The organism is Bacteroides sp. 90-K9/2 (genome assembly GCF_047310725.1).
Lineage (GTDB): Bacteria > Bacteroidota > Bacteroidia > Bacteroidales > Bacteroidaceae > Bacteroides > Bacteroides vicugnae.
Map to the genome: position 1 here is coordinate 57,672 of NZ_JBCGVL010000007.1, position 57,671 is coordinate 115,342.

At 43.1% G+C, this 57,671-nt stretch carries 49 protein-coding genes and 1 tRNA gene (1 of these 50 only partly in view); 27 read left to right on the forward strand and 23 right to left on the reverse strand.

Annotated features, from left to right (window positions below; translation table 11 throughout):
• Positions 1-107 precede the first annotated feature (107 nt).
• A complete protein-coding gene (locus tag AAHJ11_RS16110; protein WP_004306740.1) occupies positions 108-686 on the reverse strand; it encodes an FKBP-type peptidyl-prolyl cis-trans isomerase in 579 nt (192 codons plus the stop codon).
• A 481-nt stretch (positions 687-1,167) separates the two neighbouring features.
• Here AAHJ11_RS16110 and ilvD point away from each other — a divergent pair, with 481 nt between their 5' ends.
• From ilvD to ilvC, 5 genes are all read left to right on the forward strand, one after another.
• The gene (gene ilvD / locus AAHJ11_RS16115; protein ID WP_195357651.1) at positions 1,168-2,967 is read left to right on the forward strand and encodes a dihydroxy-acid dehydratase; all 1,800 of its coding nucleotides are present in this window, start codon (positions 1,168-1,170) and stop codon (positions 2,965-2,967) included.
• 29 nt (positions 2,968-2,996) lie between these two features.
• Positions 2,997-4,691 (forward strand): biosynthetic-type acetolactate synthase large subunit, encoded by a 1,695-nt coding sequence (ilvB, locus tag AAHJ11_RS16120; protein WP_413579826.1) that lies wholly within the window; start codon positions 2,997-2,999, stop codon positions 4,689-4,691.
• A 56-nt stretch (positions 4,692-4,747) separates the two neighbouring features.
• Positions 4,748-5,311, forward strand: a complete 564-nt coding sequence (ilvN, locus tag AAHJ11_RS16125; RefSeq protein ID WP_148365140.1) for an acetolactate synthase small subunit — start codon at positions 4,748-4,750, stop codon at positions 5,309-5,311.
• Positions 5,311-6,054 carry an acyl-[acyl-carrier-protein] thioesterase gene (locus tag AAHJ11_RS16130; protein ID WP_195357647.1) on the forward strand — a complete coding sequence of 248 codons (744 nt, stop codon included), beginning with the start codon at positions 5,311-5,313 and terminating at the stop codon, positions 6,052-6,054. The genes ilvN and AAHJ11_RS16130 overlap by 1 nt, the downstream gene beginning before the upstream one ends.
• Before the next feature lie 67 nt (positions 6,055-6,121).
• Positions 6,122-7,165 (forward strand): ketol-acid reductoisomerase, encoded by a 1,044-nt coding sequence (gene ilvC, locus AAHJ11_RS16135; RefSeq protein ID WP_122136875.1) that lies wholly within the window; start codon positions 6,122-6,124, stop codon positions 7,163-7,165.
• Positions 7,166-7,643: 478 nt separating this feature from the next.
• Here the strand turns inward: ilvC and AAHJ11_RS16140 are convergent, their stop codons facing one another.
• Positions 7,644-9,581, reverse strand: a complete 1,938-nt coding sequence (locus tag AAHJ11_RS16140) for an AAA domain-containing protein (RefSeq protein ID WP_320975158.1) — start codon at positions 9,579-9,581, stop codon at positions 7,644-7,646.
• A 66-nt stretch (positions 9,582-9,647) separates the two neighbouring features.
• Between AAHJ11_RS16140 and AAHJ11_RS16145 the strand changes: the two genes are divergently transcribed.
• The 6 genes from AAHJ11_RS16145 (at position 9,648) to AAHJ11_RS16170 (ending at position 17,525) form a co-directional block, all read left to right on the forward strand.
• Positions 9,648-11,891, forward strand: a complete 2,244-nt coding sequence (locus AAHJ11_RS16145) for an aconitate hydratase (RefSeq protein ID WP_320975159.1) — start codon at positions 9,648-9,650, stop codon at positions 11,889-11,891.
• A gap of 3 nt (positions 11,892-11,894) precedes the next feature.
• Positions 11,895-13,091 carry an NADP-dependent isocitrate dehydrogenase gene (gene icd / locus AAHJ11_RS16150; RefSeq protein WP_148365137.1) on the forward strand — a complete coding sequence of 399 codons (1,197 nt, stop codon included), beginning with the start codon at positions 11,895-11,897 and terminating at the stop codon, positions 13,089-13,091.
• A 20-nt stretch (positions 13,092-13,111) separates the two neighbouring features.
• Complete coding sequence (locus AAHJ11_RS16155; RefSeq protein WP_148365136.1) at positions 13,112-14,455, forward strand: citrate/2-methylcitrate synthase; 1,344 nt, start codon at positions 13,112-13,114, stop codon at positions 14,453-14,455.
• A gap of 183 nt (positions 14,456-14,638) precedes the next feature.
• A complete protein-coding gene (locus tag AAHJ11_RS16160; protein WP_074557642.1) occupies positions 14,639-15,400 on the forward strand; it encodes a DUF1295 domain-containing protein in 762 nt (253 codons plus the stop codon).
• A gap of 53 nt (positions 15,401-15,453) precedes the next feature.
• Positions 15,454-16,677, forward strand: coding sequence for an NADH:flavin oxidoreductase (locus tag AAHJ11_RS16165; protein ID WP_413579828.1), 1,224 nt, complete (start codon positions 15,454-15,456; stop codon positions 16,675-16,677).
• A complete protein-coding gene (locus AAHJ11_RS16170; RefSeq protein WP_148365134.1) occupies positions 16,674-17,525 on the forward strand; it encodes an SDR family oxidoreductase in 852 nt (283 codons plus the stop codon). Before AAHJ11_RS16165 ends, AAHJ11_RS16170 begins: the two co-directional genes overlap by 4 nt.
• Here the strand turns inward: AAHJ11_RS16170 and AAHJ11_RS16175 are convergent.
• Entirely contained in the window at positions 17,505-18,428 is a 924-nt protein-coding gene (locus AAHJ11_RS16175; protein WP_413579830.1) for a LysR family transcriptional regulator, read from the reverse strand. The two genes, AAHJ11_RS16170 and AAHJ11_RS16175, sit on opposite strands and share 21 nt — an antisense overlap.
• A gap of 160 nt (positions 18,429-18,588) precedes the next feature.
• On the opposite strand from AAHJ11_RS16175, the gene AAHJ11_RS16180 reads away from it, so the two are divergent.
• The 3 genes from AAHJ11_RS16180 to AAHJ11_RS16190 all read left to right on the forward strand — a co-directional run bounded on the left by AAHJ11_RS16180 (position 18,589) and on the right by AAHJ11_RS16190 (position 23,918).
• Entirely contained in the window at positions 18,589-21,006 is a 2,418-nt protein-coding gene (locus tag AAHJ11_RS16180) for a TonB-dependent receptor domain-containing protein (protein ID WP_413579831.1), read from the forward strand.
• Positions 21,007-21,069: 63 nt separating this feature from the next.
• The gene (locus AAHJ11_RS16185) at positions 21,070-22,476 is read left to right on the forward strand and encodes a DUF4374 domain-containing protein (protein ID WP_258981700.1); all 1,407 of its coding nucleotides are present in this window, start codon (positions 21,070-21,072) and stop codon (positions 22,474-22,476) included.
• Positions 22,477-22,553: 77 nt separating this feature from the next.
• A complete protein-coding gene (locus AAHJ11_RS16190) occupies positions 22,554-23,918 on the forward strand; it encodes a PepSY-associated TM helix domain-containing protein (RefSeq protein ID WP_413579833.1) in 1,365 nt (454 codons plus the stop codon).
• Positions 23,919-24,616: 698 nt separating this feature from the next.
• On the opposite strand, the gene pfkA is transcribed toward AAHJ11_RS16190, so the two are convergent.
• The 3 genes from pfkA to cmk form a co-directional block, all read right to left on the reverse strand.
• Positions 24,617-25,597, reverse strand: a complete 981-nt coding sequence (gene pfkA, locus AAHJ11_RS16195; protein ID WP_004297914.1) for a 6-phosphofructokinase — start codon at positions 25,595-25,597, stop codon at positions 24,617-24,619.
• A gap of 199 nt (positions 25,598-25,796) precedes the next feature.
• Positions 25,797-26,666 carry a 4-hydroxy-3-methylbut-2-enyl diphosphate reductase gene (locus tag AAHJ11_RS16200; protein ID WP_148365129.1) on the reverse strand — a complete coding sequence of 290 codons (870 nt, stop codon included), beginning with the start codon at positions 26,664-26,666 and terminating at the stop codon, positions 25,797-25,799.
• 8 nt (positions 26,667-26,674) lie between these two features.
• Positions 26,675-27,361, reverse strand: a complete 687-nt coding sequence (gene cmk, locus AAHJ11_RS16205; RefSeq protein ID WP_148365128.1) for a (d)CMP kinase — start codon at positions 27,359-27,361, stop codon at positions 26,675-26,677.
• Positions 27,362-27,578: 217 nt separating this feature from the next.
• Between cmk and AAHJ11_RS16210 the strand changes: the two genes are divergently transcribed.
• From AAHJ11_RS16210 to AAHJ11_RS16250, 9 genes are all read left to right on the forward strand, one after another.
• The gene (locus tag AAHJ11_RS16210) at positions 27,579-28,262 is read left to right on the forward strand and encodes an energy transducer TonB (protein WP_148365127.1); all 684 of its coding nucleotides are present in this window, start codon (positions 27,579-27,581) and stop codon (positions 28,260-28,262) included.
• 69 nt (positions 28,263-28,331) lie between these two features.
• The gene (locus AAHJ11_RS16215) at positions 28,332-29,306 is read left to right on the forward strand and encodes a polyprenyl synthetase family protein (protein ID WP_122136863.1); all 975 of its coding nucleotides are present in this window, start codon (positions 28,332-28,334) and stop codon (positions 29,304-29,306) included.
• 5 nt (positions 29,307-29,311) lie between these two features.
• A complete protein-coding gene (locus AAHJ11_RS16220) occupies positions 29,312-30,028 on the forward strand; it encodes a hypothetical protein (protein WP_148365126.1) in 717 nt (238 codons plus the stop codon).
• Positions 30,022-30,798 (forward strand): TatD family hydrolase, encoded by a 777-nt coding sequence (locus AAHJ11_RS16225; protein WP_148365125.1) that lies wholly within the window; start codon positions 30,022-30,024, stop codon positions 30,796-30,798. Before AAHJ11_RS16220 ends, AAHJ11_RS16225 begins: the two co-directional genes overlap by 7 nt.
• A 120-nt stretch (positions 30,799-30,918) precedes the next feature.
• A tRNA-Ser gene (locus AAHJ11_RS16230) sits at positions 30,919-31,006 on the forward strand.
• 71 nt (positions 31,007-31,077) lie between these two features.
• Positions 31,078-31,884, forward strand: coding sequence for a MotA/TolQ/ExbB proton channel family protein (locus tag AAHJ11_RS16235; RefSeq protein WP_148365124.1), 807 nt, complete (start codon positions 31,078-31,080; stop codon positions 31,882-31,884).
• 6 nt (positions 31,885-31,890) lie between these two features.
• Positions 31,891-32,376, forward strand: a complete 486-nt coding sequence (locus tag AAHJ11_RS16240) for a hypothetical protein (RefSeq protein WP_148365123.1) — start codon at positions 31,891-31,893, stop codon at positions 32,374-32,376.
• Positions 32,377-32,412: 36 nt separating this feature from the next.
• Positions 32,413-33,006: an ExbD/TolR family protein gene (locus tag AAHJ11_RS16245; RefSeq protein WP_195650565.1), complete on the forward strand. Its 594-nt coding sequence runs from the start codon at positions 32,413-32,415 to the stop codon at positions 33,004-33,006.
• A gap of 3 nt (positions 33,007-33,009) precedes the next feature.
• Positions 33,010-33,480 carry an ExbD/TolR family protein gene (locus tag AAHJ11_RS16250; RefSeq protein ID WP_004315772.1) on the forward strand — a complete coding sequence of 157 codons (471 nt, stop codon included), beginning with the start codon at positions 33,010-33,012 and terminating at the stop codon, positions 33,478-33,480.
• A gap of 120 nt (positions 33,481-33,600) precedes the next feature.
• On the opposite strand, the gene AAHJ11_RS16255 is transcribed toward AAHJ11_RS16250, so the two are convergent.
• Complete coding sequence (locus tag AAHJ11_RS16255) at positions 33,601-34,143, reverse strand: GNAT family N-acetyltransferase (protein WP_074557661.1); 543 nt, start codon at positions 34,141-34,143, stop codon at positions 33,601-33,603.
• A 43-nt stretch (positions 34,144-34,186) separates the two neighbouring features.
• Positions 34,187-35,464 carry an IgA Peptidase M64 gene (locus AAHJ11_RS16260; RefSeq protein ID WP_320978322.1) on the reverse strand — a complete coding sequence of 426 codons (1,278 nt, stop codon included), beginning with the start codon at positions 35,462-35,464 and terminating at the stop codon, positions 34,187-34,189.
• A 152-nt stretch (positions 35,465-35,616) separates the two neighbouring features.
• Between AAHJ11_RS16260 and AAHJ11_RS16265 the strand changes: the two genes are divergently transcribed.
• Positions 35,617-36,096 carry an Lrp/AsnC family transcriptional regulator gene (locus tag AAHJ11_RS16265; protein ID WP_004297952.1) on the forward strand — a complete coding sequence of 160 codons (480 nt, stop codon included), beginning with the start codon at positions 35,617-35,619 and terminating at the stop codon, positions 36,094-36,096.
• A 3-nt stretch (positions 36,097-36,099) separates the two neighbouring features.
• Here AAHJ11_RS16265 and AAHJ11_RS16270 read toward each other — a convergent pair whose 3' ends face one another.
• From AAHJ11_RS16270 to AAHJ11_RS16295, 6 genes are all read right to left on the reverse strand, one after another.
• Complete coding sequence (locus tag AAHJ11_RS16270; RefSeq protein WP_320975163.1) at positions 36,100-36,594, reverse strand: dihydrofolate reductase; 495 nt, start codon at positions 36,592-36,594, stop codon at positions 36,100-36,102.
• Positions 36,595-36,598: 4 nt separating this feature from the next.
• Positions 36,599-37,393 (reverse strand): thymidylate synthase, encoded by a 795-nt coding sequence (locus AAHJ11_RS16275; RefSeq protein ID WP_074557665.1) that lies wholly within the window; start codon positions 37,391-37,393, stop codon positions 36,599-36,601.
• A 39-nt stretch (positions 37,394-37,432) separates the two neighbouring features.
• On the reverse strand, positions 37,433-38,704 hold the full coding sequence (gene cls / locus AAHJ11_RS16280) for a cardiolipin synthase (protein WP_167511783.1): 1,272 nt from the start codon (positions 38,702-38,704) through the stop codon (positions 37,433-37,435).
• A gap of 121 nt (positions 38,705-38,825) precedes the next feature.
• Entirely contained in the window at positions 38,826-39,155 is a 330-nt protein-coding gene (locus AAHJ11_RS16285; RefSeq protein WP_320975164.1) for a DUF5056 domain-containing protein, read from the reverse strand.
• Positions 39,136-39,687, reverse strand: coding sequence for an RNA polymerase sigma factor (locus AAHJ11_RS16290; protein ID WP_148365118.1), 552 nt, complete (start codon positions 39,685-39,687; stop codon positions 39,136-39,138). The genes AAHJ11_RS16285 and AAHJ11_RS16290 overlap by 20 nt, the downstream gene beginning before the upstream one ends.
• Positions 39,684-40,460, reverse strand: coding sequence for a DUF6249 domain-containing protein (locus tag AAHJ11_RS16295; protein ID WP_148365117.1), 777 nt, complete (start codon positions 40,458-40,460; stop codon positions 39,684-39,686). Before AAHJ11_RS16295 ends, AAHJ11_RS16290 begins: the two co-directional genes overlap by 4 nt.
• A gap of 109 nt (positions 40,461-40,569) precedes the next feature.
• On the opposite strand from AAHJ11_RS16295, the gene AAHJ11_RS16300 reads away from it, so the two are divergent.
• Positions 40,570-42,033, forward strand: a complete 1,464-nt coding sequence (locus AAHJ11_RS16300; RefSeq protein WP_413579836.1) for a methyltransferase RsmF C-terminal domain-like protein — start codon at positions 40,570-40,572, stop codon at positions 42,031-42,033.
• On the opposite strand, the gene AAHJ11_RS16305 is transcribed toward AAHJ11_RS16300, so the two are convergent.
• From AAHJ11_RS16305 to AAHJ11_RS16330, 6 genes are all read right to left on the reverse strand, one after another.
• Entirely contained in the window at positions 42,030-42,848 is an 819-nt protein-coding gene (locus AAHJ11_RS16305) for a hypothetical protein (RefSeq protein WP_342989669.1), read from the reverse strand. The genes AAHJ11_RS16300 and AAHJ11_RS16305 overlap by 4 nt on opposite strands.
• A gap of 267 nt (positions 42,849-43,115) precedes the next feature.
• A complete protein-coding gene (locus AAHJ11_RS16310; RefSeq protein ID WP_413579838.1) occupies positions 43,116-44,300 on the reverse strand; it encodes a TolC family protein in 1,185 nt (394 codons plus the stop codon).
• Positions 44,301-44,457: 157 nt separating this feature from the next.
• Positions 44,458-47,556, reverse strand: coding sequence for an efflux RND transporter permease subunit (locus tag AAHJ11_RS16315; protein ID WP_413579839.1), 3,099 nt, complete (start codon positions 47,554-47,556; stop codon positions 44,458-44,460).
• Positions 47,557-47,633: 77 nt separating this feature from the next.
• Positions 47,634-48,869 (reverse strand): efflux RND transporter periplasmic adaptor subunit, encoded by a 1,236-nt coding sequence (locus AAHJ11_RS16320; protein ID WP_217721681.1) that lies wholly within the window; start codon positions 48,867-48,869, stop codon positions 47,634-47,636.
• An 88-nt stretch (positions 48,870-48,957) separates the two neighbouring features.
• Positions 48,958-49,368: a DUF6769 family protein gene (locus tag AAHJ11_RS16325; RefSeq protein WP_148365111.1), complete on the reverse strand. Its 411-nt coding sequence runs from the start codon at positions 49,366-49,368 to the stop codon at positions 48,958-48,960.
• Positions 49,369-49,466: 98 nt separating this feature from the next.
• On the reverse strand, positions 49,467-51,104 hold the full coding sequence (locus AAHJ11_RS16330) for an ABC-F family ATP-binding cassette domain-containing protein (protein ID WP_148365110.1): 1,638 nt from the start codon (positions 51,102-51,104) through the stop codon (positions 49,467-49,469).
• A 117-nt stretch (positions 51,105-51,221) separates the two neighbouring features.
• Between AAHJ11_RS16330 and AAHJ11_RS16335 the strand changes: the two genes are divergently transcribed.
• Entirely contained in the window at positions 51,222-51,620 is a 399-nt protein-coding gene (locus AAHJ11_RS16335; protein WP_004297972.1) for a response regulator, read from the forward strand.
• A gap of 242 nt (positions 51,621-51,862) precedes the next feature.
• On the opposite strand, the gene AAHJ11_RS16340 is transcribed toward AAHJ11_RS16335, so the two are convergent.
• Both AAHJ11_RS16340 and AAHJ11_RS16345 read right to left on the reverse strand, forming a co-directional pair.
• The gene (locus tag AAHJ11_RS16340) at positions 51,863-53,476 is read right to left on the reverse strand and encodes a SusD/RagB family nutrient-binding outer membrane lipoprotein (protein WP_148365109.1); all 1,614 of its coding nucleotides are present in this window, start codon (positions 53,474-53,476) and stop codon (positions 51,863-51,865) included.
• An 11-nt stretch (positions 53,477-53,487) separates the two neighbouring features.
• On the reverse strand, positions 53,488-56,469 hold the full coding sequence (locus tag AAHJ11_RS16345; RefSeq protein WP_297284567.1) for a SusC/RagA family TonB-linked outer membrane protein: 2,982 nt from the start codon (positions 56,467-56,469) through the stop codon (positions 53,488-53,490).
• A 333-nt stretch (positions 56,470-56,802) separates the two neighbouring features.
• On the opposite strand from AAHJ11_RS16345, the gene AAHJ11_RS16350 reads away from it, so the two are divergent.
• Positions 56,803-57,024 (forward strand): carboxypeptidase-like regulatory domain-containing protein, encoded by a 222-nt coding sequence (locus AAHJ11_RS16350; protein WP_004297975.1) that lies wholly within the window; start codon positions 56,803-56,805, stop codon positions 57,022-57,024.
• Positions 57,025-57,488: 464 nt separating this feature from the next.
• Here AAHJ11_RS16350 and rpiA read toward each other — a convergent pair whose 3' ends face one another.
• Positions 57,489-57,671: the end of a ribose 5-phosphate isomerase A gene (gene rpiA, locus AAHJ11_RS16355; protein ID WP_099147106.1), read on the reverse strand. It continues 519 nt past the right edge of the window; the window shows 183 of its 702 coding nt (coding positions 520-702); its start codon lies off the right edge, out of view — the gene reads right to left on this strand; its stop codon occupies positions 57,489-57,491.

The following is a 57,671-nucleotide window of genomic DNA, read 5'->3' on the forward strand; positions in this document are numbered from 1 at the left end:
AGTATTAAGTATTAGCTCAAATAACGGCATAAAAAAAGTATTAAGTATTAAAGCCCGGCTGTGTCCGCACGGAATTAATACTTAATACTTTATATTTAATACTTTATTTAGTGACAGTGCCCGCCTTCGCAACCGCAGTCATCGCCACAGCCATCACCGCAGCTGTCGCATCCGCAACCGCAGCCATCACCACCACTCATCATTTTCACAAGTTCCTGAATTTCTTCGTTCGTAGCAGGACGGCTTTCCAGTATTTCACCTTCAAAGATCAGGTCGGCACCAGCCAACGGGTGGTTGAGGTCGACTACTACAATATCCGGTTTGATTTCTACTACGCTGGCATTTACGCGTTGACCGTCACCAGTCATCAAAGGCACGATGTTACCCTCTTTAATACGTTCGCTGTCAAATTTGCCATCTATTTCAAAGATATTTTTGGGGAGGTCAATAACGTGTTGTTCGTCATATTGTCCGTAAGCCTTATCTGCCGGAATGGTAAAGTCAAATTTATCACCTTTAGAAAGAGCAGTTATCTGATTTTCGAAATCTTCGAGTGTTGTTCCTAATCCTGAAATGAATTGAAAGGGATGTTCTGCTTTTGCTTCTTCGAACAACTCTTTTTCACCATCTTCCATTGTATATAGTTTGTATGCAACGGTAATGTACTTGTTTTCTACTGTTTCCATCTGATATTTTTTGTTTCTGATTAATAATTCCCGGTAATCCGGGTCGACAAAGATACGAATTATTTGCTTTTACTCCGGTATAGGGAGGGTAAATTTCAGATTATTAAGTGCTTTTGTCAGAAAAGAAAAGTAGAACGCATCCTTTGATAATAGTTGTAAATTCAACCTTTAAGTGATAAAATAGAGAAATAATACCACTCTTCTCTTACAATTATTAGCTTTTAAGTGATTTTTTTCTTCGATTTGTTTGGAGTTAATAAAAAAGCCCTTACCTTTGCAGCACGAAAATAAAGAAAAGAAGATATGAATATGTTACATACATCTATTAACCTAGCAGTCCTGCATATTATTCGCGTCGTGGTGGTCCCATCAAGAGCGTGAGAAAGGTTTTTGTGTTGTATGTGTTCGTACCATAAAAGATAGAATTTAGAGCCTTTCTCACTTGTGTGAGGAAGGCTCTTTAATTAAAAGATAGATTGAAATGAAAAAGCAATTACGCAGTTCGTTTAGTACACAAGGCCGTCGGATGGCGGGAGCCCGTGCATTATGGGCAGCCAACGGCATGAAGAAGAATCAGATGGGTAAACCCATTATCGCTATCGTCAATTCGTTCACACAGTTTGTTCCGGGACATGTGCATCTGCATGAAATCGGTCAGCTGGTGAAGGCAGAGATTGAGAAGCTGGGATGCTTCGCTGCGGAATTCAATACAATAGCTATCGACGACGGTATAGCAATGGGACATGACGGTATGCTTTACTCGCTTCCTTCACGTGACATCATTGCAGACAGTGTAGAGTATATGGTTAATGCGCACAAGGCAGATGCAATGGTATGTATCAGCAATTGCGATAAGATCACTCCCGGAATGTTGATGGCAGCTATGCGTCTGAATATTCCTGCCGTATTTGTATCGGGCGGTCCGATGGAAGCCGGAGAATGGAATGGTCAGCACCTGGATTTGATCGATGCGATGATTAAATCGGCCGATGAAAGTGTCAGCGATCAGGAAGTAGCGAATATCGAGCAAAATGCTTGTCCTACTTGCGGATGTTGTTCCGGTATGTTTACCGCCAACTCAATGAACTGCCTGAATGAAGCAATCGGACTGGCTCTTCCCGGAAACGGAACCATCGTAGCTACACACGAGAATCGTACGCAGCTTTTCAAAGATGCAGCAGAACTGATCGTGAAAAATGCAAAGTTATATTATGAAGAAGGAGACGAAAGCGTACTTCCCCGTAGTATTGCTACCCGTCAGGCTTTTTTGAATGCCATGACGCTGGATATAGCGATGGGGGGATCGACCAATACAGTTCTTCACCTGTTGGCTATTGCTCATGAAGCAGAGGTAGACTTCAAGATGGACGATATCGACATGCTTTCCCGCAAGGCTCCTTGTCTCTGCAAGGTGGCTCCCAATACACAGAAATATCATATTCAGGATGTAAACCGTGCCGGTGGTATCATTGCTATCATGGATGAACTGGCAAAAGGAGGTCTGATAGATACATCCGTTCGACGGGTAGACGGAATGTCATTGGCGGAAGCTATTAATGAATATTCAATCACCAGCCCGAATGTAAGTGAAAAAGCAATTAAGAAATATTCGAGCGCAGCCGGAAATAGATTCAATCTCGTACTTGGTTCACAGGGTATGTACTATAAGGATTTGGATAAGGACCGTGCAACCGGATGTATCCGCGATTTGGAGCATGCTTATAGCAAAGACGGTGGATTGGCCGTATTGAAAGGTAACATTGCGCAAGACGGTTGTGTAGTAAAAACAGCAGGTGTAGACGAAAGTATCTGGAAGTTTACCGGACCTGCCAAAGTATTTGATTCGCAAGAAGCAGCCTGTGAAGGCATTCTCGGAGGCCGAGTCGTCAGTGGCGATGTCGTCGTCATTACGCACGAAGGTCCGAAGGGTGGTCCCGGTATGCAGGAAATGCTTTATCCTACCTCTTATATTAAATCTCGTCATCTCGGAAAAGAATGTGCTTTGATTACCGACGGACGTTTCAGTGGCGGAACTTCCGGATTGAGTATCGGACATATTTCTCCTGAAGCGGCAGCTGGAGGTAATATCGGAAAAATTGTAGACGGAGACATCATAGAAATCGATATTCCGGCCCGGAAGATTAACGTGCGACTGACGGATGAAGAATTGGCAGCCCGTCCGATGACTCCTGTCACTCGTGACCGTTATGTGCCGAAGAGTCTGAAGGCTTATGCCAGCATGGTAAGTTCTGCCGATAAGGGAGCAGTGAGATTAATCTGATATAGTTCATTTATCAACTATCAACTAATATGAAAGATTTAATAACAGGTGCAGAGGCTATGATGCGCTCTTTGGAACATCAGGGAGTGACTACCATCTTCGGTTACCCCGGTGGTTCCATAATGCCGGTGTTTGATGCCTTGTACGATCATCGAAATATATTGAACCATATTTTGGTTCGTCACGAGCAGGGAGCTGCCCATGCGGCACAAGGTTATGCCCGTGTATCAGGAGAAGTGGGCGTTTGCCTGGTGACGAGCGGTCCCGGAGCAACTAATACGGTAACAGGTATTGCAGATGCGATGATCGATAGTACACCTATCGTAGTGATTGCCGGACAGGTAGGAACAGGGTTTCTTGGAACAGATGCTTTTCAGGAAGTTGACTTGGTAGGTATTACGCAACCAATCGCCAAATGGAGCTATCAGATCCGTCGTGCGGAAGATGTGCCCTGGGCGGTCGCACGTGCGTTTTATATTGCCCGTAGTGGTCGTCCCGGTCCGGTGGTACTGGACTTTGCCAAGAATGCGCAAGTAGAAAAAACGAAATACGAACCGACGAAAGTCGATTTTATCCGCAGTTATGTTCCTGTTCCCGATACGGACGAGGAGTCTGTAAAGACAGCTGCCGAACTGATTAATAACGCCGAACGTCCGCTTGTATTGGTAGGACAGGGTGTTGAATTGGGAAATGCACAGAACGAATTGCGTGAATTTATCGAAAAGGCGGATATGCCTGCAGGCTGTACGCTGCTCGGACTGTCTGCTTTGCCGACAGAACATCCGTTGAATAAAGGAATGTTGGGTATGCACGGTAATTTGGGGCCGAATATCAATACCAATAAATGCGATGTGCTGATTGCTGTCGGTATGCGCTTTGACGACCGTGTGACTGGCAATCTGGCTACTTACGCCAAACAAGCGAAAGTGATTCATTTTGATATTGATCCTGCGGAAGTGAATAAGAATGTAAAGGTAGATGTAGCTGTTTTGGGAGATTGCAAGGAGACTTTGGCTTCTGTGACTAAACTCCTGAAAAAGAGAACTCATACCGAATGGATTGATAGTTTCAAAGAATATGAGAAGGTAGAGGAAGAAAAAGTAATCCGCCCTGAACTTCACCCTGCAACAAACTCTTTGAGTATGGGAGAAGTGGTGCGTGCGGTAAGCAATGCTACTCATCATGAAGCAGTTTTGGTAACGGATGTAGGTCAAAACCAGATGATGTCTGCACGTTACTTCAAATATACGAAAGAACGTAGTATCATCACTTCCGGAGGACTCGGAACAATGGGCTTCGGTCTTCCTGCAGCTATCGGGGCAACTTTCGGAGCACCGGAACGTACCGTATGCGTATTTATGGGAGATGGCGGACTGCAAATGAATATTCAGGAACTGGGTACAATTATGGAGCAGAAAGCTCCGGTGAAAATTATCTGCCTGAATAATAATTACCTCGGAAACGTACGCCAGTGGCAAGCTATGTTCTTCAATCGCCGCTATTCGTTTACTCCGATGTTGAATCCGGATTACATGAAGGTTGCTTCGGCTTATGATATTCCTTCCAAACGTGCTTTTACCCGTGAAGAACTGAAAGAAGCCATTGCAGAAATGCTGGCGACGGATGGTCCGTTCCTGCTCGAAGCGTGCGTAGTGGAAGAAGGCAATGTTCTGCCGATGACTCCTCCGGGTGGTTCGGTCAATCAGATGCTGTTGGAATGCTAGGAGAAGTTGAATATTGAGAATGGAAGATTGAAAGTTCGCAATTAAAATTTAGGATTATGAGTGACAAGACATTATATACGATAATAGTTCATTCCGAAAATATAGCCGGATTGCTGAATCAGGTAACTGCTGTATTTACTCGTCGGCAAATCAACATCGAGAGTCTGAATGTATCTGCTTCTTCTATTAAAGGTGTACACAAGTATACGATTACAGCCTGGACGGATAAGGACACTATTGAGAAGGTAGTGAAACAGATTGAGAAGAAGATCGATGTGATTCAGGCACATTATTTCACCGAGGATGAAATATACTTCCATGAGATTGCACTTTATAAGGTATCTACTCCTGCTTTTCAGGAAACTCCGGAAGCATCCAAGTTGATCCGCAGATACAATGCCCGTGTAGTGGAAGTCAATCCGGTATTTTCTATTGTTGAGAAAAATGGCATGAGCGAAGATATAACCTCACTCTACGGTGAACTGAAGGCTTTAAATTGTGTTTTGCAGTTTGTTCGGTCGGGACGCGTAGCGATTACTACCAGTTGCTTTGAACGGGTGAACGAGTTTCTCGATGGACGGGAAGCCATGTATAACCAGAGTAAAAACCAACAAGAATAATGAGTGAAGAAAATAAAATAGGGACTTATCAGTTTGTGGCAGAACCGTTTCATGTTGACTTTAACGGACGTCTGACTATGGGCGTACTGGGAAATCATCTGTTGAATTGTGCAGGTTTTCACGCAAGTGACCGTGGCTTTGGTATTGCAACACTGAACGAGGATAATTACACTTGGGTACTTTCGCGTCTAGCTGTTGAGTTGGATGAAATGCCTTATCAATATGAGAACTTTTCAGTTCAAACATGGGTGGAAAATGTCTACCGCTTGTTTACTGACCGTAACTTTGCTATTATTGATAAGGACGGGAAAAAGATTGGTTATGCGCGTTCCGTATGGGCAATGATTAATCTCAATACCCGCAAACCGGCCGATCTATTGACCTTGCACGGAGGAAGTATCGTAGATTATGTCTGTGACGAACCTTGTCCTATTGAAAAACCTTCACGTATCAAAGTGACAAGCGATCAGTCAATGGCTACCCTGACGGCAAAATACAGTGATATTGATATTAACGGTCATGTGAACAGCATCCGTTACATTGAGCATATCCTTGATTTGTTCCCGATAGAGTTGTACAAGACCAAACGTATCCGCCGTTTCGAGATGGCGTACGTGGCCGAAAGTTACTTTGGTGATGAGCTCTCTTTCTTCTGCGACGAAGTGAATGCAAACGAGTTTCACGTAGAAGTAAAGAAGAATGGCAGCGAAGTTGTTTGCCGTTCGAAAGTGATATTTGAATAAATGTGAGAATACAAAATTAATTAATAACGGATGACGTAAGTCATCAAAAACTAAAAACAAAAAGAAAATGGCACAGTTGAATTTTGGAGGTACTACTGAAACTGTAGTAATCCGTGACGAATTTCCATTGGAAAAAGCTCGTGAAGTATTGAAAAATGAAACAATTGCTGTAATCGGTTATGGCGTACAGGGACCTGGACAGGCACTGAACTTGCGTGATAACGGTTTCAATGTAATCGTTGGTCAACGTGAAGGAAAAACATACGATAAAGCAGTAGCAGACGGATGGGTTCCGGGCGAAACTTTGTTCGGCATTGAAGAAGCTTGCGAGAAAGGTACTATTGTAATGTGCCTGTTGTCTGACGCAGCAGTAATGTCTGTATGGCCTACTATCAAACCTTACTTGACTGCCGGAAAAGCTCTTTATTTCTCACACGGTTTTGCTATCACTTGGAATGACCGTACAGGTGTAGTTCCTCCTACTGATATCGACGTTATCATGGTTGCTCCTAAAGGTTCGGGTACCTCTTTGCGTACTATGTTCCTCGAAGGACGTGGCTTGAACTCTTCTTATGCTATCTATCAGGATGCTACAGGCAAAGCAATGGATAGAACCATCGCACTGGGTATTGGTATTGGCTCCGGTTATCTGTTTGAAACAACTTTCCAACGTGAAGCTACTTCTGACTTGACAGGTGAACGCGGTTCATTGATGGGTGCTATCCAAGGTTTGTTGCTGGCACAGTACGAAGTATTGCGTGAAAACGGTCATACTCCTTCTGAAGCATTCAATGAAACAGTGGAAGAACTGACACAGTCATTGATGCCGTTGTTTGCAAAGAACGGTATGGACTGGATGTACGCTAACTGTTCTACTACTGCTCAACGCGGTGCTCTTGATTGGATGGGCCCATTCCACGACGCTATCAAGCCGGTAGTTGAAAAGTTGTATAATAGCGTGAAGACTGGTAACGAAGCACAGATTTCTATCGACAGTAATTCACAACCTGATTATCGTGAAAAATTGAATGAAGAGCTCCGTCAACTGCGTGAAAGCGAAATGTGGCAGACTGCTGTTACTGTTCGTAAACTTCGTCCGGAAAACAATTAAACTGGATAAATTATACAAGTTTGTAAAAGGGAGAGGGCTGTTTGCTTTCTCCCTTTTTGGGTTAAAAAGAGATTTAGAAATGAATAAATGAAGCTTTCCGAAATTATTTTTCAAAAATATATTGATTATATGGACAAAAAATGCAAGTTTATGTTTATCTTTGCGTCATCAGATAAAATAAACGAGAAGTATGAATTGACTTAACCAGCCCTGAAGAATGATTAACATCACTAAATAAATAAACGAATGACGCTGCTTTTGATTTCTCAGAAGTGGTGATTTAGTGTGTTTTATCTTTATGGGAGTTGATATTTCTTTTTGAAATCTGCATTTGTATATTGAAAGTAAAAGTCATTTTAATGGCTTCTTAAATAAAGAATAGTACTGACGTAAAATAAAATATTGTTTGTTTTGTTTGTGTTAAAACGAAGTGTGGTTTCGTGAGAAAGTGCACTTTGTTAAAAGGAGGATTAAGTATTTAATCCTCCTTTTTAATGAATAACATCAGCCTTTTGTAAAAAGGATGTTTGGTAAGGGTAGAGGTGTCTCCTAATATAACAAGCTTCATTCGTGCCCTTGTAATCGCTACATTCATTCTTCGCAAATCATTCAGGAACCCAATCTGCCCATCCTCGTTGGCACGTACAAGACTGATGAAAATAACGTCCCGCTCCTGTCCCTGAAAACCGTCTACCGTGTTTACGGTGATGAGGCTGCGGAAGGGGCGTAAAAAGCTGCTCCCTTTGATCTTTCCCCTCAAATATTGCACTTGCGCCTTGTAGGGTGAAATCAGACCGAAATCAATTCTTTCATCCAATATCCGTTCTTTGCCGATCCGTTCGATATATGCTTCCAGTTCCTGTAGTAATAGATTGGCTTCCTGCTTGTTGATGCGTCCGAAACTCTCACCTACAAAATCTTCGTGAAAGTCCATTTCCGAAGTATCAATCCAATTCATAGGAGTGTCAAAATCAAGAATACCCCGGTAGCGCACTTCCGGAGCAGCTTCCAGTTCTCCGTGGTAGAACCAGTCGGAGGGAAACTGCATGATGGCTTCGTGCATTCTGTACTGCACTTTTAATAAAGAAACAGCAGAAGGCTTTTGCTGAACCACTTTTTCCATTAACGTGTGATCCAGTCCTCCACGAGCGGCTTCTATACATTTGATAGTTGGTGGGAGCTGGCAATGGTCTCCTGCAAGGATGACGCGGTCTGCCTTACGGATGGCAATCCAGCAGGCAGCTTCGAGCGCTTGAGCAGCTTCATCAATGAACAAAGTAGGAAAGCGACGCCCGTTGAGCAGACGATGGTTGCTGCTGACCAGTGTAGAAGCAATCACACGGGCACTATCAAATAGATCGGCATTGATTTGTATTTCCAACTCTGTGGCACGATCGCGGAGATGGCTCATGCGATTACGCATACCTTCCCGTTCAGAATAACTACCCCGGCGCATCCGGCTACCCATTTCACGGATAGATTTGCGAATTCCCCAAAGTTCCGGATAGGCAGGATGGCTTTCAAACCGGCGTTCGTAGGTGGATGAAAGCATTTTGTCGTTGACCCGGGTAGGATTCCCGATGCGGAGTACGGGTACTCCCCGGTCTACCAGTTTCTCACAAATCCAGTCGACAGCAGTGTTGCTTTGTGCACAGACAAGCACTTGCGGTTCCCGGTGCAATGTTTCGTAAATTGCTTCGACAAGAGTCGTTGTTTTTCCGGTTCCCGGAGGACCGTGAACGATGGATACATCACGTGTGCAGAGTACCTTGTTGACAGCTGTTTCCTGGGTGCTGTTCAGCCAGGGGAAGCGGACAGGATACAACTCCCGGAATCCCGGTTTTTGTGTGCCAAGCAAAATATCACGCAGTTCTGCCAGACGATTATCTTTAGCGCGTATGGTGTCTTCCAGTGCCTCGAACATGGCCCGGTAGGATGTTTCGTCAAAATAAAGTTGCACCCCCAGTATGCCGTCAGTTTGCAGTTCCGCTAAAGCTCCCGCTCCGGGAAGTACAACTACCATTCGCTCCTCATCTGCAAAGCTGACAGTAGCGATGAAATTCATGTACTTCACTTTTCCTTCGAATGACTGGTGGAAAAAGCAGACGGGGCGGCCGAACTCGAAGGAATGCTCTATTTCTTTATTTTCGGTCCGTGTAATATCTATTACAAGCTGATTCAGAGAATTGTAGTAACTTCGGCCAAGAGAGACGGGATACCAGCAGAGACCGCGTTTCACTTTACGGGCAACGCCCATTGTTTCGGTCTGCCGTTTAAATTCTTCCTTTTCGTGTTCATACTCCATCCGTAGGAGGAGTTGCTGTTGCTGAAGGTCGATGATTGGACTTTTCGGATTATTACTCATAATAGGCGCAAAGGTAACAAATCTTCGTTCCGGGTAGAAAAAATATTTCATTTTGTTAAACATTACTCGAACGCCGTTCGTTATTTTTATAGATAGACTCATAAAAGATAAAACAATATGGTATATGATGTGACTATGTTAGAAGCTTTCTACGCTGCTTATAAAGGAAAGGTAGAACACGTACGGGCTATATTGAAACGCCCCTTGACGTTGGCCGAGAAGATTTTGTATGCTCATCTGTATGATGTAGCCGATTTAAAAGATTACAAACGGGGAGAAGATTATGTGAACTTCCGTCCCGACCGTGTAGCTATGCAGGATGCGACTGCGCAGATGGCATTGCTTCAATTTATGAATGCAGGTAAGGATCAGGTGGCTGTGCCCTCAACAGTACATTGCGATCACTTGATACAGGCGTACAAAGGTGCAAAGGCGGATATTGCTACGGCAAGATTGACCAATGAAGAAGTATACGACTTCCTTCGCGATGTATCTTCCCGTTACGGCATCGGTTTCTGGAAACCGGGAGCAGGTATTATCCATCAGGTAGTACTCGAAAACTATGCTTTCCCCGGCGGTATGATGGTAGGAACGGATTCCCACACTCCTAATGCAGGCGGACTGGGCATGGTAGCTATCGGTGTTGGTGGCGCGGATGCTGTGGATGTGATGACAGGAATGGAATGGGAACTGAAAATGCCGAAGATTATCGGTGTTCGTCTGACCGGAAAACTAAGTGGCTGGACATCTCCGAAAGATGTAATCCTGAAACTGGCCGGCATCCTTACCGTAAAAGGAGGAACAAATGCTATTATCGAATATTTTGGTCCTGGAACCGAATCCCTTTCTGCTACCGGGAAAGCTACCATTTGTAATATGGGTGCCGAAGTAGGGGCTACTACCTCTCTGTTCCCGTTTGACGGGCGCATGGCTGCCTATTTGAGGGCTACCGGAAGAGATTGTGTGGTCGATTGGGCGGAGGCTGTCGATGCCGATCTTCGTGCGGATGATGTAGTGACCGACGAACCATCCAACTATTACGACCGTGTGATTGAAATAGACTTGTCGGAACTCGAACCTTATATAAACGGACCGTTTACACCGGATGCCGCTACTCCTATTTCCGAATTTGCAGAAAAAGTGTTATTGAACGGCTACCCCCGCAAAATGGAGGTGGGCTTGATCGGTTCATGTACCAATTCTTCTTATCAGGATTTGAGTCGTGTAGCTTCTTTGGCGAAACAGGTCACTGAAAAGAACTTGAGTGTCGCTGCTCCGTTAATCATCAATCCGGGTTCGGAACAAATTCGGGCTACTGCCGAAAGAGATGGGATGATTGAAGCTTTTGAACAGTTGGGTGCCACGATTATGGCAAATGCCTGTGGCCCTTGTATCGGTCAATGGAAACGCGAGACGGACGATCCGACACGGAAAAATTCAATCGTTACTTCTTTCAACCGTAACTTTGCCAAACGTGCTGACGGTAATCCGAATACCTATGCGTTTGTAGCTTCTCCGGAACTGACAATGGCATTAACGATTGCTGGCGATCTCTGCTTCAATCCGTTGAAAGACAGACTGGTGAATCATGACGGAGAAAAGGTGAAACTATCCGAACCAGTAGGAGATGAACTTCCTTTGAAAGGTTTTACATCCGGAAACGAGGGGTATATTGCCCCACACGGAGCAAAAACGGAAATCAAGGTGAAGCCTGATTCTCAACGTCTCCAGCTCTTGACGCCTTTCCCGGCATGGGACGGACAGGATTTACTGAATATGCCTTTACTGATTAAAGCACAAGGAAAATGTACTACCGACCATATCTCTATGGCAGGTCCGTGGCTCCGCTTCCGGGGACATTTGGAGAATATTTCCGACAATATGCTGATGGGAGCTGTCAATGCTTTCAACGGTGAAACGAACAGCGTTTGGAACCGTTCAACAAATACTTATGGAACAGTTTCCGGTACGGCAAAAATGTATAAGTCTGAAGGTATTTCGTCTATAGTTGTTGCCGAAGAGAATTATGGAGAAGGTTCCAGCCGTGAACATGCAGCCATGGAACCGCGCTTTCTCAATGTGCGTGTCATTCTGGCTAAGAGTTTTGCCCGTATCCACGAAACGAATCTGAAAAAGCAGGGAATGCTTGCTCTTACTTTTGTAGACAAGGCAGACTATGACAAGGTTCAGGAACACGATCTTTTGTCAGTAGTAGGTTTAGTCCATTTCGCACCGGGTCGCAATTTGACGATTGTTCTTCATCACGAAGACGGAACGAAAGAAAGTTTTGAAGTACAGCATACCTATAATGAACAGCAGATAGCCTGGTTCCGTGCCGGCTCTGCTTTAAATGCAAGATAAAATATGAGCAAGATAACCATGCAAGCAGATGGTACGTTGCTGGTGCCCGATGTGCCTACCGTACCTTATATTACCGGCGATGGAGTAGGAGCGGAAGTGACTCCTGCCATGCAAGCCGTAGTGGACGCAGCTATCCGGAAAGCTTATGGCGGCAAACGTCGGATCGAATGGAAAGAAGTGTTGGCTGGAGAACGTGCCTTCCATGCAACAGGTTCCTGGTTGCCGGATGAAACAATGGAAACCTTTCAGGAATATCTGATAGGAATCAAAGGCCCGTTGACAACTCCTGTCGGAGGTGGAATCCGGTCGTTGAATGTAGCGCTGCGTCAGACACTTGATTTATATGTCTGTCTTCGTCCGGTTCGTTGGTATCAGGGAGTACAGTCGCCTGTCAAATCACCTGAAAAAGTGAACATGTGCGTGTTCCGTGAAAATACGGAAGATATCTACGCAGGTATCGAGTGGGAAGCCGGTACTCCGGAAGCTGAAAAGTTCTATAAATTCCTGAAAGACGAAATGGGAGTAACAAAAGTCCGTTTCCCGGAAACCTCTTCTTTCGGTGTGAAACCTGTATCACGTGAGGGTACCGAACGTTTGGTACGTGCTGCCTGCCAGTATGCACTCGACCATCATTTACCTTCTGTAACGCTGGTGCATAAAGGAAATATCATGAAGTTCACGGAAGGTGGCTTCAAGAAATGGGGTTACGAGCTGGCACAGCGTGAATTTGCCGATGCTTTGGCAGATGGCAGACTGGTGATAAAAGATTGCATTGCCGATGCTTTTTTGCAAAATACACTCCTGATTCCCGAAGAATATTCCGTGATAGCTACCTTGAATCTGAATGGAGACTATGTTTCCGACCAACTGGCGGCCATGGTAGGCGGTATCGGTATTGCTCCGGGAGCAAATATCAACTATCAAACAGGACATGCCATTTTTGAAGCGACTCATGGAACAGCTCCCAATATTGCGGGAAAAGATGTGGTGAACCCTTGTTCTATTATACTTTCGGCCGTAATGATGCTCGAATATTTTGATTGGAAAGAAGCGGCTGCTCTGATAGAGAAAGCCTTGGAACAAAGCTTCCTGGACGCTCGCGCTACACACGATTTGGCTCGTTTTATGCCGAATGGAACCTCCCTCTCTACTTCCGCTTTCACTCGTGAGATCGTGGAAAGAATTGAAAAACAAAAGTAACGAATAAAAAACGAAGAAAGATGAAAAAAGAGTACCTGATTTACAAACTTTCCGAGGAGATGAAGGAAGCTACCCGGATTGATAATGAATTGTTCCCAAAGTTTGATGTGAAACGCGGATTGCGTAATGAAGATGGCACAGGTGTATTGGTAGGTTTAACCAAAATCGGTAATGTAGTAGGCTATGAACGTATTCCGGGTGGTGGATTGAAACCGATACCGGGAAAATTATTCTATCGTGGTTATGATGTGGAAGATATTTCGCATGCCATTATCAAAGAGAAACGTTTCGGTTTTGAAGAAGTGGCTTACCTGTTGCTTTCCGGACGTCTGCCGGATAAAGAAGAATTGCTTTCTTTCCGTGAATTGATTAACGACAATATGCCGTTGGAGCAGAAAACAAAAATGAATATCATAGAGTTGGAAGGAAACAACATCATGAATATTCTTTCACGCAGTGTGCTTGAAATGTACCGTTTTGATGCGAATGCGGATGATACTTCCCGGGATAACCTGATGCGTCAGAGTATTGAACTGATTTCGAAATTTCCCACTATCATTGCTTATGCGTACAATATGCTTCGCCATGCTACTTTCGGACGTTCTCTGCATATCCGCCATCCGCAGGAAAAACTCTCTATTGCCGAGAACTTCCTGTACATGTTGAAAAGAAATTATACCGAACTTGATGCTCGTACCCTCGATTTGTTGCTGATTCTTCAGGCAGAACATGGGGGCGGTAACAACTCCACTTTCACTGTTCGCGTTACTTCTTCCACCGGAACGGATACTTATTCGGCCATCGCCGCAGGTATCGGTTCATTGAAAGGCCCGCTTCATGGAGGTGCAAATATTCAGGTTGCCGATATGTTCCAGCATCTGAAAGAGAATATTAAAGACTGGACAAGTGTGGATGAGATAGACACTTATTTCACCCGAATGTTGAATAAGGAAGTATATAATAAGAGCGGATTGATCTACGGTATAGGACACGCCGTTTATACAATCTCCGATCCCCGTGCTCTTCTGTTGAAAGAATTGGCTCGTGACCTTGCCCGTGAAAAAGGAAGAGAAAGTGAATTTGCTTTCCTCGAACTGTTGGAAGAACGAGCCATCGCTACTTTCGGACGTGTTAAAAACAACGGAAAGACAGTATCCAGCAATATCGACTTCTATTCAGGCTTCGTGTATGAAATGATCGGCTTGCCGCAGGAAATCTTCACTCCTCTGTTTGCTATGGCACGTATCGTAGGCTGGTGTGCACACCGTAATGAAGAATTGACCTTCGAAGGTAAACGAATTATCCGCCCGGCTTATAAGAATGTACTTGATGATTTGCCTTATATTCCAATCAAGAAACGCTGATAAAAACAAATCCTTTTATTGAATATATAAGTGAGCCCGGATGTATGCCTCGTAATTTCAGGTATGCGTTCGGGAATGCTGTTTTTTATGTTCTTAAAGGAATGTATTTCAGATTCTTTCTATTTTTTGTACCGTCATTCGTTTCATTTTTGTTATTTTTGCGTGTTACAAAAAAAGATCGACATGAATATAGCTGCTTTTAATCTGTTTCTGGGCGTGATGAGCCTGATTGCCCTGGTTGTTTTTATCGCCCTTTACTTTGTGAAAGCCGGATATGGCATTTTCCGTACGGCATCGTGGGGCGTAGCTATATCCAATAAACTAGCCTGGATATGGATGGAAGCTCCCGTTTTTCTAGTGATGTGTGTAATGTGGATATATTCCGAGCGTCGGTTTGAACCGGTAATCTTCACTTTTTTCCTGTTCTTCCAGATTCATTACTTTCAACGTGCTTTCATTTTTCCCCTGCTACTGACGGGGAAAAGTAAGATGCCGCTGTCAATCATGTCGATGGGTATTCTTTTTAATTTACTGAATGGCTATATGCAAGGTAAATGGATCTTTTATCTTGCTCCCGAAACGATGTATCAATCCGGTTGGTTCGCTTCACCGTGGTTTATTATAGGCACACTGCTTTTTTTCACAGGTATGCTGACGAACTGGCATTCGGATTATATCATCCGGCACTTGCGCAAACCGGGAGATACCCGGCACTATCTGCCTCAAAAAGGTATGTACCGTTATGTCACTTCCGCCAACTATTTCGGTGAAATAGTGGAATGGGCAGGATGGGCGATACTCACCTGTTCACTTTCCGGACTTGTTTTCCTTTGGTGGACGATTGCTAACCTTGTTCCTCGTGCCAATGCCATCTGGTGCCGTTATCGCGAAGAATTCGGCGATGCAGTGGGAGAACGGAAACGAGTGTTCCCTTTCCTTTATTAGGTATTAGGGCATTTTTCATTACGACTTAAATATGACTCAATAAATATACTACTATGGAATCTAAACTTTTTAGTCCGGTCACCTTTGGTCCTTTGACGTTGCGGAATCGAACAATCCGTTCGGCAGCTTTTGAGAGCATGTGTCCGGAGAATACTCCTACGCAGATGTTGCTGGATTACCATCGTTCGGTAGCTGCGGGAGGAGTGGGTATGACAACAGTGGCTTATGCGGCTGTGACGCAAAGCGGACTTTCTTTCGACCGTCAGTTGTGGTTGCGTCCGTCTATTATTCCCCGTTTGCATGAATTGACAAAAGCTGTGCACGATGAAGGTGCAGCAGTGGGTATACAAATCGGACATTGTGGGAATATGTCCCATCGAAATATTTGTGGTGTCACTCCTATATCCGCATCTTCGGGTTTTAATCTTTACTCTCCTACGTTTGTGCGTGGAATGAAAAAGGAGGAGTTGCCGGAAATGGCACAAGCGTATGGAAATGCCGTCAATCTGGCGAGAGAAGCAGGATTTGACGCTGTTGAAGTGCATGCAGGACATGGTTATTTGATTAGCCAGTTCCTTTCTCCATATACCAATCATCGGAAAGATGAATATGGTGGTTCGCTCGAAAACCGGATGCGTTTTATGGACCTGGTGATGGAAGAAGTGATGAAAGCGGCAGGCAATGATATGGCCGTTTTGGTAAAAATGAATATGCGTGACGGTTTCAAAGGAGGCATGGAGATTGACGAATCGATACAAGTGGCTAAACGTCTATTGGAACATGGCGTTCATGGATTGGTGTTGAGTGGAGGCTTTGTGAGCCGTGCACCGATGTATGTGATGCGGGGTGCCATGCCAATCCGTTCGATGTCTTACTATATGAATTGCTGGTGGCTGAAATACGGAGTCCGTATGTTTGGTAAATGGATGATCCCCTCTGTACCTTTCAAAGAAGCATATTTCCTTGAAGATGCACTGAAATTCCGGGCAGCTCTTCCGAATGCGCCGCTGATTTATGTCGGCGGTCTTGTTTCTCGTAAGAAAATAGATGAAGTGCTCGATTCCGGTTTTGATGCCGTACAGATGGCGAGAGCTTTGCTCAACGAACCGGGATTTGTGAATCGGATGAAAAAGGAGGAACAAGCACGCTGTAGCTGTGGACACAGTAATTATTGCATCGGTCGTATGTATACGATAGAAATGGCTTGTCATCAACATTTGAAAGAACAAATCCCTTTGTCTTTACAAAAGGAGATTGATAAATTGGAGAAAAAATGAGTGAAATGAAATGGGCGATTATCACCGGTGCGGACGGAGGAATGGGGACAGAAATAACACGTGCCGTAGCCAAAGCCGGTTATCGAATCATAATGGCATGTTATAATCCGAAGAAAGCGGAGATTGTCCGCGAACATTTGAGCAAGGAAACCGGAAACCCGTATTTGGAAGTAATAGCTATTGATTTGTCTTCCATGCAATCGGTAGTTTCTTTTGCCAACCAGATTTTGGAAAGAAACCTCTCCATTGCTTTGCTGATGAATAATGCCGGAACGATGGAAACAGGTTTTCATACTACTTCTGATGGGTTTGAGCGAACGGTAAGTGTGAACTATATGGGACCTTATCTGCTTACTCGGAAATTGGTTCCGCTGATGGTGCGTGGAGCGCGTATCGTCAATATGGTTTCTTGTACATACGCAATTGGTAAACTCGATTTTCCCGATTTCTTTCACAGAGGAAAAACGGGGAGTTTTTGGAGAATTCCTGTTTACAGTAACACCAAACTGGCTTTGTTACTATTTACTTTCGAACTCTCCGGGCAACTTCGTGAGAAAGGAATCACCGTCAATGCTGCCGATCCGGGAATTGTTTCTACCAATATCATTACGATGCATAAGTGGTTTGATCCGTTGACGGATATTTTTTTTCGTCCTTTTATCCGCAAACCGAAGAAAGGGGCTTCTACGGCAGTCGGTTTATTGTTGGATGAAAAGGAAGCAGGCGTGACAGGACAACTGTATGTCAATAACCACCGGAAAAACTTGTCTGATAAATACACGAATCATGTGCAGAAAGAGCAGTTGTGGGAGGTGACGGAACGGTCGTTAGCGCAGTGGCTGACATGATTCATTATGACATTTTTCGAATTCAGTTGTCATTATTTCTTTGATCTGTTGGATCTCATCGCTTAATATTGAGTTTTTCCGATGTCCGATGTAGAGTGTATTTTTCATCTCTACATATCCTTTCCACAGGCATATAATATCTCCTCGTTCTATAGAATCCCGGCAGATAGAATGAGGCATAAGTGCCAGGCCGACACCTTTTTCCAAACAGCGGAGAATGGTATTCTTGTCAGGCATCACATAATTGGGCGCGAAATCGCTCTCTTTTTTGAAATTGAGTTTCCAAAAACGCGCCCATATATTTTTTTCGTTGCTGTACCAAAGTTGAGATTGTAACCACTTTCTTACCTGACCCTTATTCTCAATATCCAGTTGCTGGAATTGAGAGATATCGGTTTCTTTTCCTGCAGCGACGATAAATTCGGAGGTTCCGAGAACTTGATATGAAATATTGTGAATGGGCGTTTCGATTGAAGTGATGATAATGTCTACCGAACCGCTTTCCAGAAGCTTACTCAATTTGTCGTTGTCTCCGAATTGTACGATGAGATTAAAATCTAAATCGGCGATATGAGGAGCTATTAGTTGAGAAAATAGTCCCGAATATACTCCAAGGCAAAGAGTCATTCTCTCTTTTCCACTTCTCTTGCGGACACTGTTTTCTACTTCTTCCAATTTGGTGAGTGAGTAACATATTTGCCGGTATAGCTTTCTTGCTCGTTCATTGGGAATCATTTTCCGGGTGTTACGTTCAAATAACGGATGTCCGATATAATTTTCCAGTGAACTTAAATGCAGACTGACGCCAGGTTGAGAAATATTCAACTCTTTGGCAGCGTCGCTCATAGTTCCCGTATCAAATATAGCTTTAAAGGTTCTAAACCACTCCAGATCTGCTCTCATCTTGTCTTATTTATTAGAAAAGTTTGGGTGATACCAAATTTTTATGATTTTTATAATTAATGCTTGTTATATACTTTTGCACCCGCAAATGTAATTCTTATTTAGAATAAATAAAAATATGAGTCGGGTGAAAAAGATTGTTTGTTGTGAAATAAAGAGGATGACAGGTCTACTGTTGTTGATGTTAATTTTCTCTCTATCAGCTTATTCGCAGCATGGGGGATCCATGATATCGGGTCGAATAATATCTACGGAAAAAGAAATAGTTGATTTTGCTACTGTTCACCTGAAAGGGACTGGTTTCGGTTCTGCCACTAACCGTGAGGGGCTTTATCATATTAAAGCTCCCGGTGGCGAATATACATTAGTTGTTTCCGCTATGGGATATAAAACGATAGAAAAAAAAGTGATTTTAAGAAGGGGAGAACGGATAAAGATGAACTTTACCATCACTCCTGATGTGAAAGAACTTAGTGAAGTGGTGATTTCTACTTCCGGAGTGAACCGAGTGAATAAATCAGCTTTTAATGCTGTAGCGATTGATGCAACCAAACTTCATAATAGTACGCAGGATTTAGCCAGTGCTTTAACGAAGGTGCCTGGTGTGAAGTTGCGTGAGTCAGGCGGGGTGGGTTCGGATATGAATCTTTCTTTAGATGGAATGAGTGGAAAAAACATCAAGTTATTCATTGATGGAGTGCCGCAGGATGGAGTAGGAGGCTCGTTCAGCCTGAATAATATTCCGATTAATTTTGCAGAGCGTATCGAAGTATATCGTGGTGTGGTACCCGTTGGCTTTGGTACGGATGCTTTGGGCGGTGTGATAAATATTGTCACCGGAAATAAGCGGCGTACATTTGTCGATGCTTCATATTCTTATGGATCTTTCAACACCCATAAATCGTATGTGAATGTGGGACATACGGCTGATAATGGGTTTACATTCGAAATCAATGCTTTTCAGAATTATTCGGATAATAATTATTGGATTGATACTCCGGTGGAACATTATGATGAAGTGGTCGATGAAGATGGCTGGGTATCCGGCTGGGATTCGGAAAAAATAGAACGGGTGAAACGCTTTCACGACACTTATCATAATGAGGCTGTTGTGGGTAAAGTGGGGCTTGTGAATAAACCGTTTGCCGACCGTTTGATGCTTACCTTTACCTATTCGCAAAATGATAAGGAAATCCAGAACGGTGTTGTACAGGAAATTGTATACGGACAAAAACGGCGGAAAGGCCATTCATTTATGCCTTCGGTGGAATACCGGAAAAGAAACTTATTGCTCAAAGGTCTGGATGTGAACCTGACTGCAAACTATAACCGTAATATTACTCAAAACATTGATACGGCAACTTATGAATATAACTGGCTGGGACAAATGCGGTATAAAAAAGGTAAGTTGGGCGAGCAGAGTTATCAAGACTATAAATCAAGTACCGATAACTGGAACGGTACCTTTACTGCCAATTATCATTTGGGTGAAAGCCATGCTTTCGTGCTTAATCATGTGTTGATGGGGTATGAGCGTAAACCTACTTCTTCTGCTAATATAACAGATGCTACGGGTGCCGCCCAGTATAGCAAAATTGAAAAGAAATCAAGGAAGAATATCACAGGACTTTCTTATCGTTATAGTCATAAGGATTTATGGAATGTTTCTGTGTTTGGTAAATACTATAACCAGTACAGTAGTGGGCCGAGAAATACCAACAATGATGATAGTTCTTCCAATAATAGAGTCAGTTATGAAGAGTCTGCCGGTAGTACCGGAGCCTTTGGCTATGGGATAGCTGCTACGTATTTGTTTTTGGATGGATTTCAGGCAAAGTTTTCGTATGAAAAGGCGTTACGCCTTCCTACAGCTGATGAATTGTTTGGTGATGATGATATGGAACTGGGAGATGCAGGATTGAAACCGGAACATAGTCATAACGTAAATGCGAGCTTGTCTTACTCACACGAATTTGGAAGACATTCTATATATGTCGAAGGAGGATTGGTGTATAGAGATACGAAGGACTTTATCCGGCGTTTGACCGGAACGTTTTTGGCAGGTTCATCACAATATGCAGCATACATGAACCATGGACGTGTAAGGACAATGGGCTGGAATGCGGAAGTACGCTATAATTATTCTAAATGGTTTTCTATCGGTGGAAATTTTACCGATTTGAACACGCGTGATTACGAGAGGTACGGATTGAATGGGAGTGAATCGACTACCTATAAAGTAAGGATGCCGAATATTCCTTATTTGTTTGCTAACGTAGATGCTTCCTTTTATGCGCATCATCTTTTTGGAAAGGGCAATTTGCTGACAGTAACGTATGATAATTATTATGTGCATGAATTTCCTCTCCATTGGGAAAATCATGGGGCTTCCAATAAAAAGGGAGTACCAAGTCAGTTTTCTCATAATCTTAGTTTGGTTTATAGTCTGAAGAACTCCCGCTACAACTTTTCTCTGGAATGTAAGAACTTTACAGATGAGAAGCTTTATGACAACTTTAGTCTACAGAAAGCCGGTCGTGCTTTTTATGGGAAAATCAGATATTATTTCAACAGATAAAAAATGAACAGGCTCTTTGAGCTTAATCTTTAAATATTAGTCAATTTTTAATAGGAACAAAAAATGGTAAGAAAGAATTTTTTATGGATGCTTGCAGTGTCTATGGTTATGGGATTGACAGTTTTGTCTTGTAGTGATGATGAGCCGGGAAATCAGGGAGACGATGGTGAAGGAACAGGTAGTGACTCTCCCAAATATGGGGTCAATTTTACCCTCATTGATTCGGATCAGCAGAAGTATAAAACTTCCACTCTGGTAACCGAAGATTTGGTTGGAAACGGAGAATATTTTACCGTATCCGGCTTTGAATCCATAGGTGATAAAGTGTATACAGCCTTGTGTCCGTTGGGTTTCAGTGATTATGGAATTGAGTCGGGAGCAGCAGAGGGATATGAAGACCTGATTGCGGAAGATGAAGAAACCGGAGAGAAGTCAATAAGTGCAACTGTACACCCTAATCAAGTTTGGATTGGAATTTATGACGGAATTAATAATTTTGATAAGAAGCCGACTATCATCACTGATAATCGTATCAGCTATGCAACTTCACGTTATCGTTCTCAATTCTACCCAACTATTTGTGCGGCAGATGACGGTTATTTGTATGTCTTCTCAAACAGTGTAGCAAAGAGTCAAAGTAATGAAAAAAATAAAACGACTCTTGATGCAGGAGTGCTTCGTGTCAACACAACAACTAACGAGTTTGACAAGTCTTATTATTTTAATATAGAAGATGCGGCAAATGCTACATTTGGAAAGAAACTCTCTTTCTTCCAGGTATGGCATATCACAGGTACTAAATTTTTGTTGAGAATGTACGCTACAGAAGGAAAATATGACTCTACGAGTGATGCAAAAATGATGGCAATTTTTGATTCTCAAAGCGGAACTTTAACTAAGGTGACCGATTTCCCGGTTGCTGAAGAATTGGCGGATATGGGAAGATTTGTTTATGTTGAAAATGGTAAAGCCTATATTCCGGTCGTATTCCAGAAATCTGCTTCGGGTTCATCTACAGTTCAACAACCCGCCATTTATATTATTGATGCTGCGGCTGCTAAGGCTACTAAGGGAGCGACTGTTCAGGCTGACGGAGGTATTACCGCTATTTGTAAAATGAATAATGGGACGTTGGAGAAATATGTAATTGCTGCTGCAAGTTCGGAAGCCTCTTATTTGGTTCCGGCAACAGAAGCGGAAATAAATGATCCGGATGCTGTATTAACTATTAAAGTGGAAGGTGGTAGTACGGAAACGGATGCTGCAACTCATTGGCTCTTCCCTAATCAAAAATATGCATACGGTTTGGGATACCGTCAAGGTGATGCCGGAGTTTCATATTCTTTCGAACTGAAAAGTGACGGTACATTGGGCAAGCGTTCGGCAGAATTTACTATGCCGCGTTTTACGGCATTCGGAACTAGAGATCAATATTTGATTCTGGGTGCTGCTGCTGAAACAAGTTTATAAAACAGTATAAAAATAGATAAAGGCCGGTTCTCTCTCTTCTTTTTTAGAGGGACTGGCTTTTTACCACTCCAAATACAATGAAGAAAATTTTCAGACAAATACATTTGTGGCTTTCCGTCCCTTTCGGACTGATAATTACTCTTATCTGTTTCTCCGGTGCTATGCTGGTATTCGAGAATGAGGTAAATGAGTTGTCCCGTCCTGCACTTTACTATGTAGAAACAGTAAAAGAGGAACCTATTTCTATCGATAAGTTACTTGAAAAAGTGGCAGCGACATTGCCGGACAGTGTATCTGTGACCGGTGTTAGCATTTCTTCTGATCCCGGGCGTACTTATCAGGTCAATCTTTCCAAACCACGCCGCGCATCTTTGTATGTAGACCAGTACACGGGTGAAGTAAAAGGAAAAAGTGAGCGCAGTAGTTTTTTTACGTTTATGTTCCGGATGCACCGCTGGCTGTTGGATAGTATGAAACCGGGAAATGATGGAATATTTTGGGGTAAGATGATTGTAGGTGTCAGTACACTGTCATTGGTTTTTGTTTTGATTTCGGGAATCGTTATTTGGTGGCCTCGTACACGTAAGTCTTTGAAAAACAGTCTGAAAATAACAGCAACAAAAGGTTGGAAAAGATTTTGGTATGACTTGCACGTGGCGGGAGGAATGTACGCCCTGATTTTTCTGTTAGCTATGGCATTGACGGGATTGACATGGTCCTTTCCGTGGTATCGGACAGCTTTTTATAAAGTCTTCGGGGTAGAAATGCAAGTGCATACCCTCCAAGGACATGAACAGAAGGGTAATCCCCAAAAGGGAGATGTCAGACTGGCACATCAAGAAAAGAAGAGAGAAGGCAATGATGCACAAAATGGTGAAAGAGGTGGGCGTCCGAAAGGTCGGAAGGACAATAGAGAACATGGAGAGAGGCCACATAATGGTAAAGAACAATCAGGAAATTATAAAAAAGATAGAGAGCATGCCGGAAATCAGGGGGCTGGAGAATATCCACGGAGGCAGTTGGACAGTAAGGAATATCCGGAAAACGATCACAGTAATCGGTATTCTGCGGCTTTGCCATTCGCTTATTGGCAGGAAGTGTATGATAAACTAAGGTATCAAAATCCGGAATATAAGCAAATCAGTGTTTCTTCCGGTACGGCAAGTGTATCTTTCAACCGCTTTGGAAATCAGCGTGCGTCTGATCGTTATTCTTTTAATACGGATACTGGTGAATTTACAGAAACAAGTCTTTATCAACATCAAGACAAGTCAGGGAAGATTCGCGGCTGGATTTATTCGGTACATGTCGGTAATTGGGGAGGGATGTTTACCCGCATACTTGCCTTTATTGCCGCTTTGATTGGGGCTGCATTACCACTGACCGGCTATTATTTATGGATAAGGAAATTCATCAGGCAATTAATAGGTACGAAGAAATAAAGGCTGTATAATGGTAGGCCATTGTCAGTAATGGCATCTTTACTTTATTTCTATTCCGATTTGAGCAAAATCATACGATTTTGTTTAGAATACATTGTGATTTGTACTCTTTTTATTGTCAATCTGTCAGAATAACACTCAAGTGGTTGAATATCAATTCTATATACCCTGACAATAGATGCTGATAATAGGCTGACAATAAAACATATATACTTTTATTGTCAGTGCTGACTCCTTATCAGGTAGCTTGTTTGCAGGCTGATAAAGTGGGGGGAATAGGAAAAGAAACTGGTATAGTTACGTTGGGATACCGGTATTGTTCTATTAAAGTACCGGTATCATTAATTTCCCACGGCCGTGACAAGATCTTCTCACGGCCGTGGTAGGAACTCTTCACGGCTGTGGGAAGAAGCTACCACGGCTGTGGTGAATTAGCTATATCGGCATCCTAATCGAACAATAGTTACTGTATGATGGAAGTATTGCAGTTGTATAACGGTAGTTTAATGGATATTTGTCGCGAAAGGTAAGTAGCACTGGAGGATGGAATTCATATATGTGAACGCACTTGGTGTTGTAGTTGCGTTCATCTCTATCATATTATATAAATAAAAGAGCCATGAATAAATGGGTTACTCCATCATTCATAGCTCTTTATCGTCATATATCAGTATAAATAAACTCTTTAGAATAAAAAATTAGATCGAAAGCTCTTTCAATACAGTGACGAGGTCTCTCTTGATCGGTTTGTCATTCTTAATAGCCTTGCTGAACGGCACGTAAACGATTTCATCATGTTCGATTCCGATCATAACATTGCGTTGATCTTCCATAATGGCATCGATAGCAGCAGCACCAAGGCGGCTTGCCAGAATACGGTCGTGAGCGGTAGGACTACCACCACGTTGCAGATGACCTAAAATCGTCACACGTACATCATATTGCGGATATTCGTTTTTCACACGTTCGGCATAATGCATGGCTCCTCCTGTCAGTTCGCTTTCGGCTACTAATACAATGCTACTGTTTTTGGACTTGCGGAATCCGTTTTTGATAAACTCTTCCAGTTGGTCGACTTCCGTACTGAATTCCGGAATAATGGCAGCTTCCGCACCCGAAGCGATAGCTCCGTTCAAGGCAAGGAAACCGGCATCACGTCCCATAACTTCAACGAAGAACAAGCGTTCATGTGAAGTGGCTGTGTCGCGAATCTTATCTACGGCATCCAATATGGTATTCAATGCAGTATCATATCCGATGGTCGTATCTGTACCGTAAAGGTCATTGTCAATAGTTCCCGGCAGTCCGATACATGGAACATCAAATTCCTGTGCAAAGATACGCGCACCTGTCAGTGAGCCGTCTCCACCGATGATAACCAATGCATCAATGCCTTCTTTTTTCATGTTGTCATAAGCCAACTGACGACCTTCCGGAGTCGTGAACTCTTTACAACGGGCTGTTTTCAGGATAGTACCACCCAACTGGATGATATTACTCACATTCTGACTCTTGAATTCTTTGATTTCACCTGTAACCAGACCTTTATATCCTCTGTATATACCTTTAACTTGCAATCCATTGTAGATGGCTGCACGTGTCACTGCACGTATAGCAGCGTTCATTCCTGGAGCATCACCTCCGGAGGTCAAAATTCCGATACACTTAACTGTTCCCATATAACAATCTCTCATTAATTAGTTTGACGCGGCAAATGTACAACAAAAAGTTGAAAGCAGTGGTTATGAAGTTTTTTTTCGTAAGAAGAAAACATTAAAAATGTTCAAATGACCTTTTTTTGCTTTCCTTTTATTCATTCGTGTTACTTTGCCGTTTCCTTATGTTGCTTTGCTATTATTCTTTGTCAGAATAAAGCTGTTATTCTTTGATAAGCGTCCGAATGTGATTGTAAATCTTCTCCATCAGCCATTTAGGAGTAGAAGTCGCACCACATACGCCAATTGAATTTACGTTTTGAAGGAGAGAAGGATCTATTTCTTTCTCATTATCTATCAAATGTGAATTGGTATTTACCTTCAAACATTCTTCAAACAGCATTTTTCCGTTTGAACTCTTTTTGCCACTGACGAAGAATATCAAATCGTGTGTAGCTGCAAACTCCCGGAGCTTAGGCATCCGGTTGGCAACCTGACGACAGATAGTATCATAATATTCGAAAGTCGCTTCCGGTGAAATATGTTGCTTGAAGTATTCCACGATTTCCTGAAACTCGTCCAGTGACTTGGTGGTCTGTGAGAAAAGACGGATGCTTTTGTTTAAATCCAACTGTTTGGCTTCTTCTGCCTTTTCAATGACAATTGCTTTTCCATCTGTTTGTCCCACCAATCCCAATACTTCAGCATGGCCGTTTTTGCCGTATATGACAATTTGTTTTTTTTTGTCACTGTCTGTCAGATACCCTTGTCTGATGCGTTTTTGCAAACGTAATACTACCGGACAGGTCGCATCGATAATCTCTATATTATTTTCACGGGCAATCATGTAAGTTTCCGGTGGCTCTCCATGTGCGCGAAGCAATACTTTGGCATTCTTCAGCTGCTTGAATTCTTCCCGGTTGATCGTGATTAATCCCATCGTTTTAAGCCTTTCCACTTCCCGGCTATTGTGTACAATATCTCCGAGACAATAGAGAGTCTCTCCCTTTGCCAACTCTTCTTCTGCCTTATGAATGGCTGTCACCACACCAAAGCAGAAGCCGGACCCCTCGTCTATCTCCACCTTGATCATAAAGCAAACTATTTACTTACCTTATTAAATTGTCTGAAAAGCCATTCCTTTTGCTCTTCAATCGATAAGTGGGTGTTATCCAGAAGCAGGGCATCTTCAGCTTTGCGAAGCGGACTTACTTCCCGGTTCTGGTCGATATAATCCCGTTGTTTCACGTTTTCCAGAATTTCGTCGAAGCTGGCTTCCTGTCCTTTTGCTTTCAGTTCGTCATAACGGCGTTGAGCACGGATTTCGGGAGTAGCGGTTACAAATATTTTCAGTTCCGCATCAGGGAAAACGGTGGTTCCTATATCCCGGCCATCCATCACAATTCCCTTTTCCTTTCCCATAGTCTGTTGCTGCGCCACCATTTCTTCACGTACGAAGTCAAGCGTACTGATAGGACTCACTTTGGAAGAAACCTCCATCGAACGGATTTTATTCTCCACATTCACGCCGTTGAGATACGTGTCGGGACGTCCGGTTTCCTTATTCAGCTGGAAAGATATACGAATGTTCTTGATTTCATTTTTCAGTTTCTCCGTATCGATCACGTCTCCGTTGAAAATCCCGTTTTCTATACTATATAAAGTGACCGCACGATACATGGCTCCGCTGTCAATGTAAATATAACCCACTTCGCGGGCAAGATCTTTGGCCATTGTACTTTTTCCACAAGAGGAAAAGCCATCGATTGCAATTGTTATCTTTTTCATATTCAGTTTATCTGATTTGTCCGCCAAAGATACGGTAAATTTGAAAATCAACCATAGGTTTGCTGTTAAAAGGGGCAAGACAAGTACGAAAGAATTAAAAAAGTTAAAAAGCTGGATAAAAAAGAGATAAAGAGGAGAATGGATCTATGAAAATGTACTATATTTGCCCAGAGACACACGGAAGACACTTTTTTTTAATCATTATATTAATAAATTTATGGAAGTTAAAAAATCACCCAAGGCAGACTTGGAAGGCAAGAAGTCTACATGGCTGCTCGTTGGTTACGTGGTAGTTCTAGCTTTCATGTTCGTGGCGTTCGAATGGACCCAGCGTGACGTGAAAATAGATACAAGCCAGGCAGTAGCTGATGTTGTGTTTGAAGAGGAAATCATTCCTATTACTGAAACCCCGGAACAGGCAGCACCACCACCACCTGAAGCTCCAAAAGTAGCAGAATTGCTGGAGATTGTGGATGATAAGGCTGAAATTGAAGAAACAACAACTATTATTAATGAAGATAATCAAGCTCGTGTAGAGGTTAAATACGTGCCTGTACAGGTTGTTGAAGAAGAGCCGGAAGAACAGACAATTTTCGAGGTTGTAGAAAATATGCCGGACTTCCCGGGCGGACAAGCAGCTTTGATGCAGTATCTGGCAAAAAATATTAAATATCCGACTATCGCACAGGAAAACGGAACTCAAGGACGTGTTATCGTACAGTTCGTTGTTAATAAGGACGGTAGTATCGTGGATGCGAAGGTTGTACGTAGCGTTGACCCGTATCTGGATAAAGAAGCCCTCCGTGTGATTAACACCATGCCGAAGTGGAAACCAGGTATGCAGCGCGGAAAACCGGTACGTGTAAAATTTACGGTTCCTGTGATGTTTAGATTGCAGTAATTTGTAACACTATAAATTGGGAGGCTGCTTTCGGCAGCCTCTTTTTATTCATTCATTTTTTTATTCATCATGTTTACAGCTTCTCAATTACTCGATAAGATAAATAATCATATCTCTGAAATCCAGTTTACCCGGACGCCGAAAGGGCTTTATGAACCGATTGAATATATCCTTTCTCTGGGTGGGAAGCGGATACGTCCTGTATTAATGTTGATGGGATATAACCTGTATCGGGAGGATGTTGCGTCTATATACGATCCTGCCACTGCAATCGAAGTTTATCACAATCACACCTTGTTACATGATGATTTGATGGATCGTTCGGATGTGCGCAGAGGGAAACCTACCGTACACAAGGTCTGGAACGATAATACTGCTGTACTTTCGGGAGATGCTATGCTGATTCTGGCATTCCGGTATATGACGGGGTGTCCGCCGGAACACCTGAAAGAAGTGATGGATTTATTCAGCCTGACTACACTCGAAATCTGTGAAGGACAGCAACTGGATATGGAATTTGAATCTCGCTGTGACGTCACAGAAGACGAATATATTGAAATGATTCGTTTGAAAACAGCTGTGTTGCTTGCGGGTAGCCTTAAAATTGGTGCAATTCTCGCAGGAGCGACTGCTGAAGATGCAGAGAATCTATATAATTTTGGAATGCATATCGGAGTAGCATTCCAGTTGCAGGATGACTTGTTGGATGTATACGGTGATCCGGAAGTGTTCGGGAAGAAGATAGGTGGAGACATCCTCTGCAATAAAAAAACATATATGCTTATCAAAGCACTGAACCGTGCGGATGAAAAGCAGCATACTGAATTGAATCGTTGGTTGAATGCGGAAGCTTTTCAGCCTTCTGAAAAAATCGAAGCGGTAACTGAAATCTATAATCAGTTGAACATCCGCAATATCTGTGAAAGCAAAATGCGTGAATATTATACGCTCGCTATGGAAAGCCTGGCGGCGGTAGCTGTTGCAGAAGACAGAAAAAAGGAACTGAAGAATCTGGTGAAATTGTTAATGTATCGTGAAATGTAGCTATTATGCCTTATAGACGATTACCAAATACAGATCAAGCAAGAGTTCGGGCACTGAAAGCGGCTGTCGAAAAGGGAGAGATGTATAATGTGCGTGACTTGGCTATTACATTGAAGACATTATTTGAAGCACGTAACTTCTTGCATCGGTTCGAGGCGGCGCAAATTTATTATACACAGTGCTACGATAATCAGTCACGTGCCAGCCGTAAACATCAGATGAATGTGAAGACTGCCCGGCTGTATATCTCTCATTTTATTCAGGTGCTTAATTTGGCAGTGCTTCGTGATGAAATCAAGGTGATACATAAAGAGTTATATGGCTTGCCTGCTTCTAATACCGTACCGGATTTGTTGAGTGAAGCCTCATTGGTAGAATGGGGGAAGAAAATAATCGAAGGCGAACAACTAAGAACCACTCAAGGTGGCATACCTATTTATAATCCGACTATTGCACGCGTGAAAGTGCATTATGATATTTTCCTGGATAGCTATGAACGGCAGAAGAATTATCAGGCATTAACCAATCGTAGTCTTGATGAACTGGCGTCCATGCGTGACCGTGCCGATGAATTGATTTTGGACATCTGGAACCAAGTAGAAGCCAAATATCAGGATGTCACTCCCAATGATACCCGATTAGAAAAATGTCGCGACTATGGGCTGATATATTATTATCGCTCCAGCGAAAAAATAAAAGAAGAAAAAGAAATATCATGTTGATCGATACTCATTCTCATCTTTTTGTTGAAGAATTTACCGAAGACCTGCCGCAGGTGATGGAACGTGCACGGAAAGCGGGAGTTTCCTATATTTTTATGCCCAATATAGACAGTACGACCATTGATGCTATGTTGTCAGTTTGTAGGGATTATCCGGGATTTTGCTATCCGATGATCGGATTGCACCCCACTTCTGTCAATGAATCATATGAACAGGAATTAGCGATTGTCCGTAAATACCTGTCGACTTCCCATGAATTTGTGGCTATCGGAGAAATAGGTCTTGATCTTTATTGGGATAAGACTTTTCTGAAAGAGCAGATCTTGGTTTTTGAAAAACAAATAGAGTGGGCGCTAGAATATGATCTTCCCATTGTAATCCATTCAAGAGAAGCGTTTGAATATATATATAAGGTAATGGAATCCTATAAAAATACCCCATTGACCGGCATTTTTCATAGTTTTACCGGGACATCGGAAGAAGCGGAGAAAATGTTGGAATTCGAAGGATTTATGTTAGGTATCAATGGAGTTGTAACTTTCAAGAAGTCGACCTTACCGGAGACACTGGCGACTGTTCCTTTGGAACGTATTGTGCTCGAAACCGATTCTCCCTATTTGGCTCCCGTGCCGAATCGGGGAAAGAGGAATGAAAGTGCCAATGTGAGAGACACCCTTATGAAGGTGGCGGATATCTATCAGATGGACCCGGAGTACGTTGCACAGGTCACTTCTGTGAATGCGCTAAAAGTGTTCGGAATCCGCAAATAAGGTTCGAAAGGTTTTAAATTATATTAATTTGCAGTATTTATTCGAGATAAAAGAGTAAGAATGCTTCTTGAAAAGAAAAAAAAGAATACATTTGTAGCTGAAAATGCTGAAAACGCAGAGGGAGAGGTGCTCGAGTGGTTGAAGAGGCACGCCTGGAAAGCGTGTATACGCCAAAAGTGTATCCGGGGTTCGAATCCCCGTCTCTCCGCAGAAATGAAAGAGAGATGAGAAGTAAATACAATAATAATCAATTAATTAATCTTAAAAATTAGACACACAATGAAAAAGTTATTTGCAATTGTTGCTGTGATTGGGGCCTTCACTTTTGGCTCAATTCAATTTGCTCAGGCTCAAGACGCTCCTGCAGCAGAACAAACTGAACAACAAGCTGCTCCTGCCGCTGAAGCTACTACTGCTGCTGCTCCTGCTCCTGCTGCAGAAGAGGGTGGTATTCACAAGGAAATCAAAGTTAAATTCATCGAAGGTACTGCATCTTTCATGAGTTTGGTAGCTATCGCTTTGGTGATCGGTTTGGCTTTCTGTATTGAACGTATCATTTATTTGAGCTTGGCTGAAATCAACACAAAAAAATTCATGGCATCTATCGAAGCTGCTTTGGAAAAAGGAGATGTTGAAGCTGCTAAAGACATTGCTCGTAACACCAGAGGTCCGGTTGCTTCTATCTACTATCAAGGTCTGATGAGAATTGATCAGGGTATTGATGTAGTTGAGAAGTCAGTTGTATCTTACGGTGGTGTACAGGCTGGTTACCTTGAAAAAGGATGTTCTTGGATCACACTGTTTATCGCAATGGCTCCGTCACTCGGATTCTTGGGTACTGTAATCGGTATGGTGCAGGCATTTGATAAAATCCAGCAGGTAGGTGATATCTCTCCGACGGTTGTTGCAGGTGGTATGAAAGTTGCCTTGATTACAACTATCTTCGGTTTGATCGTAGCATTGATCCTTCAAGTATTCTACAACTACGTACTTTCTAAAATTGAGGCTCTTACAAGTGAAATGGAAGATTCTTCCATCTCTTTGCTTGACATGGTAATCAAATATAACTTGAAATACAAAAAATAATCTAAAATGAGTAAGTTAACATATAAAGCATCGTATTACGCACTTTATGCGATGTTTGCCATTATTCTGATCGTAATAGGGCTTTTCTTTTTCGGAGGAAATGCTACAGGCGATGCAGTGATTGTGGGGGTAGATCCCGAAATGTGGCAGCCGGCTCAAACAGATGCCTTACTCTATTTGATGTACGTCTTGTTTGGTGTGGCTATTGCTGCTACAGTTCTTGGTGCTATATTCCAATTTGGTGCAGCTCTCAAAGATAATCCGGCAAACGCTATCAAGTCTTTGCTCGGTTTGGTTCTTTTAGTTGTTGTTTTAGTTGTAGCTTGGTCTATGGGTGATGGTACACCGATGCAGATCCCTGGCTATAGTGGTACTGACAACGTTCCTTTTTGGCTGAAACTAACAGATATGTTCCTTTATTCTATTTACATACTGTTGTTTGTGACTATTGTTGCAATCATTGCAAGTGGTATAAAGAAAAAATTATCGTAATCAATTGAGGACACTCAATCAAATAAGTGATTAAAAATGGCAAAAGGAAAAAGAAAAGTTCCTGATATTAACTCAAGTTCTACGGCGGATATCGCTTTCTTGTTGCTGATCTTCTTCTTGATTACGACATCAATGGATACGGACCGTGGTTTGGCAAGACTTTTGCCTCCACCACCTGAAGATCAAGATCAACAGAATACAGATAAGATCAAAGAACGTAACGTCTTACAGGTATACCTGAATAAGGATGATGCCTTGATGTGCGGAAATGATTATATCAGTGTTGATGAGCTAAGAGAAAGAGCTAAAGAATTTATTGCTAATGTTGCTAATGCAGAACACATGCCTGAAAAAACACAGAAGAATGTAGAATTCTTCGGCACATATCTGGTTAATGACAAGCACGTAATTTCTTTGCAGAATGACCGTGGATCTTCTTATCAGGCATATATCAGTGTGCAGAACGAATTGGTGGCTGCATATAATGAATTGAGAGACGAGTTGGCTCAGGAAAAATGGCAAAAGACATATGCGGAATTGAATGACGATCAACAAAAGGCGATTCGTGAAATTTATCCGCAGAGAATTTCTGAGGCAGAACCTAAAAAGTACGGAGATAAAAAGAAGTAAGTAATGGGAAAATTTAATAAGACTGGTAAACGTGAAATGCCGGCATTGAATACTTCTTCGTTGCCTGACCTTATCTTTACTTTGTTGTTCTTCTTTATGATTGTAACAACAATGCGTGAGGTAACATTAAAGGTGCAGTTTACACTTCCGCAAGGTACTGAACTCGAAAAACTGGAGAAGAAATCGCTGGTAACATTCATTTATGTAGGGGAACCTACACAAGAATATCGCGCGAAAATGGGTACTGAAAGTCGTATTCAGCTGAACGACAGCTATGCTGAAGTTGGTGAGGTACAAGACTTCATTTTCCAGGAACGTGCAAGTATGAATGAAGGTGATGCAGCTAAAATGACTGTGTCTCTGAAAGTAGATCAAAAGACAAAGATGGGTATTATTACTGACGTAAAAAATGCTCTTAGAAAATCTTATGCTTTGAAGATTAACTATTCAGCCACTAAACGAGGTGAGAAGTAATTAGTTAATTTAATATATAAAAGTGAAGGGTGTCCAAATCGGTTTGGACACCCTTCACTTTTATATATTCTTGAGATCAATAGAAGTAACTTTGCAGATTGAATTTTTATTAGCCTTTCTTCATATTGTATTTTTTACTCCGTATACTTCCGTATGAATTTTACTCTTGATTGTTTCAAAGTCCTTTTCACAATCCAATTCTCCGTGTACCATTAAATACATGGGGAGAAAATCATCTCCGGGTTTGTAAGGAGGTTGGCAATAGTCTTTTTCCCACAGCGTAAAGCCTTGACGTTGATAAAAGCTGATGCGTCGTTTTGCCATTTCCTCTATCGGACGTTCTACTTCCAATACGATCGGGTGTTTCAAATAATTGCACAAGTATTCCAGCGTGCGTTTTCCATAGCCTCCATTTCGCAGGGCAGGATTGGTTGCAAAGTGTTCTACATAGTAGAAACTGTCAAAATCCCAATAGGTAATGAAGCCGACTGGCAGGTCATCATCAAAGATAATGTTATTATAGAAGTTGCCCGTACGATCAGTGTACTCGCGTAGTTGTTCCAACTGACGGTACTCTTCTGGTGGAAACGAGTCAATTAGAAGCTCTTCCATGAATTTGTAATGTTGCAGATCCGACGTACTAATTGGCTGAAGTCTAATCATGAGGTTTGGGTTTTAAGTTTGACAATAATATAATTGTATTCCATTAAGGAACATAAAATTCAATCATTCGACGGATGGCACGTTGACAAACCGGACAAAACTCCGGATATTCGTTTGTTTTCATGCGGCAGTCGTAAGCCGGACGATAAATACCTTTGGCAGAGTAGCCTCCTCCTTCATATACTCCTACCGGATATTTCTTTTTTTCAGCAACAGGGGTAGGGATCGGAGTACCTGGCGGAAGCATATCTTTCCATTTGGAAGCGAAGTTTACCCGTGTTGAAATATTCTGTTCCCACGGTTCGACATCCAGCGGATAAGTATCTGTCATCACATCATCATCATAGAAATATTCGTCGGCCAGTCCACCGAAACTGTGTCCGAATTCGTGCACTACTACCGGCTTGAACATCGGGTGATGGGCTGTGGTCAGCGTATACGAATTGTATATTCCTCCTCCACCATATACATCTGTGTTAGCCAGGATAATGATATGTTCGTAGGGGATGCCTGCCAATGCATTGTGGATAGATTTTACCCGGCTGGTAGTCAGATAGCGGTCCGAATAAAAAGTATCGAAATGAGAATGAACTGCCGTTTGTTTCCATTGGTTTTCGCGGGGAACACTGACACCGCTGTCCGTAGAAGGGCTGGCTACGGCAACAATATTAAATTTGCCCTTCATAGAGCGGAACGGCTCATACGAAAACAAACTTTCGCAGGTGCGTTGTGCATCCTGATAGAAAATATCCATTTCTTTTTCTGTGTATCCTTCTGCAAGGATGGCAACGTCTATGCAGTCTTTTTCATTACCACTTTGAAGCATATACCGATGCGGAGTGATATGTGATCCCCCCCGTTTATGAATCAATATATCATCCGGACGGATGATATGTTTGTAGGTAGCCAATCTTTTTTTTCGCGGAGAATATAAAGTGACTTCTACCTCCACGGGCTGTTTAGGATAAGGAAGAAGGAAAGTATTCTCAAATCCTTTGGCTGTTTCTTTGGCTTCGTCTGTAGACAGCCACTCTTGAAACAAAGAAGAGAATGACGTTTGGTAGATACACTGTTTGCTGGCAAGGTCTTTCACTATAATTTGTCCGTTGCCTTCCAAAGGAAGTTCCGAAAGATGATGTTGACGGCCTGCCCAAGTAGGAAGTTGTGATAGCTCATCCAGATAAATAGCCTGTTGTGTAGCATCCCCGGTAAAGATATAATCCACTCGCAATGTTTTGTTCTGAAAATAATCAGCAAAATTCTGTGCATAACTTCCTATAGAAGTACAGAAACACAGAATGATACAGCAAATATGTTTCATATAAACGGTATATTTATGTTTTTCGCAAAGGTACGAACTATTGTTGACTTATCCGCTTTCTGCAAATAAAAGTAATAGATTATAGTATTTGTTGTCGAAAAATCGCTAACTTTGCATAAAAGATTCATTGATAAAAACAATTTGATTCAAAAATGGGACATCATCAATTAGATGCTTTAGATGAGCAAATTCTGAAACTGATTGCAGGGAATGCGCGTATTCCTTTTTTGGAAGTAGCACGAGCTTGTAATGTTTCCGGTGCTGCAATCCATCAGCGTATTCAGAAGCTAACTAATTTAGGTATATTAAAAGGTTCGGAGTACGTCATCGACCCCGAGAAAATCGGATATGAGACTTGCGCTTATATTGGTATATATCTGAAAGATCCCGAATCCTTTGATTCGGTAACGAAAGCTTTAGAAGCTATCCCCGAAGTGGTGGAATGTCATTTCACTACCGGAAAATATGATATGTTTATCAAAATTTACGCAAAGAATAACCATCATTTATTGAGTATTATTCACGATAAGCTGCAACCATTGGGGTTGGCACGTACCGAAACATTAATCTCCTTCCATGAAGCCATTAAGCGGCAGATGCCAATCATGGTCGACATAGAAGATGAAGATTAATCGTTATTTTCTCACGTAATCAACAAAAGCATAGGAGCAGAGATGTTTCTCATCCGCAGGATGAGCTTCTCTGCTTTTTTCTTGCCACATCTCCGGTGATACTTCAGGAAAATAAGCGTCGGCTTCGGGAGCCGTGTTGTCTATCTCTGTCAGGCAAAGTTCGTCAGCGAAGGAAAGAGCCTGTTGATAAATACTTGCTCCTCCTATAATATAAATGTGTTCCTCCTCTTTACAACTTTCCAAAGCCGCTTCGAGTGAAGGGAAAACTTCCGCACCGGAACATTCTGTAGCCGGGTTGGAAGATAAAACGATGTTTCTGCGATTGGGTAATGCGCCTTTCGGTAGTGACTCGAAAGTTTTGCGTCCCATCAGTATCGTGTTTCCGGTAGTTAATGCTTTGAAACGTTTCAAATCATTGGGTAACCAGAAAAGAAGTTTGTTCTCGAAGCCGATAGCCATACGGCGGTCTACGGCAGCAATGATAGATATTTTACTCATAAAGTTACACGGCTACTATTCCTGCAATATGCGGATGCGGATCATAGTTCACTAATTCAAAGTCCTCAAATTTGAAGTCGAAGATACTTTTCACATCCGGATTGATCTTCATTTGTGGCAATGGACGAGGTTCCCGTGATAATTGGAGCTTCACTTGTTCCAAGTGGTTCAGGTAGATATGCGCATCACCAAAGGTATGGACGAAATCTCCGGCTTTCAATCCCGTCACTTGTGCCATCATTTGCAGCAATAATGCGTATGAAGCAATATTAAAAGGAACGCCAAGGAAAATATCAGCGCTGCGTTGATATAGTTGCAGGCTTAACCGTCCGTCTGCTACATAAAACTGAAAGAAAGCATGGCAGGGAGGTAAATTCATATGATTCAGGTCCGCTACGTTCCAAGCGCTTACAATGATACGGCGCGAATCCGGATTATGTTTGATTGTTTCCACCACTTCACTGATCTGGTCGATAAATCCACCGTTATAGTCAGGCCATGAACGCCATTGATAACCATAAATATGTCCTAAGTCGCCGTTTTCATCCGCCCATTCGTTCCAGATACGCACTCCATGTTCCTGAAGATATTTCACATTAGTATCACCTTGCAGAAACCAAAGCAATTCGTATATGATTGATTTCAGATGTAGTTTCTTGGTTGTCAGGCACGGGAAACCGTCATCAAGATTAAAACGCATTTGATGACCGAAAACGCTGATGGTTCCGGTTCCGGTACGGTCACTTTTTTCTGTACCTTCGGTTAGTACACGATTGAGTAAATCCAGATATTGTTTCATAATGAATAAGTTGTGGTGAAAATGATTCTCCGCACAAAATTACAAAAATGGAGTGAATAAATTAGCAAACCAGCCGACGAACTTCTTCCACGGGGAGCGCTTTTTCCAGAATTCAGGCGTCAATTGAGTGCAATGCTCAATATCATCCCGGAACATTGTATTTAATTCACCCGTTATTTGGGTATCAAAGATAAAGGCATTAGTTTCGTAATCATAGCGCAAGCTGCGGCTGTTCAGGTTGGCAGTGCCGACTGTACAGAACAAATCATCCACCATCATTATTTTAGAGTGATGAAATCCACCGTTGTACATATAGACAGTAGCTCCTCTTTTCATCAGTTTGTGTAACTTATAAAGTGCGGCATCCGGAGTAAACGGGATATCGGAGGCGGAAGAAACCATGATTGTAACATTTACGCCTCGGTCGATTGTCCGGTTCAACGCCTTTTTAATTGAAGAAGTCGGTACAAAATAAGGATTGACAATATGAACATTCTTTTGGGCCGAATAGATGCTCATAGCATAAGCGTGGCTCAACATACGGCTATTCTTTTTCGGGGTACGGTCTACGATTGCTACCACAATATTCGTACTGTCCGTTTGTTCCTCATGTTGGGGGAAATAAGCGGCTCCACCTACATTCTGTTTGGTTTCCTTATTCCAGATCGTTAGGAATATCTCCTGCAAATCATTGACGGCATCTCCCTCAATACGTGTGTGCATATCACGCCAGGTTCCGATTTTGGGTAGTCCGTTAATGTAGTAGTCAGCGATATTCATACCACCGGTATAAGCCACTTTTCCATCTATGACAGCTATTTTCCGGTGATCGCGATGGGCGGCGTGATTGATATAAGGGAAAGTGAACGGATCGAATTTGACAATCTCGATTCCTTGTTCACGTATTTTTTTGAGATGTTTCTTTTTGAGTGGTTTGTTGTTCGACCAGTTTCCGAATGCATCGAACATGGCTCGTACTTCGACCCCTTCCTTCACTTTTTCGGCCAGCAGAGCAAATAAAGCATTGGCGATGGAGTCATTTCGGAAGTTGAAATATTCCAGATGGACGTGGTGTTTGGCTTCCCGGATGGCTTCGAACAAATCGATAAATTTCTCCCGTCCGCTTTTTAGCAGTTTTACTTTATTATTATCAGATATGGGAATTCCCGATTCTTGTAAATAACGTAGCAAAAGGGAATCGCTGGTTAATCCGATTGAGTCCCTGGGATGTATCATCAGACTGTCGATGATACCTGCCTGAACACTCAATATAGGCAGGAACAGAAATAAAATAAATATACGTAATTTCAAAACTCTTCTCACTCTTTTAGTTTACAGAAGAACAAAGATACGATATCTAAGTTTGGGCTCCTTTGCTAGTTAGGATAGATTTATCATTCTTTAACAAAATAAATCCTTTTTCAAGAGCTAATTATGCCATTGAAGCAACCTTTCGTGTAGCCATGAATAATAGTACAACAGCTGCGATAATAATTGATTTCGGATCAAGGCTGGCAGTGCCATGATTAATCATACCGATAAATACTTCTCTTATGGTTCCCCAAGCTGCTTCCAAACCGCCTAACCATACAAAAAGTGCGACCGCCATAGTCATCACGAAAGCGCTCCAGATACGAGCCAGGCGATTGCTACGACCGGGTAAGTGATGCATGACACGGCGACTGAATCCGTTATCTGCTATTTCCTGCTTGTTTTCTGCGAAGAAATCGCGCAAGAGCTTATCATTGTCTATTTCTGTCATAACCGTTTTGTTTTAAATACGTTGCTAACTTTTCTTTCCCGCGTGACAGATGGCTTTTCACTGTCCCTGACGGTACTCCTATAATCCCTGCAATTTTGTCGATACTAATGTCCTCCATATAGAACAACGTGATGCAGGTTCTTTCCACTTCTTTAAGCATTTTGAGTGACTGGTAGACATCCATTTTCTGCCCGATATTCTCCTGTTCGGTGCTGTTGATGGCGTCTATTTCTCTTGTATCCAAGTCAGCTGTCTCTTTCCGGCTGCGAATATAATCATAAAAAACATTATAAGCAATACGGTACAGCCACGTAGAGAAACTTGACAAGTTCCGGAAAGAGGCAATGTTCGTATATGCTTTGATAAATGTATCTTGCGCAAGGTCGTCACTCAATTCGCTGTCGCCGCAAGTCAGGTTCAGGAAGAATCGCCGGATGGGCGACTGGTACTCCTTCACCAACTGGTCGAAGGCCTTGGTGTTCTTGAACACCACGACCTGTGCGACTAACGATATATCATTGAGTTGGCTCATTTATTCTCGTCGTTCTTTTCTTCGTTTACTCCTTTGTCTTTCTCTTCGGATTCGGAAGGGATGATTTCGAAACTATCGGTTCTAACGTTATTCGGGTTCTTTTTTTCATCCTTATTACCCGTATACATCCGGGTAGCATTTGCGTCTTGAGTCTGTTGTTTACTACCGATAATCCATTGTCCGATACCCATGAATGTAACGAGTAAGCCGATAGCTCCCATTCCGAATTCACCGGTGATTGCCCAGAGGAAGATGAAAAGACCGATACCTGTAAAAGTGTTCTTGATGCCTTGTGAACGCGAATCTACAGTTTTGGTTTCGCGGATAAACTCTGCCGGAAGCGGTTGGCCGGCAGCAAGTGCCTGTTCGGCAAGGTGATAACGTGCTTTCCGGTTCTTATAACGGAAGAAGAAGATTACAAATAGAATGAATACCGGAAATCCGAATACAGCAACGATTGCTATGATTGTTACCAGAATACTACCAGCACCGACATTATTGAATGGGAAATCACTGTCATCCGATTCGAATGTGAAGCTGGCTTTACCATGAGTGCTGCTTACATTACTTGAGTTTGCATCAACGTCTGTAGAGTCGGCATCCGCTGTATCTACACCAATCACCGTGACAGCAGTATTATTCGTATTTGCTTTATTGTCTTTGGTCACAGTAACTTTTACTTTCCCGATGGAATCACGAACAACGGTAGTCTGGGCAACAGCCAGTGTGCAAGTGGTCAGTACAACCATCAATGCTAATAGAAAATTTTTCATATCTATAGTTTTTTAATTTATTTCTTTGTCTGTTAGACGTAGTTAATATCATAGAAAGTTGCAAAGAGACGAAATATTTTTGATATTTGCGGAAATTAATAAACGAAAGATGGAATTACCTGCTTCTTTTATAGACTACACCCGCGCTCTATTGGGCGATGAAGAATACGACAAACTGGCTGTTGCCCTCCAACAGGAACCACCGGTTAGCATCCGGTTGAATCAATTGAAAATCAATCATTCTTTATCGGATAAGGTACCTTGGTCTTCCGAAGGATTCTATTTGAATGAACGTCTTACTTTCACGTTCGATCCCTTATTTCATGCAGGCTGTTATTATGTTCAGGAAGCTTCTTCCATGTTTGTGGAGCAGGTACTCCGGCAATATATCACCGGACCGGTGAAGATGTTGGATCTTTGTGCGGCTCCCGGTGGAAAATCGACTCATGCCCGTAGTGCACTTCCCGAAGGGAGCCTGTTGGTAGCTAATGAGGTGATCCGGAATCGTTCGCAGATCCTTGCTGAAAACCTGACGAAGTGGGGACATCCGGATGTGGTAGTGACCAATAATGATCCGGCAGATTTTTCGGCTTTGCCCTCTTTTTTTGATGTGATTCTTACAGATGTTCCCTGTTCCGGTGAAGGTATGTTCCGTAAAGATCCGGTAGCTGTGGACGAGTGGAGTCCCGAGAATGTGGAAATCTGTTGGCAACGCCAGCGACGGATTATTGCGGATATTTGGGATACGTTGAAGCCCGGAGGTATTCTTATATATAGTACGTGTACATTTAATACGAAAGAGGATGAGGAGAATGCACGTTGGATTCAACAAGAGTATGGAGGCGAACCATTAACTGTTCAGGTGCAGGAGGATTGGAATATAACAGGAAATCTTTTGTCGGATAAAAGGGATCATTCCAAGTCTTCTATTCCCGTCTATCATTTTTTCCCTCATAAGACGAAAGGTGAAGGCTTTTTTCTGGTGGCTTTTCGTAAGCCGGAGACAGAAGAAGAGATTCCGGTATCTTCTTCTGCGAAAGAGAAAGCCTTCAAGAAGAAGGATAAGAAAGGGGCAGCAACATCTTTTCCTGTATCGAAAGAGCATCTGAATATGGCCAAAAGCTGGTTGAATGATGAAAATTCGGACAAGTATATTTTATTGGCGGAAGGAACAAATGTCCGGGCTTTTTCACATTACTATATTAATGAGTTGACGACGATGAAACAAAGCCTGAAAATCGTGTCGGCAGGGATTGAGATAGGCGAAGTGAAAGGAAAGGATTTAATCCCTGACCATGCGTTGGCGATGTGTACCTCGCTTTTGTGCCGGGAAGCATTTGCCACGGAGGAAATAAATTATGAACAGGCTATCACTTATTTACGAAAAGAGGCCATTGCCTTACCGGCAACAGCCCCTCGTGGGTATGTTTTGCTTACTTATCGGCATATCCCTCTCGGATTTGTGAAGAATATCGGCAATCGTGCCAATAATCTTTATCCGCAAGAATGGCGCATCCGTAGTGGATACTTACCGGAAAATATACGCATCTTATCCGCAGACATTACTGATTAAGGCAGTATTCCCGTAGGTATTTCTTGTTGGGTAAGACTGAAGACAAGTTGTCTGCCCTTTCCTGGTTCTACGCCTTCTGCTATTTCTTCCAGTGTGTAGGCAGGAGGCGGTTCGGGCGATGTCCGTGTCTCTCCAATGGGGGGAGTGTTCCAGTTCAAATTCAGATTCTTGTCCAGTCGGTGATATAGATAGGAGTTTCCCCACAAGATGAATTTATGTGGTGTCGTATCTTCGGAAAACGTGAGAGTTAGTGTAACTTTCTCATCGTCTCCTTCTTCTTTTTCCAGTTTGTAACTTCCTTGAGTTATTAATTCAAGTCCGGGTGAAAAAGCCGTCGGTTGTCCCTGCTTGAAGAAATAAACATCCCGTGCGTGGTTGTTAATCAGGAAAATGTCGGAAATGCCGGGTAGAAGATTTGTGTCTCCGTTTGGTAAGTTAGACAAGTAGCTGCGGAGCAACTTTATATTTTCGTAATTATCGACCACCTTGATTGGCAAAGTGCAGGTTTCTTGTGTGGCGTTGTCTGTTACTGTCAGATAAGTCGTTCCGGTGAGGATACCGGTTACATAAATCATACGTCCGGCAGGTACTCCGCTCCAGCCAGTTTCGGTTCCGGCACTTGCGATGCGTGTGTCTTTCACTGCAAGTGAGTAGTCACCATTTCCGCTTTCCAGGCCGAGGTAACGTCTGCCACCCATAGGCACTTCGTATTCACTGTTGTAAAAACGTAGTGGATTGTCGTCATCATCTTTACAGCCACTTAGTAGCGTAAGGATGCAGCATAACATGAATAAATTGAAATGTTTAGGTCTCATAATTTAAATTTTATGTTCGTTGCAAATGTAATGTATTGTTTTGAAATATCCGGTAGGAATTTAAAGAAAAAGAGAGGGAAAGAGAGGAGATATATTTAGGCACGGATTACACGGATTTCACGGTCTTTAGTGTTGTCATTACTATAAAGCAACAGTGTTAATCCGTGTAATCCGTGCCTAATTTATTATATAAACATACTTATATCACTTAAAAATAGAAATTAGTATGTTCAGCATAGCCCATGCTTAAAGGGTTTTATGTACTATTTATAGCTTGCTTTTGTAAATCCGTGCCATTGCCTTTTGGTACTGATTTTCCAATTGCAGATAATTTTGATGACTTTGATAGATCACCGACACTTCAACGAAGTACTCGATCATACTAATTTGTCCACCTGTCAAAGCTTGTTTCAGCAATGCCAAATCTTGTTGCGACTGGAAAGTCTTGCTATATTCTTCCATTGAAGCATGCAGCGTTTTCGCTTCCCGGTAAAGCTGTGCCAATTCAGATTCCACTTGCAGGGTAGCATTATCCTTTTGCAAGTCGATGTTGAGTGCCTGCGCTTTAGCGATTTTCACCTTATTCCGATTTTCGAAAAGAGGGAAAGAGAAGCCTACCACTACACCGTTGAAAGGCACACCTGTTTCCGTATTCCGACGGTAGCCGAGTTCTAGTTTCGGCAACCACTGGGATTTATTGACAGCGATTTGTTTACGGGCAACGAGACTCTCGTTGCCTAGTGCCATTAGAGTGCGGTCCGTTGCCATGACTTCCGATTTCAACATTTGGTAATCGCTTGGGAACGATATAGCCGGATATTGGTTCTCTTCGAAAACCACCGGAATATTACCATTCAGTGTATTCAACTCCTGCTGCTTATTGCGGAGTGCTGTCTCGTTCAGAGACGCTTCCGTTTTGACATTCAGCAGCTCCAAGTTGATTTTATTGGTTTCGAGCGCATTTGCATCTCCCGTTTGGAGACGCTTGGCATACATTTTAGCCAGCTCTTCCGCATTGCGGAGACGTTCTTCCAAAATATGCTTTTGCTGACGGAGCATAATAATATCCAGGCAGAGTTCTTTTGCCTGTAACAGCTTCTCCTGACGAAAAACATCCGCCTGACTGTCAAAAGCTCCTGCCTTCAGTCGGTTCAACTTGTTACGTGTAGCATATAAACTGGGGAAATCGAAGCTTTGTGAAACAACCAGCTCACCGATTGTTTCGTTTTTATCTTTCGCTCCCCATAGATGCGCGTAAGAAAGAGTAGGATCAGGTAAGTTATTATCCGTTTTGGCTTCCAGCTTCTGCGAAGTAATCAGTTGCTCGTTTGCCTGCAGCTCCCTATTGTTCGTTTCGATATTTTTCAATACCTGGTCAATTCCGTTTTGAGCTTGCACTGCGCCTATGGCTAAGAATAGAAGTGCAGTGCTTATGATCATGATTTGTTTCATTCTTATTTTCTTTATTTGTTACAATCTATTGTTGATAGATACTTTATGATAAGGCATCTGTTTGTTCGGCACCGGGGAACACCCCTTTTCTCACCGAGGAACACTTGTTTCCTCACCGAGGAACGATGCTTTCCTCACCGAGGAAAAAGACCACCCTCTACAGGCTTTCCTGAGCCTTTTTCCGATGCATCATCAGATAAACGATCGGGACTATGAAACCGTTCAAAAAAGTTGACGTTAATAATCCTCCTAAAATCACTTTAGCCATCGGACTCTGGATTTCGTTACCGGGCAAATCGCCGGCAAGTGCCAATGGAATCAGTGCCAGTGCAGAAGACAATGCCGTCATCAAAATCGGATTCAGACGGTCAAGAGAGCCCTGAATCACACTGTCATACACATTCAAACCCTCTACCTGTTGCAAATGGTTGTAGTGACTGATTAACAGCATACCGTTACGGGTAGCAATACCGAATAAAGAGATGAAACCGATGATAGCCGGAATGCTGACTTCCCCTGTTGTAATCACCAAGGCAAAGACACCACCGATCAGTGCCAGCGGAAGATTCAGCAAGATAACCCCGGATTCTTTCACGCTGCGGAACTCATTGTACAGCAACAGGAAAATGACTACAATACTGATAAACGAAGTCAACGCCAACGTCCGGCTGGCAGCCTGCTCACTTTCAAACTGTCCGCCATACTCGATATGATAACCTTCGGGTAATTGTACCGATGTATCGATGCGTTTCTGAATATCATTCACGACACTGCGCAAATCACGGTCAGCCACATTCGCGGAAATGACAATTTTACGTTTCACATTCTCGCGGTTGATCGTATTCGGACCCATGGCCGATACCACTTCCGCTACATAGCTCAAAGGAACCTTGCGGCCGTCGTTCGTGTCTACCATCAGGTTACGGATTTTCTCCATCTCATCCCGGGCATCATCCTTCACTTTTACGATCAGGTCAAAACTCTTGCCCTGTTCATAAACTTGTGAGATCACTTTTCCGGCCAAAGCCACATTCACATATTCCGAAAATTCCGGCAGGGTAATACCGAACTTAGCCAGCATTTCCCGTTTAGGCTGTATTTTCAGCTGCGGACGTTCGATCTGTTGTTCCACGTTCAGGTCGGCAACACCGGGAATGTCACTGATCGCTCCTTTGATTTGATTACCGAGTGAAAACATCTTATTCAGGTCATCACCGAATAACTTGATAGCGATATTCGCTTTCGTACCCGACAGCATTGCGTCGATACGGTGGCTGATCGGTTGTCCGATTTCTATGTTTGCTCCGGTGATTGTACCTAGTTTTTCACGTACATCCGCTACCAGTTCACTGCGCGAGCGGTCTTTCAATTCGAACGGAGCCTCTATTTCAGAAACATTGACTCCTAACGCATGTTCATCCAATTCGGCACGTCCCGTTTTCCGGGCTACCGTTTGTATTTCGGGAATCGTCATCAATAACTCTTCGGCGCGATGTCCCATTTTGTTGCTTTCTTCCAGCGAAATACCCGGCAGAGAACTGATATTGATGGTGAACGATCCTTCATTGAACGAAGGTAGGAAACTGCGTCCGAGTGTGAAAAACACTCCGAGCGCAACTACAAAAAGTCCGATTGTACTTCCGAGAGTCACACGCTTATGTGCCAGTACCCAAGTCAATGCTTTTTCATAAATCCCTTTCATCCAGCGGGCAACGGGAGCTTCTTTCAGTTTCTTGTTCGTCTTGTTGCTTCCTAATAGATAAGAGCAGAGCACCGGAGTCAGTGTCAGGGCGACTATGGTAGATGCAAACAATGCCACGATAAAAGCAACACCTAGTGGAACCAACATTCTGCCTTCCATGCCGCTCAAGAAAAATAACGGAACAAAGCTGACCACGATAATCAACGTTGAATTAAGGATAGGCATGCGCACCTCTTTCGACGCATTGAATACCACTTCGAGTGTACTTAGTCTTTCTGCTTCCGCTTTCAGGCGGTTCTCCCGCAGTCGTTTATATACGTTTTCCACATCGACAATGGCGTCGTCTACTAATGAGCCGATAGCTATCGCCATACCTCCAAGACTCATGGTGTTGATTGTCAGCCCCATGTAGTGTAAAGTCAGGATCGAAACGAGCAGGGAAAGAGGCAGTGTCACCAATGAGATCAGCGTAGTACGTACATTTGCCAGGAACAGGAAAAGCACGATGACAACGAAAATACCTCCTTCAAAGAGTGATTTCTTCACATTGCCGATGGAGCTTTCAATGAAGCGGCTTTGACGGAATATGTCCGTTGAAACTTTTACGTCCGGCGGCAGATTTTTCTGGAGATCTTTCAGAGATGCTTCCAGTTTGTCTGTCAGTTCCAGTGTACTGGTAGCCGGTTGCTTGGTAACAGTCATCAGGACGGCAGATTTGCCACGTTCTGAAGCAGTACCCAGTTTCGGAGCTTTCGGTCCGATGGTAACGTCTGCAATATCTTCCAGCGTGACAGGGAAGTTGTTCACCGTTTTCACTACCGCTTTGCCAAGTTGCTCTGTTTTAGAAGTGGAGAGTACACCACGTACAATATATTCATTTCCAAATTCATAGAGCACGCCTCCGTTTGCGTTCAGGTTCATATCCTGTGTCACCGCCATCACTTCTCCCATCGAGATGCCGTAATGACGCATCCGTTCGGGATCTAGCTGAATCTGATATTCTTTGATATCTCCTCCGAGCACAGCCACTTGTGCCACTCCTCCGGTAGACAGCAGGCGTGGACGGATAGTCCAGTCCGCAATCGTGCGAAGATCGAGCATGGAAGTGGAGTCGGCAGTCAGACCGACGATGAGCATTTCGCCCAAGATAGAAGATTGCGGTCCAAGAGTCGGTTTGCCGACATTGACCGGCAGTGATTCGCTCACCACCGCTAATTTCTCACTAACAATCTGACGGGCGAGATAAATATCCGTTCCCCAATCAAATTCTACCCAGACAACGGAAAATCCGTTGGTAGAAGAAGAGCGGACACGACGCACACCCGTAGCTCCGTTAACGGCAGTTTCAACAGGAAAAGTAACGAGCTGTTCAACTTCTTCCGCAGCCATACCATTCGCCTCGGTCATGATTACTACCGTAGGTGCATTTAGGTCGGGGAATACGTCTACTTCCGTATGTATGGCGGTATACGTTCCTGCAATAAGCAGGAGGATGGCCGCACAAACTACAACCAGCCGGTTGTGTAGGGAGTAATGTATAATTTTATTAAGCATGATGTTTCATTAATTGAGAGTTATAAATAACTTGATAGATGCGCCGCACAAAAAGACGGCTGCGACGCCTGGTCTCTTTAGTGTTCGTGGCTGTGTGCCGGGATTGCATTGCTTGCGCTTGCCAGTCGAACCTGATAAGCACCCTCGGTCACTACACGGTCGCCGGCCTTTACACCAGTCAGAATTTGAACACTTTTGCCGTTGTCGGCTCCTATCGTTACTTCCTGTTTTTTATAACCCTCTTCGTCCAGTTGCAGATAGATGAAGAAGATGCCTTGTTCCTCTGTCAGCGCGGTGCGCGGAAGAGAAATCACGTTTTCCATTGCTGAAGAAAGCAGGAATACCTCCACGAATGAGCCGGGAATCATTTCCCCTTTGTTGTCGAACTCAAAAGTGACAGGCACATAAAAAGAATTGTCTCCGGCAGCTTTTCCGAAAGAGAGAAGTTTACCGTTCAATGCTTTCAACTCGTACACCTGATTATTATAAGGAGTCTGGAAATTGGCGGAACTGATGGTGCGGAGATATGGGTAATACTTTTCCGACACTTCGGCACGGAGGAAAAGACGACGGTTCTGCGTCACGCTTACCAGCGGTTGTCCGATTGTCACATAGTCGCCTTCTTTCACGAGAATACTTTTCACATATCCGGCAATGGGAGCCGTAATACTTTGGCCGATAGCCGAATGATTCTTGGAAAGAGCTTCGTAACTAAGACGGGCGTTTTCGTAACTTTGCTCCGCTTGTGCAAAATCCTTGTCGGATACGATCTTGTTTTTAACAAGCTCCTTCATACGTTCGTATTCCTTCTTGGATACCTCGTAGGCAATGCGGGCACGTTGCACCGGATCACCGTCAGCGATATTCTTTGAAGAAATGGTGACTAGAGGAGTGCCGCTGCCGACGCTCATTCCTTCCGTTACTTTTCCACGGAAAGATACCACGCCGGCTACTGTGGCTACGGCAACCGATTCATCCCCTTGAGCAGCCAGCACCTGTCCGCTGGTTTTAATTACTTGCTGGAAAGGTGCAGGTTCAATAACGCTCACCTTTACACCGGCTGCTTCGGCTTTCGCTTTCGGAAGAATGATTTCATCACTGTGGGCTTCGGCAGCTTCGTTGTGTTCATCGGCTGCTTCATGATTGTGTTCTCCGCTACATTCGCCTTCATGGGAATGATCGGGTCCCTCTGCCTCGTGATTATGTCCTTCCGCAGCATGATCGTGTTCATTGTGTGTGTGTGTGACGGTACTATTATTACAGGATCCCAGAACGAATAAGCCCAGGATTCCCACGAAAATAAGTTTTTTCATAATGATATTTTCCTACTAAATTTTACTGTTTTCTTTTTACGCTACAAAGATAAGGTAGCGCAGATGCAACTGATTTGCATTCACGCTTTTACGCAAAAACAGAGTAGGGAGGGGCACGAAGAGAAGTGGTACGATGGGTATCCGTACCATGCAGAGAGTCTCGGTAGACGTAATAGTTCTTAACCCGTTTCTCTTGCGGTCGTAATAGATGTTCGATGATTACATCCGTGAATAAGGTAGCGATGAATACGTAATCCGGTCCGCTATCCGTATGGATGGATGGAGTGGGGGAGTAGAAACGAGTCAAACATTCGCTGCTGCAACATGAGTCGTTTCCCGGGTGATGATGATGCGTGGGACATTGCTGTTCTACAGGCAAGTCCTGCTTCATGCAAATCATCCCGTTGGGATGATGATGATGGGGAATAACCGCTGCCACCAACATAATAATGTTGATAAAAAACAGCAGAGTTACTATTATTCGTTTCTTCCCTTTCATCCTTTCTTTTAGAGGTTATCCGCTTTTCAGAGTTTCAAAGTGCAAATATACAAATACTTTTATTTCGCCTGTAGCCGATCCCCTCTTTTTATTATTTATTATTTCTTTTCCAGTTCTTGCAGTGAATCCATTTTCTTCTTTTCGAGGAACTCATAGATACCGCAAAGATGTTCCGTCACCTTTTGATTACCGAACTCATACACCTTGGTAACCAGCCCGTCGAGGAAGTCACGGTCGTGTGAAACGACGATCAGCGTACCGTCAAAATCCAGCAATGCCTGTTTCAGAATATCTTTCGTCTTCATGTCCAGATGATTCGTCGGTTCATCCAAAATAAGGAGGTTGACAGGCTCCAGCAACAATTTAATCATGGCCAGACGGGTACGCTCTCCGCCCGAAAGCACTTTGACCTTTTTCATCGATTCCTCGGGACCGCCAAACATAAACGCCCCCAGCAAATCACGAATCTTGTTCCGGATATCCCCTTTGGCTACATCGTCAATCGTTTGGAAAACCGTCAGGTTTTCATCCATCAGCGAAGCTTGATTTTGAGCGAAATATCCGATTTGCACATTATGTCCCAGAGTCAATGTACCGTCATGCTCAATTTCCTTCATAATACACTTCACGAGCGTAGACTTACCCTCACCGTTCTTACCGACGAAAGCCACCTTATCACCGCGCTCAATCGTCAGGTTAGCATTGCGGAATACCACTTTGTTTCCGTATGTCTTTCCAACTCCCTCCATAATGACCGGGTAACTGCCCGAACGGGGTGAAGGCGGGAATTTCAGTCGCAATGCAGAAGTATCCTCTTCATCCACCTCCAGCAATTCCAGCTTCTCCAGCATTTTGACGCGGCTCTGCACCTGCAACGTCTTTGAATAAGTCCCCTTGAACCGTTCGATAAACTCCTTCGTTTCAGCAATAAACTTCTGCTGCTCGTCATAAGCCTTCTGTTGCTGTTCGCGGCGATCCTTGCGCAATTGCAAATATTGCGAGTAATTCACCTTGTAGTCATAGATACGTCCCATCGTCACTTCGATGGTGCGTGTTGTAATATTATCCACGAATTTGCGGTCGTGACTAATTACGATGACCGCTTTCCCATTATTAATAAGGAAATCCTCCAGCCATTGAATAGATTCGATATCCAGATGATTCGTCGGTTCATCGAGCAAGAGCACGTCCGGTTTCTGCAACAGCAATTTGGCGAGTTCGATACGCATTCGCCATCCACCGCTGAAATCACTCGTCTGACGCTGAAAATCCCCTCGGGTGAACCCTAATCCGAGCAATGCCTTTTCCACATCCTCTTCATAATTAGTCGCGTCGATCGAATAAAACTTCTCGCTCAAGCTGGACACTTCCTCAATCAGCGCCATGTAACTGTCGCTCTCGTAGTCCGTCCGTGTCTCAAGCTCCTTGTTCAGCTTTTCGATCTGCGCTTCCATCTCATGAAGATGTGAAAAAGCCTGTGCCGTTTCGTCAAACACTGTTCTTCCGTCTTCCGTCATCAGATGTTGAGGCAGGTATGCCACTACACAATCTTTGGGTGTGGAAACTTTTCCACGTGTCGGTTGCCGTGCGCCTGCCAGAATTTTCAGCAGCGTACTTTTTCCCGCCCCGTTTTTACCCATCAGAGCGATGCGGTCTTTTTCATTAATTACGAAAGAAATATCACTAAATAAAGCAGTGCCGCCAAACTCTACGGCCAGTCCGTCAACAGAAATCATACTATTCTTTTAAATTGAGGCACAAAGATAGCGAAATATATGAATCTTTTTTATACCTTGCGGGCTGAAAAGGAAAATTGCTTAAAAAAACAGATAAAAAAACAATATATAAGCGATATGGAAAGCGAACAAATGAATGAATTCAGACCTTTAATTTTGGTAGCTGAAGACGATGACAGCAACTTTAAATTAATCAAAGCTATCATAGGCAAAAAGTGTGATATCGAGTGGGCTAAAAATGGACAGGAAATGGTGGAGTTGTTTCAGCAGCACCAGCAAAGAGCCAAAGCAATGCTGATGGATATTAAGATGCCGGTGATGAACGGATTGGAGGCAACGAAGATAATTCGTGAATCTAACACAGAAATTCCTATTATTATGCAGACTGCTTATGCTTTTAGCTCGGATAAGGAAAATGCAATGAATGCAGGAGCAACTGAAGTATTGGTGAAACCTATCACCTTGGGTATTCTCCGCACTACGTTGAGTAAATATTTACCCGATTTGCAGTGGTAAGATTTATTCTTACGGGATTTTTTAAATTTATCAAAAAGAGCTTAAGCGCTAAAAACGTAAAAGCATAGAAAAGAAGTATGATTGGGTAGAAAAATGGTATTACTCTAACTTCATCTCATGCATTTGGATAAAATAAAATAGGCGAACCTCACGGTTGGCCTATTTTTGTTCGTCTCTGTTAATTTGTTAGAGTACAGAAACGACTCTATGTAAAGTCTCTCCTTTGAGAGATTTTAAGTTCATTATTTGTTTCCGCCAGCCCACCATACGGCCTCGCTATATACGTACTGACCGTCACCGAAAGCAGCTTTCACTTCAGGATTTGCCAATACATCGTCTGCTCCATAACCGAAGCGCAATGGGAATTTACTGCTGTTCTGTGGGTTTTTCAGTACAATGAAGTTTTCTCCTGCACCTTTCAGACGGCGGTAGTCATTATAGGCTTCCAGTGATTCGCCGGATGCGCCGAAGAAAGCAAGATACTTTTGTATCATTGTCTCTTGCAGAGGATTGGCATCGAACAAAGGTTCCACTTCATCCGTGAAATATGTTTCTGCCACATCTGCACCCAAATCGCTGTCACCATCATATATCCAAGTATCAGCAGCATCTATAATTGAATTTCCCAGATTCTCGAATCCGGCAGTGATAGCAGCTTTCAAAGCACTCTTAGCTTCACCCAGTCTGCCTCCTAAGCGGCATAATGCTTCTGCTTCAAGGAATTTCACTTCGTGATAGCTGATTAAAAGAGTAGGAGCCGACATAGCCCATGATATCATCGACATACCATAATTATTCTGCAACTCTTGCGGAGTTCCGTTAGGAGCCGCTTTGATGCCTGCGATGTCCGTAGCTTGCGTAGCTCCGTATCCATAAGTGATATATCCGGTAGGATCAGGCTCCAGAAACGCTTGCGGTGCTCTGGGGTCATTGCGCTCAACGAACTTTTCAATCAGACTTTCACTGGCTGCCAAACTGTTACGGCTGTAGCTGAATGCCCAAAGCGGATTTACTTGTGCATCAGCATCGTAAACTGCCAACTTACATTCTTCACTTGCGTTGGCGAATGATTTGCTTACATAAGTAAGAATATTCTGAAGATCTGTTGTCTTATTGGCACTTTTGTTGAGCAGACGCATTGTATAACGTGCTTTTAACGCATAGGCCGTTTTGAGCCACATACTTGCCTGTGTACTGGTGCTTGAACCATAGATCAAGTCTTTAGAACCGACAGCACCGGATAAACCCGTATCTTTGGCAGTACCGTTATTCAGTAGGGTGATAGCATCATCCAGGTTCTGCATCACTTCCTGATAGATACTTTCCTGTGTATCTATTTTAGGTTGCATATACATCGGTGTGCCGTCCGGATTGAGGATACCAGTCTGGCTGTACGGTGTGTTTCCGAACACATCGGCTGCCACTGCTCCGTTGTAGGCGAGCAGGATTTTAGCAATCGCTTCTGTCACTACGTTTCCTTTTTCCGAAGGATCTTCTTCGCACTTCTTGATAACGATTTTAGCGTTCTTGATATTTGCGTACACATTGATCCATGCGTTGTTGTAGGTTGTAGCCGTTGAAGGCTCTCCGCTGCGTACTTCCGCGCGGTAAAGCTGGTTGGATATACCCGTTTCATGTTCTATGTAAACAGAAGAGTAGAGCGAGAAATCCCCTCCTACAGTGCTGAATGCAGTACTTACGCCTAAGTCTGTAATCAAAAACTTAGCGGGCGCATCCAACGGATTGTTAGGGTTTTCATTGATTTTATCCATTGCGTCTTCCGTACAAGCAGAAGCAATGGCAGCAGTCAAGAAAGAAACTGCCAGCAATTTTCCTATTGATTTATATTTTTTCATTGTCTTGCAGATTAAAATTTAATGTTGAAACCAAAGCCGAAACTAGCTGTTTGCGGCATTGAATAATCTTCAAATGCTCCTGCCATGTTGTTGTTACCCTGACTGGCTTCCGGATCGAGGTCAGGCAATTGTGCCCAGATCAGAATGTTTCTGGCAAATGCGTTCACAGAAAGTTCAATAGAACGTTTTTGAAGAATTTTGTAGTTGACAGCCACTTCACGCAGTTTGATGAAAGAGTTGTCATATACAGAAGATTCGTCGATGTCGTTCAGACGGCTGTAATATACCTGTTGTGCGTTTGCACCTGTGATGGCGATATCGTTTTTAGTTCCGTCAGTTTTGTATCCGTCGAAGATGATGGTACCTTCACGGTTTTCCGTTCTCTTGCTGACACCGTAGTAATCTGCCAGTCCGGTTGTTCTACTATACATCTGACCACCCTGTTTCCAATCAAGCACTGCGCTGATAGTACACTTCCATAAGCGTAATGTGGTGTTGAAGCCCATCAGGAAGTCCGGAGAAACCTTACCGATAACCTGTGCTTCACCAGCGATAGGTAAACCGTTTTCGTCTACCAGACGATTACCGTTTGCATCTCTCTTGAAACCTACACCATAGATGACAGGGAATTTCTCACCTGCTGAAGCGCGTACCTGCGGAGTAACGTAACCACCCAGAGAGATATTCTCTACACCCGGTGCCAGTTCATCTACGTAGTTGTCGATCTTTGTCCAGTTGAATGCAAAATCCCAGTTGATATTCTTCGTCCGGATTGGGGTGAAGCCAAGAGTGAATTCGTGCGTGTTGGTATGAATCTTACCACCGTTGGTAAGCAGTTTGCTGGCACCGGTAGAAGAAGCCAAAGGCACTTCAAAAATCTGGTCTTTAACGTTCTGGCGTGAGTATGTATAACTGAATGTGATTAAGTTATCGAGGAAGTTCACGTCAGCACCCACTTCATACGAACGTGTGTTCTGTGGTTTCAGTTTCGGGTCGAAAATCGTTGAGTACGGAGTATAGGCGGTAGTGCCTTTCATCGGGTACATGATCGGAGTCAACATATAGAATCCACCTCCATAAACCGGAGTCGAGTAATAGTTTTCGAGGAAATCCCCTGCTTGTCCTACTTCCGCGTAAGATACTCTTAATTTGGCGTGATTAACCACATTGTTTTTCAATGCATCCAGTTCCGTCAGGATAAAACCGGCCGAAATAGAAGGATAGAAGAACGAGCGGTTGTTGCGTGGCATATTAGATACGTAGTCCTGACGTCCGGTGAGGGTCAGATAAAGCATATTTCTGTAAGAAGCCGATATGTTACCGAAGAATCCTACTGTACGGTTTTTCCATGTCTCTTCCTCCGTCTGTTGAGTAGTGGCGTTGTTGATGTGGTTCCATCCCGGGAAGTTGTAGTTCGTACCATATTCATAATACTTCTTTCTGTTGCTTTGGATAATTTCGTTACCCACTACCGCATTCAGTCCCCAGTCTTCATTGATGTGCCAGTCGTAGTTGATGGTCAGTAATGAGTTGTATGTAGCGTTCGTCCAGCCGTAGTTCTCGATCTGTCCGCGACCGCCACCGGTGTTACTACCGTATCCGTAGCTATCTACGTAATGAGTGGTGTAAGCATCTACACCAACCATGTATTTAGCGTTCAACTTGTGGTTCGTTGTGCCGAAATCAGTCTGATAGCTTGCATATACATTTCCGAAGAAACGGTTGGTATCTTCCGTAAATTTGTTGTTCTCCATCGCCCAGTAAGCGTTGTCAAAACTGCCACGGAAAGAATTTTGTGCGTACAGGTTGCCGTCTACATGGCTTGGAATCCCGGCCAGATCATAACTGGGAGGGGCTGCGTAAACCGTTCTCAACAGACCATTACCGGAAGTCACCGCTTTATCGATGGAAGTGGTGATGTAGTTAGCTGTAAATCCGGAGCTCCAGTTATTAGTCAGTTTGGTGTCTGCACTTACCTTTACATTATATCTATCCATGCCAGTGCTTGAGATAATACCATCTTGATGTGTATTTCCCAATGAGATAGAGTAGGAGCTTTTATCGAGCATCTGTGCTACATTCAGTGAGTTACTCCAGGTAATTCCTGTGTCGAAGAAATCCTTGGCATTGTCGTATGCCTGTGGAGTGACCCATGGATCAAGACCAGCTGCTGCACGTTGGGGAACATAATATTTTCCTTGATGTACACCATACTCTTTGGCATAGTCACTATTTGCATTACTACCACCATACGTTGCGTCGTTGGGAAGTTCGGAAATCTTAGGTCCCCAAGATGTTCCCGAAGTGGCACTGAATACTCCCCCCGAACCTTGTGCATATGTTTTCTGGAACTCCGGCAGACGACCGACTACATCGAAGCTGACATTGGAAGAGAAGCTAACCTGCGGTTTGCCTTTTTCCAGTCCTTTACCGCTTTTGGTCGTGATGATAATCACACCATTGGAAGCGCGGATACCATAAAGCGCAGAAGCAGCCTGACCTTTCAAAATGTTGATACTTTCAATATCATTAGGGTCGATATCCACTGCACGGTTGGCGAAGTCCGCTCCGCTCACACTACCATTGTTCTGAATGTCTGTGCTAACGTCAGGAGTACTGGTCACCGGCATTCCGTCAATAACGTAAAGCGGAGTATTGTCACCCGAGAAAGAACGTGCACCACGGATGGTGATCTGTGAAGAAGCTCCCGGCATACCACTTGAAGGTTTAACGTCCAGACCTGACACTTTACCTTGCAATGCTCCCGCCAGATTAGAGTTGGCAGCTTGCGTCAGTTGATCTGATTTTACGTCCTGAACGGCGTAACCCAGTGCTTTTTTCTCGCGCGAGATACCCATGGCTGTCACTACAACCTCATCCAGTGCTTTCGCGTCGCTTTTTAATACAACATTTATCACTCCCGGTTTGATGGAAACGTCCTGTGAAATCATTCCTACATAAGAAACGCGCAAAGTTTTAGCAGAACTTGGTATGTAGAAGTTTCTGCCTTTATCATTGTTAATAGTTCTTTAACCTTTTTGAAGGTGTAAAATGATAAAAAGATACCGTTTAGGAGGTAATAATGTTCACTTTTCCTTGAAAAGCCTGATTTTGATGCTTTCTTTCTGATAGAAATCATCTTTTAAAAGATGCTAAATTGGAAACTTTTTGTTTTAACCTATCAGTTTTTAGAAAGTTCTTGCTTTCAAAACGATATTTTTTAGTTAAATACGTAACACTTTTTTCGATTTGTCATAATTCGTGTTATCTTTGCAACCTGTTAGAGACAAAAAATCTGTTTATAGGTTAAATTTAAGAGAGAATTTATGAAAAGAAAATTGATGTTCTTAATGACCTTCCTTTTTATAGGTATAGGTCTGGTGACAGCGCAAACATCCAGAGTTACCGGTTTGGTTACCTCTGAAGAAGATGGGCAACCTGTCGTAGGTGCTTCAATATTGGTGAATGGCACTACCCTTGGTACTATCACTGATATTGACGGTAAGTTTACAATCACGAATGTACCAAGTTCTGCTAAGACTTATTGATCTTTTTTTCTCCCTTTCCTCGTGCTTTTTTTCTCCTATCTTATTGTTTTTCAATGTTTTTGTTTCGGATTTTAAAAAATAACCTATTCTTCCGTTTCTTTTATTGAAACTTCCTTTATCAATTCTCATTTATTTAGTAATCTTTGCTTCTCATTGATTTTTGAGATGGGATTAATATTCTACCCAAATTTTGAATGAATTTCCCGGTGTTTTTCTTCATCTAAGCATTTTTAATGTTCGTGTTTTGAAGGCATGAGTTAAACGTTATAATCTGATAGTGATTGAAATTATAAGTGATAGTAAAGGAGAATATGAAGCACTGCAAGTATAAGTTGTCTGACACCCGGGTGTCAGACAACCTAGTTCTACTAACTAAAATAAGTGTAAAGCCATACTATTTAATTTGCATTAGAACAAATCAAATTTACGTTTCTACAAAAACGGGATTTTCAATTGCTGTTATTTTATTCCGCCACAATTACTTCGATGTCATAACCTATGAAAAGTCCACTCTCTATAACACCGGTGATTGCCTTCAGTTGTTCTTCGAGCGAAGAGTCGATGTAGTTGAAACGGGTGTCGAGGATAAAGTTGCCGTTTTCTGTAAAGATAGGCCCGTCTTTGCCATGAGCAGGACGGAGGACAAT

Excerpts from the sequence above, each read along its gene's own strand:
- AAHJ11_RS16110 (WP_004306740.1), bottom strand. The coding sequence starts at position 686 with ATGGAAACAGTAGAAAACAAGTACATTACCGTTGCATACAAACTATAT.
- ilvD (WP_195357651.1), top strand. The coding sequence starts at position 1,168 with ATGAAAAAGCAATTACGCAGTTCGTTTAGTACACAAGGCCGTCGGATG.
- ilvB (WP_413579826.1), top strand. The coding sequence starts at position 2,997 with ATGAAAGATTTAATAACAGGTGCAGAGGCTATGATGCGCTCTTTGGAA.
- ilvN (WP_148365140.1), top strand. The coding sequence starts at position 4,748 with ATGAGTGACAAGACATTATATACGATAATAGTTCATTCCGAAAATATA.
- AAHJ11_RS16130 (WP_195357647.1), top strand. The coding sequence starts at position 5,311 with ATGAGTGAAGAAAATAAAATAGGGACTTATCAGTTTGTGGCAGAACCG.
- ilvC (WP_122136875.1), top strand. The coding sequence starts at position 6,122 with ATGGCACAGTTGAATTTTGGAGGTACTACTGAAACTGTAGTAATCCGT.
- AAHJ11_RS16140 (WP_320975158.1), bottom strand. The coding sequence starts at position 9,581 with ATGAAATATTTTTTCTACCCGGAACGAAGATTTGTTACCTTTGCGCCT.
- AAHJ11_RS16145 (WP_320975159.1), top strand. The coding sequence starts at position 9,648 with ATGGTATATGATGTGACTATGTTAGAAGCTTTCTACGCTGCTTATAAA.
- icd (WP_148365137.1), top strand. The coding sequence starts at position 11,895 with ATGAGCAAGATAACCATGCAAGCAGATGGTACGTTGCTGGTGCCCGAT.
- AAHJ11_RS16155 (WP_148365136.1), top strand. The coding sequence starts at position 13,112 with ATGAAAAAAGAGTACCTGATTTACAAACTTTCCGAGGAGATGAAGGAA.
- AAHJ11_RS16160 (WP_074557642.1), top strand. The coding sequence starts at position 14,639 with ATGAATATAGCTGCTTTTAATCTGTTTCTGGGCGTGATGAGCCTGATT.
- AAHJ11_RS16165 (WP_413579828.1), top strand. The coding sequence starts at position 15,454 with ATGGAATCTAAACTTTTTAGTCCGGTCACCTTTGGTCCTTTGACGTTG.
- AAHJ11_RS16170 (WP_148365134.1), top strand. The coding sequence starts at position 16,674 with ATGAGTGAAATGAAATGGGCGATTATCACCGGTGCGGACGGAGGAATG.
- AAHJ11_RS16175 (WP_413579830.1), bottom strand. The coding sequence starts at position 18,428 with ATGAGAGCAGATCTGGAGTGGTTTAGAACCTTTAAAGCTATATTTGAT.
- AAHJ11_RS16180 (WP_413579831.1), top strand. The coding sequence starts at position 18,589 with ATGACAGGTCTACTGTTGTTGATGTTAATTTTCTCTCTATCAGCTTAT.
- AAHJ11_RS16185 (WP_258981700.1), top strand. The coding sequence starts at position 21,070 with ATGGTAAGAAAGAATTTTTTATGGATGCTTGCAGTGTCTATGGTTATG.
- AAHJ11_RS16190 (WP_413579833.1), top strand. The coding sequence starts at position 22,554 with ATGAAGAAAATTTTCAGACAAATACATTTGTGGCTTTCCGTCCCTTTC.
- pfkA (WP_004297914.1), bottom strand. The coding sequence starts at position 25,597 with ATGGGAACAGTTAAGTGTATCGGAATTTTGACCTCCGGAGGTGATGCT.
- AAHJ11_RS16200 (WP_148365129.1), bottom strand. The coding sequence starts at position 26,666 with ATGATCAAGGTGGAGATAGACGAGGGGTCCGGCTTCTGCTTTGGTGTG.
- cmk (WP_148365128.1), bottom strand. The coding sequence starts at position 27,361 with ATGAAAAAGATAACAATTGCAATCGATGGCTTTTCCTCTTGTGGAAAA.
- AAHJ11_RS16210 (WP_148365127.1), top strand. The coding sequence starts at position 27,579 with ATGGAAGTTAAAAAATCACCCAAGGCAGACTTGGAAGGCAAGAAGTCT.
- AAHJ11_RS16215 (WP_122136863.1), top strand. The coding sequence starts at position 28,332 with ATGTTTACAGCTTCTCAATTACTCGATAAGATAAATAATCATATCTCT.
- AAHJ11_RS16220 (WP_148365126.1), top strand. The coding sequence starts at position 29,312 with ATGCCTTATAGACGATTACCAAATACAGATCAAGCAAGAGTTCGGGCA.
- AAHJ11_RS16225 (WP_148365125.1), top strand. The coding sequence starts at position 30,022 with ATGTTGATCGATACTCATTCTCATCTTTTTGTTGAAGAATTTACCGAA.
- AAHJ11_RS16235 (WP_148365124.1), top strand. The coding sequence starts at position 31,078 with ATGAAAAAGTTATTTGCAATTGTTGCTGTGATTGGGGCCTTCACTTTT.
- AAHJ11_RS16240 (WP_148365123.1), top strand. The coding sequence starts at position 31,891 with ATGAGTAAGTTAACATATAAAGCATCGTATTACGCACTTTATGCGATG.
- AAHJ11_RS16245 (WP_195650565.1), top strand. The coding sequence starts at position 32,413 with ATGGCAAAAGGAAAAAGAAAAGTTCCTGATATTAACTCAAGTTCTACG.
- AAHJ11_RS16250 (WP_004315772.1), top strand. The coding sequence starts at position 33,010 with ATGGGAAAATTTAATAAGACTGGTAAACGTGAAATGCCGGCATTGAAT.
- AAHJ11_RS16255 (WP_074557661.1), bottom strand. The coding sequence starts at position 34,143 with ATGATTAGACTTCAGCCAATTAGTACGTCGGATCTGCAACATTACAAA.
- AAHJ11_RS16260 (WP_320978322.1), bottom strand. The coding sequence starts at position 35,464 with ATGAAACATATTTGCTGTATCATTCTGTGTTTCTGTACTTCTATAGGA.
- AAHJ11_RS16265 (WP_004297952.1), top strand. The coding sequence starts at position 35,617 with ATGGGACATCATCAATTAGATGCTTTAGATGAGCAAATTCTGAAACTG.
- AAHJ11_RS16270 (WP_320975163.1), bottom strand. The coding sequence starts at position 36,594 with ATGAGTAAAATATCTATCATTGCTGCCGTAGACCGCCGTATGGCTATC.
- AAHJ11_RS16275 (WP_074557665.1), bottom strand. The coding sequence starts at position 37,393 with ATGAAACAATATCTGGATTTACTCAATCGTGTACTAACCGAAGGTACA.
- AAHJ11_RS16285 (WP_320975164.1), bottom strand. The coding sequence starts at position 39,155 with ATGACAGAAATAGACAATGATAAGCTCTTGCGCGATTTCTTCGCAGAA.
- AAHJ11_RS16290 (WP_148365118.1), bottom strand. The coding sequence starts at position 39,687 with ATGAGCCAACTCAATGATATATCGTTAGTCGCACAGGTCGTGGTGTTC.
- AAHJ11_RS16295 (WP_148365117.1), bottom strand. The coding sequence starts at position 40,460 with ATGAAAAATTTTCTATTAGCATTGATGGTTGTACTGACCACTTGCACA.
- AAHJ11_RS16300 (WP_413579836.1), top strand. The coding sequence starts at position 40,570 with ATGGAATTACCTGCTTCTTTTATAGACTACACCCGCGCTCTATTGGGC.
- AAHJ11_RS16305 (WP_342989669.1), bottom strand. The coding sequence starts at position 42,848 with ATGAGACCTAAACATTTCAATTTATTCATGTTATGCTGCATCCTTACG.
- AAHJ11_RS16310 (WP_413579838.1), bottom strand. The coding sequence starts at position 44,300 with ATGAAACAAATCATGATCATAAGCACTGCACTTCTATTCTTAGCCATA.
- AAHJ11_RS16315 (WP_413579839.1), bottom strand. The coding sequence starts at position 47,556 with ATGCTTAATAAAATTATACATTACTCCCTACACAACCGGCTGGTTGTA.
- AAHJ11_RS16320 (WP_217721681.1), bottom strand. The coding sequence starts at position 48,869 with ATGAAAAAACTTATTTTCGTGGGAATCCTGGGCTTATTCGTTCTGGGA.
- AAHJ11_RS16325 (WP_148365111.1), bottom strand. The coding sequence starts at position 49,368 with ATGAAAGGGAAGAAACGAATAATAGTAACTCTGCTGTTTTTTATCAAC.
- AAHJ11_RS16330 (WP_148365110.1), bottom strand. The coding sequence starts at position 51,104 with ATGATTTCTGTTGACGGACTGGCCGTAGAGTTTGGCGGCACTGCTTTA.
- AAHJ11_RS16335 (WP_004297972.1), top strand. The coding sequence starts at position 51,222 with ATGGAAAGCGAACAAATGAATGAATTCAGACCTTTAATTTTGGTAGCT.
- AAHJ11_RS16340 (WP_148365109.1), bottom strand. The coding sequence starts at position 53,476 with ATGAAAAAATATAAATCAATAGGAAAATTGCTGGCAGTTTCTTTCTTG.
- AAHJ11_RS16350 (WP_004297975.1), top strand. The coding sequence starts at position 56,803 with ATGAAAAGAAAATTGATGTTCTTAATGACCTTCCTTTTTATAGGTATA.